We start from the raw sequence: 57,671 nt of genomic DNA, 5'->3' as shown, positions 1-57,671 counted from the left end.
GACGGACTTGCCTGAATTTGGTCAGCCGGAAATTTCATTTGCGGGGCGCTCCAATGTTGGGAAATCCAGCCTCATTAATGCTCTGACCGGTCGGACAACCCTTGCGCGCGTTTCCCACACGCCGGGGCGCACCCAACAGCTTAACTTCTTTTCGCTGGCCAATCGCTTGGTCTTGGTGGACATGCCGGGGTATGGCTATGCCAAAGCCTCAAAAACCTCGATTGCCCAATGGAACGAGCTGATCCAGCTTTACCTGAAAGGTCGCCCAACCTTGTCACGGGTCTATGTGTTGGTGGATAGCCGTCATGGGTTGAAAGAAAATGATCTTGAAATGATGCGCATGCTTGATGTTGCAGCCGTGTCCTATCGCATCGTCCTTACCAAAGTTGACAAGGTTTCCCCGACGCCTCTACGCGACCTTCAAAATTCAATTGAAGAAACCTTGAAAAAACATCCCGCAGCCTACCCTAAAATCAGTTTGACGAGTACGGTCAAAAAATTAGGGATTTCTGAATTGCGCGCAGAGGTTGCTCAATTTGCGATTGGAAGTCCCCAACAAATATAAGGAATGATCACCATGACAGCTGAACAATCCATCATCGAAACTGCGTGGGAGAATCGGGAAAATTTATCTCCCCAAACGAGCGGAGAGATCCTGGCTGCAGTAGATCATGTGCTCAACTTATTGGATCAAGGCCATCTCCGTGTGGTAACAAAAAGGGCCCATGGCTGGGAAACGCACCAGTGGATTAAGAAAGCGATTCTGTTGTCGTTTCGACTGAAGGGGTCGCAAGTCATAGAAGGGGGGCCATCTGGTGCCCCTTGGTTCGACAAAGTTCCTTTGAAATGTGGCGGCTGGTCTGAAAATGACTTTGTAAGTGCTGGCTTTCGCGCTGTTCCCGGCAGCATCATCCGTCATTCCGCTTTTATCGCCCCTAACGTTGTTCTTATGCCCAGTTTCATAAATGTTGGAGCTTATGTTGGTGCTGGGACCATGGTTGATACGTGGGTGACGATCGGGTCGTGCGCTCAGATTGGCGAGAACTGCCATATTTCTGGGGGTGTGGGGATCGGAGGTGTTCTTGAACCTTTACAAGCAAATCCTGTCATCATTGAAGACAATTGCTTCATTGGCGCGCGTAGCGAAGTCGCCGAGGGTGTCATTGTTGAAGAAGGTTCTGTAATCTCTATGGGTGTCTTTATCGGCGCTTCGACCAAAATTATTAACCGTGAAACTGGCGAGGTGACTTACGGTCGCGTGCCACCCTATTCCGTTGTTGTTCCAGGAACAGTGCCGGCTTTAGATGCCTCGCGACCGTCTTTAGCATGTGCGGTAATCGTCAAACAAGTTGATGCGAAAACGCGTTCGAAAACTGCGATTAATGAGTTGCTGCGGTTTTAAGAAACTTATTCTTTTAAGAGTTTAGGTTGTTTTAAACTCGTGAGATTGGTTTCCGTCGCAACTTTCTTCAAATTGCTTTCTGCGACAAAGAACTCAAGGCGTTTAATCCACCACTCTTTGGCAGCATTAATTCTTTGAACTAACACTTCTTTTCTTTTAAAGGGGTCTACAGGTAGATTTGATAGTAAACCATCTTCCTCAGTCCCTTTATTTCCCCATAAAGTCATGCTTAAATCTTCAGCTCGTTGCTCAAGACTCCTCTTTTCATTGTACAATTTTATATTGGAAAGATAGCCTTGGAGAGGACTGTTTGGTGATTGATCTGCGAGAGCTTGCAAACTTGTTAGATCAACCGCAGTTTCTTGTAGAGCTTTTAATTCATCTGAGGCTTTTATGTCAAAGGTAAGAACTGTAGAGAAAATAAGTAAAGAAGTCAGAAGTTTTTTCATGGGCCCCTCAATGTTAAATAAAATTTTTATAAAATCATCATGCAAGACTCATATTTAACTAGTTCATATTTTTTGTAAAGGGGAATTTACAGCCCTATGAAATAGCTTTCCAAGAAATTACTGCATCGAGGGGAAGGGAGCCATACAGGTGGGGATATTCCGTGCCACCTGGTTTGTTGGCTTCAATTTTCAAGGCGCCTTCGGGAAGCTTTTTTGGATCAATGCTCAGCAAAATTACAGGGCTTTGATTCTTCAAAAACTTCTCTCGAATTTTTGGATATTGGTCTTCTAGAGCGCAATGCATAAAGCCATCCTTGAGGTCGAGAGAGCTGCCATAAAACACCCCCTCCTTTTGAAACTTCTGCCACTCTTCGCGAGTCAAAATTTTATAAATTTGGTTCATAAGAGGCTCCCTCTCACTCGTTAAGGGATGTGTTTCGAAGGGCACATGCATTCTCATAAAGGCCCACAAAAACTTATTATACTCGGAAAAAATCAGAGAAAACGCCCCCTCATAACGCCACCAGCGCAATGGTGTAAACCCATTGGGGAAGACAGGATGGGGAATAATTGTGGTTTGGGGGAGCAAACGATGAAGCTCCAGCAAACTTCGTGGCATATGATAAGCAGCAGTGACCAGACGAAGTGACGTGACCTTATTTTTCTTGACCCATGCTGCCGTTTCTTCGGCATTTTCTTTCGTGTTCTCAGCGTCAAACCCAAGGTGAGTTACCGGAGTTAAGGGTTTACGCTCTTCGCGAGCAATCACGCCAGAGGTCTCGAGGAGTTTGAAAAGGGACTTTAAATTTTCCTCAGGATGAACACCAGAGATAAAAATCATGTGAGCGCGGTTGTCTTTGAGCAGTTGGTATCCCGTCTTTAAACGCTCACGTCCCCCCGTTAGAACCACGATAGCTTGGGTATTGGTATGGTTATCTTCGACATGTCTTGGAATGGCAAAGATAAAAACACCAAAACCTCCCATCCAGAAAAGGAGGAGGAGGAAGATGACTTGAAGAATTCGATGAATCAAACGCCCCAAATTCTTTACCCCAATCGTGCTAAAGTTCTAAGAACAGAGAAGCGTGCTGCCATAAAGCTGATCCCTCCAACAATAAAGGGCAGCACCAAAATCGCAATCAAGAGTGTAATACTTAAATTTGGTTTTAAGGCCTCTGAGACGCCCAAGCGCAAGCTTAACCCATTCAGAAAAAGAATCGTCGGGATGGCAATAGCAACCCCCCAGGCGCCGCCTTTTAAGGCGAGCCAAAAGGCACGCCGTTGGAATTTACGCGCAATATAACCATTGTTCGCACCGACCAATCTTAAGACGTCAATAATGCTGGAGTGGGTGGCAAGTGACGAGCGGGTAATGAGTGTAATGGTGACCATCACCGTTGCGCCAATCAAACTGATAAACAGATAGGCCATCGCTTCTAAAGAAAGGCGCAACTTCTCAAGGGTGTGTTGCCATTGGGTATGCTCTTCAATGCGAATGGCGGGAGAAATCTGATGGAGGGTTTCTGTTATTTCTCCCACATTTGCAACGACATTCGGTTTCATATCCACATCAATTAAAGCGGGGAGGGTCAAATCCTGAAGCAGATTGATTTGGCCAACCCAAGGTTGAAGCAATTTTAAGACTTCTTGATTGTTGACCAGTTTGACGCTTGCGATGCCAGGGGTTCTTTGCAACGTTGCCAAAACATTTTCAATCATGGTCTCCGGATCTTGAACGCCATGTAATGGAAGCTCGATGGTCAGCCGGCTGGTATTTCCTAAATTCCATTGATTCAAGGACGAGGAAATGGAGACAGCGCCGGCAAAAACAAGACTCAATAAAAACACCATGAGCCCCACAATCCAGCATACATAACGACTACCTACATCTTGCCCGACCGGGATATCATCAATGGTTTGGGGAGGGGGTTTACGCATAGATACTTCTGGCCTGTGGAGGGGGGGGTTGACGATTGGCGATCAGTTGGCCTTGATAGAGATGCAACTCTTCATAAGGAAATTCTGCAACAAGCGCACGGCTATGGGTTGCGAGTAGAATGGTTGTTCCAATTCGATTCAATTCTTGAAACAGATGTACAAGTCTCGTGGCGGCTTCGTGATCCAAATGGCCTGTTGGCTCGTCCGCGAGCAAAATGAGGGGGCGGGTGATCACAGCACGGGCGATGGCCACGCGTTGTTTTTGACCATCCGAAAGGGTTGTGGGGTTTTGTTTTAAATGATTTCCAAGGCCTGCCCACTGCAGCAACTCAACAGCTTGTCCACGCGCTTGGTTGAGTTTGACACCGGTGATCGTGAGCGCAAGGGCGACGTTATCGACAATGCTTAAATGGGGCAGAAGGCGACAATCTTGAAGGACAAGTCCGATGCGTTGGCGAAAGATGGGAAGAGCTGATGCGTTGATTCGGGTGATGTCTTTGCCAAATACGCGCACTGTGCCGTGAGTGGGTAAAATGCCCCGATAAATGAGCTTTAGGAGAGACGTTTTTCCGGCGCCACTGACCCCGGTCAAGAAATGGAAGGATCCAATCTTCAAGGAAAAGCTCAAATTTTGCAGCACTTGAGCGCCAGGATACCGAAGGCCAACCTGGTCAAAGCGAACAATTTCAATCATATCGGGGCGTGGCTGTGTCAAAGTAACCCTCATTCCTTATTTTCCTGACTTTGACATATTGTATTTCACACGTCCAGAAAAGAAATGCAAGGAGGGACGCATATTTATCTTGCAATAATCCCTAAATAAGCATAATAATCTAACTTTAAGATTTGAGGCATGCCCTCACGTTTTTACCTATCGCGGGGTAGAGCAGCCCGGTAGCTCGTCAGGCTCATAACCTGAAGGTCGTTGGTTCAAATCCAGCCCCCGCAACCAATCATATCAAGGCTTACAGAGGTTTCCAGAAAAGACGAAAAAAGCCCAGTGCCGCACTGGTGCCGCAAAAACAGGGTTGAAGTGCAAAATATTTTTCTCTTTTAATGCACCCCTCATCTACATCCTGTTCCTTTTTCAAGACTTGCAATTTTCCCTTAAAGAGTAAAATTACACCTCAAATTCAATGCGACAGCGCAACAAGGCGACATTTAGAAAATTATTGCCAATAAAGGGCAGGAATCCAAGTTCAGAAGCTCCAAAGACCTTGATCTGCTTCTGTGTGATTTGGTGCAGATGGGCTATGTCCAAGAGGGACCTCAAAATGTATTTTCTATCCTACATCAACCTTAACTAATTGGGTGTTCTTTAAGAAATTAATATGAATTCTAGCTTCTAGAAACTATACCAATCATTTTAATAACAACTGCAAATGCGCGGCTGACCCTGGGAAATAATCACTAGATCGGTACAGAATACTAAACCGGCTTTCACCAGGAACTTGCAGTTGTTTTTTTTCTGCTCTTTGTAAACTAGCAATAGGTGTATTTACAATTTTTATTTCGACAGGGGCAACTTTTTTACCATAAGACTCATCTAATTTCCAGGTATCCCTAATTAATGGTTCCCGTAAATTACTTTTAGTTCTCAACATTTCTAGTGTGGCTTTACTGATGTTACTACCACTTGCATCAATGGTTGTTAAACTCCGTAACGTATTATTTGCAAATAATTTTGCAAGGAAATCATTGGCATTATATAAAGATGCGTGTTCGGGCGGGCAAGACACATCAATTTCTCTTATATTACTTAAATCTGCTTGGCTGAGAAAATCAGTGAGACATGAAGCTGATAAGTTGAAATTTGACAAATCTAAGTAATTAAATTTAAAGAGATATTCAGGAAATTCAACCTGTAAGAGCTGCACTTGTAGATCTTTTGCCTTAATCTTAACTGTTTGAGAACTGTGGTGCCGAATGGCCGGATCACGCATCCTTGGTGAATCTGAACTTTCAAAAAGCACAGTTGCTCCTTGTAATCCAATATAGTTTGGGAAAAGTGCCTGAGATCCTTGAGGGATTTCCCGTACATCCATTCCTATTGCTCCCCTTGAATCCTCATATGGTATGATTAATTGATTTCCCTGTCGGTATACACCCAATGCCCCTGCCGGTAGTGGCAAATATAGATTTCCCATTTTCGGATAGGATTGTTCAGAAGCAGCTAGCTCTGCTGCATTTACATGGTTACTCATAGCTAGCAACGAAGATATAAAAAATAGGTGTGTTTTTTTAATTATTATCATGTGTTTGCTCCTTTATTACATTTAGCCAAACTTATGCAAAAGATATTAAAAAGTGCTTATTTACTTACTGCTGCCGAATCCTTCTGATACCCCTTTATAAAGTCTTGAAATGTGCAAACTTTGTTTGTTTCTATGTCGAGCATATTCGGAGCGCAGGCAATGTGGTACGTCTCGAATCCGCCTTCTAATGTTTGAAGAGGATAGGCATACTTTTCCCACTGGGAGCCTGCAGGAATGGTGATGGTATTTTTATCATGAAAACAAATCATCTTTTTATAGCTTTTTAAGTCATTTAAGAGGGTTTGAGGAGCCGCTTCACCCTCTGGTAAATCTTCATGCCACATGTTGAGTTGATCTTTGGTGTAGGTAAAAAGACCATGGGCGTTTGATTTGTCATCCAGAAGCAGAAAATTCCCTGTAGTTTCAAATAAATAGTACTCAGTGATGTTTTTCTCTTTAATGATTTTATCAAAGAAATCAATAAACACAGGATCATTTAGGCAGTTCTTCTTGGTGCTAAAAGTGGCAACGTCTAACATGAGTTGAGAAACTTTTGTAAAGTAAGCACGCTGAGTTTCAAAAAGGCTTTGATTTAAGATGTTAAGGATGTCAGGATCTTGCTTTCTGATATATCGATGTATAATCCCCTTATTAAATGCTTGAATCGCCAGTTGCTCATCTCCCTCTCCTGTCAGAAGAATTTTCTGAATTGAAGGGTCTGTAATTTTCTCGCAAAGTTCCAATCCATTTATACCAGGCATGGCATAATCTACGATAATCGTTGATATACTCTCGAATCGTCTCGGGTTATAAATTTCCTTCAATAGGTCATAAATGTTAACATCTAGCTTTGCGTGTTGCCATTTATCCTCATCTGGTTGGCATACGAGTCGTTTCTCGAATGAATCCGGATTATAACCTTCGTTTAAGTAAGTTAATGCTTGATGGGGGCTATTATAGAATTGATAAGTGAATCTGGAATCATCAAGATAAAGTTCAAGATCCTTTAATAATGCAATGTCATCATCGATCATTATTACTTTGGTTGGGAACATACAAACAGGGATAGTATTCATGAATTACTCCTTTAAATATTGCTTATCAATTGTATTGTGCAAACATAGACTCTTAATTAAAATTCATGTCATTAACTCACAAAAAAGTCAAAAAATGAAATTGCCCATATCGGTAAACTTTTATCTATTCTGCCTTCATGGAAATAGGAAACTTCAAGATGAAAGTCGTATATTCCCCTTCTTTTGATTCGCAAAGTATGGTTCCTCCAAAACTCTCCATGACAGACTTGCAGAATGCTAACCCAATTCCAGTTCCATGTTGGGTGTGGCTATAAAACCGATCAAATATATGCGTAACCATGGAAGAAGGCATCCCCTTCCCTGTATCCTTAAAATACAAATAGTTGCCACTCGAGGTTGTCTCAGTCCATAAAGAAACGTCCCCCTTATTTGCTGCTTTGACGTAATAAAGAGCATTTTTTAAGAGATTAAACAAAACATGTTTCATGAGGAGCTTGTTGCCATAAAAAGAGAAGTCCGGAGTGTCTTTCCAAGATATCAAGGCTTTCTGTTCGCTTGTTAACGGATAATCATGAAACATGTCTGTAACGCATTTTCCGATGAAACAGGTCTCAAAATTTTTGTCAGTAAAGGAATCATCCTTCAACGTCATCAGAAGCATATCAATAACCATAGAAGCACTTTGGGTTATTTTAGTCAAATTTTCAGGCGTTTCTGTTAACTGGTGTAGATTTTTTTCGGAGATGGGGTTGATGTCTAATTGTGCATCCTTTGCTTTATGATATCCCTCAATGAGAGGAGGTAGAAACTTTTGAATACCTCCAACACTAGCCCGAATTCCCAAAAATGGTGTTCGCATTTCATGAGCAATCGTTCCCGCAAGGGATTTCATCGCTATTAGTCTTTCTTGGTTAATATGATCTTTCTTGTTAGAGAAGAGGGCAATATATATTACCGGATTCATATAAGTTATAACTAAAGGGATAATATCTGGTGGCAATTGTCCATCCGTTGATGTCAGATAAAAGACAAACCAAGCTAGAAAAAATCCTACGACAGAAAATGCGAGGTATTCTTTCCAACTTAGAAAGAATGACAAGAAAAATAACCCGCTTAGAACATTAACTTTCCACATAGTGGAATCAGGATTGTTAAAAAGCATAAAGAAAAAGAAAAAAGGAAATGCATAAAGCAGAGTGCTGTATAAAACGATGGGCATTAATTTTTTAAAGGAGTTAGGAAAGTACTTTATTGTTACAAGGGCCAAACCTAGAAACCCTATACTTAGTCTTAGAAATAAGCTTTCATAGCCATGTATCCCGATAATATATTTGTTCATAAGATAAAACATAGGGAAGGTGACAATAATAAAATAACCCAGATTGGTTAAATATGTTTCAGAATTTGTGGCTTTTTGGTTGATCCGAGCCCATAGATTTAAGCAGTAATTCCTCAACATAAAAGCTCCTTTTATTCTATGAACAGTTCAACAAACTAAGCTTTTCCAATTTGTTTTGTAAGAGTTGGCCTTGACTTAATTGATAGAGAACAGATCTTTGAGGATAATCAAGATCCAGGAGGCCTTTGGAGTTTGTTTCAACAACCCCTTTAAATATTGAACAAAACATGAGGGCTATTGTCAACTGGATCTTTTCTAAAGGAATACTATCTTCATCAGCTCCTTGAAAGTTTACAGGGAAGCCACAGTTTAATAAATGTATGCCATCAACAAATATATCTTCATGGCAATTATCATTCTTTTCAATCTTTTTCCTAAAATAGGAAGCATCAAACTCACGATCAGAGGAAGATGCACTTACCAGGACAACACCTTCTTTTAAATTTGAAATGTGCTCAGAGGTCATAATTCTGTTTCCCGTAGCGCCAATGATCATATCAAAAGAAGAAACATCGAGGTCTTCCTTATGAATTTCGCTCAAATGAGGTATCTTATCATAACAAACGACATCATAACGAAGCCGAAGTGCCTGCGTTAGGTATTTACCGAGAGCTCCATTGCCAGCTATGAGAATTCTTTTTGGGACAATCCCCAGATTATTAATAGCTCGTGTGATATGTTGAATTTGAGCTTCACTAACTGCAGGGGATTCACCTATTAATTTTAGGGAACACCGCGCAACATTAATAATGGGAATATTCAACTTAAGCTTAGCTAGTTTATGATACCCAGCAGATGTTTGTTCAACGCCTATAACCTGTCTAAACATTGTAGCGCAACTATTAACAATAGAAATAAGTTCACCGCCGTCATCCAAAACAATTAGTTTTGCATGTTGGGGGATCTTTAATCTGGTAACAACGTTTTGAAAAAACTCTGACATGTTTTTTCGAAATTGATTATCGTAGGATTGATGGCTGTCAAATTGAGAACTTGAGGGACAAATATATATTCCTTCCTCTTCCATTAGAGCTAGTGCAGTTGGACTGTTAGAATAGCATTTCCCAATTAAAGCCGTTCTTTCAGGTAGAAGGCCATTATCAAAACATGATCGTAACATGAGTAGGGTCGATGGAAGCAAGTGCTGGCAGCCAATAAGATAGAAATCCTTGAGTGAATCCAAAGGATATGATGACGAGAGAAATTCAAGTATCGATAAACGTGATATCGGGGATTTGTAATTGTTTATCATAATGCTTCCTTCATTTTTTATATAAAATCAAAATTATTGATGCTTTTTATTTTATCACGTTTGAACTTTTTCTTCCCTGCGACAAAACGCCGTCAATGCCTTAAATTGTAGAGCCTCGTCGTCGCCAGACGACTTCACTCAAACTTGCAATCTCCTCTAGGCGAATCAAGGGATAATCCTTATTTGTTGCCAAGAGAATATAGGCCTCTCCTTCTTTCAACAAACGGCGGACCAAAAAATGATTGGGGGATGCTTCAACCAAACAAATAACTTGGTGAAAAAGATGAATCTGGTCCAAAGGGATGTTTAGGGCGCCAATAAATTCTCCAACTTCATAATCTGGAGCCATAGCCTCGTCGGTTATTTGAATGGCCACGCCCTTTCTTCCAATTTGCTGACTATGGTCGCAAAACAAAGCGATCTCTTCCTGGATGAGAGTTTTCAAAAGATCGGGGGATTGTTTTTTGAGTTGTCGAGATGTTATTGGCGGCACATATGTTGCGGCTTCTCTAGAAGACTCTAGGTAGGGTGTGGGGCCAATTCCCTCAATGAGCCAATCTTCTGTGCAAACGATGCCTTCTTCGGCTAAAGCCTGACAAAACTTGGTTAAATTAACGCCTCGAGAAAAGTTCCGGCGGAGCTCCCAAGACTGAACCGTATACCAATTTAGTCCATATTTCGTGCAAAATGCTTTGCGAGATAGGGGGGAAAGCTCTCGTGCAAGTCGAAACCTCTCACCAACGGTTAGCGGTTTGTTCGGATCTTTCTCTTCTGTTGTAGGAGTGTCGGACATCTTCATCATAAACTCTTTTATTAAATTTATAGAGGCCGCACCTAAAAATCATATCGGCTATGCAAATTGCGTCAATAGAGAACATTTATATATAATTATCCTTAAATCTTCTTTTACAATACACACTTTTTCTGCTTATCACAATGTATTTGTGTATCCTTTTAAAATTATTTTTAAGCAGTGCGGCTTTTTGTGAAAACTCATGAAATTAGCTATCCCTGAGGTGAGATAGTATCTATAAATGATAATCGAGAAGTAGTCTTAAGACAAAATTAATGGGCAAGTGTGTAGAATACAATCAAAATACTTGATTAACATACACATGGCAGCTATAATGAACTCGTTTAGCTCATTTTGTGGGAGAAAGTTTTATGCTTAAATTAATAGTCAACAACACCCATCCTATTTATGGAAGCGTTTTGTCCAAAGATCTTGAGGCAAAACAAACCCCTACATTATCCCCGCCCTTAAATACCTTTCTTGTAGATATTCGAGAGTTTTCTCAAAATCTTTATATTTTTAGAGCACAAGACTTTACCCAAGATTTAACTTGTGAAATGACTCTAGAGCTGTCAGAAGGCTTTGCAGTTTCACCTAAAGATGGAGAGGAAGAAGAGTATCTTGTGCCGATTATGACATGTAACTTTCCCAGTATCAACGAATCGCAGTTTAATGAAAAGGTTTACTGGGACGAATACCTTCAAGGAATTTTGATGGTTCAGTTTCAACTAAAGATATTGGAGCAACTTTTCTTGTTTTGTGAAGAGAAGGAGGCAGTCACCCTTACCCTGACCTTCGATGAGACCAAAATTGATTATCTAGAAATATATCGAGGTTTTTTCACCTCTGAAGAAGAAATCATAACCACAAGAGGCGTCCAAACACAGATTGTCATTCCGACCGATGTAGAGACCTATGATGAGGTGATTGATTTTATGGATGACGTTGATAGAGATCTTCGCCAAACTTTATGGCGCGGTCAAAAGAGTAATCCTGCTTTTCGGAAATACCTCCTGGATCACTCATTATCTGCGCATTGATAGAAAGTTCTGACCATGTTGCCTTTAAATACCTCACCTTACTTTCGGGACCTAGATTGGGAAAAACTCAAAGCCTTTTATTATGTGGCTAAGATGGGGAATATTTCTTATGCCGCACCTTTAATGAACCTAACCCAATCTGCTTTCAGTCGCCACATTACAGGGCTTGAGAAACACTTGGGATACCCTTTGTTTGCGCGCAAAAAAGATGGAGTTAACCTTACACGAAAAGGTGAAGAACTTTTTGGGATTGCTGAGAGCGTTTTTTTAGATATGAAGGGATTCACCAGCCAAACATTTGCACCCTTGAAGCCTGGGAAGAAGAGAAAGATTAGGATTGCAACCAGTCATGATCTCGCGGCATATCTCATCAATGATCTTATTCTGGAGTATAATGTGGATCATCCAGACCTTGTTTTCGAGGTAATCGGCGCAGATCAAACCATTGACGTTATTTTGTACGATGTAGATATGGCCATTCAACCTCATGATCCAAAGACAGATGATGTGAAATGGCAGGTCATCCAAGAACCGTTTTTCACATCAGTGAAGAAACCTTATGCGAGCACTCGATACCTGGAAAAATACGGTGAACCCCAGACCATCGAGGACCTGAAACACCATCGCTTTGTTTCCTCTATCTCCGAAGTTGATTCCTTCGAGGATGCGAAAGGGGTTTTAGAACTCAGCATTGACAGTGGAGATAGACACAACCACGCATTCCTTTCCAACTCGCTTGAGTGCCTGATTGAGGCAGCGCAAAAAGGAAAAGGCATCATCAGTGCCTATGAGAAAACGAGGATCGTTCAAAACTCAAACCTCAAAAACATCCTCCCGGATTTGATAACCAAGAAGCGTCAGGAATATTTTGTTTATCCTGAGTATCTTAAGGCAGACAAGAACATTTATGAATATAAAAGGTTATTTAAGGGGTAGAATTATAGGAAGGGAGCAGTAATTTTATATATTCCACTTGTCGCAACGTGTCGCAAATGAGAATGCGACAAATCGAGTTTTTAGAAGTGAGGATTACAGAGGATGACAGACCATGCTTTTAAGTTTGTCTCATTGTCGCGTCTGTCGCATTGCTTTTGAAGAGGGATTGTTAATTTCTTCGGCGTTTAACAGGTGGTTTTTTGGACGACGACGTATTTCCAGCATAAGCAACATCGAAAAAGGCTTCATTGGCTAAGGTTATAAACTCTCTCACAGGATCGATATCAAGGCGTTCATAAACTCTAGTGGCCTCAACACTTTTGTGAGCTAGGGTTTTGCCAATAATGGCAGTTGTTGCGCCGAGGGCTCCCATCCAGCTTCCCAGCGTTCTGCGAAGATCGTGAATCCGCAGATCAGCAATATCAGCTCGTTTTAACACACGCTTCCAAGCTTTCTTTGGGTCGGTCAAGTATCCTTTCTCACCCTTTCCAGGAAAAACGTATGGACTTTGAGAGGTTTGTTGCCGTTCCTTTAATATTTCAATAGCCGGATCCGTCAGTGGAATCACATGAGACTCACCATTTTTCCTTTGAGGGGAGGGGTGCAGTTCTTCAAAAATGGTTTGGTAAAATTAACTTTCATTTTCTCTCCGGTGCCTCACTGGTGCCGCATTATAGGTAAATTTTTGGCTAACTCTATAAAATTTTATATAATAAATATACCCAGAACTCCTTGATTTGTAGAACTTTATAAGAGATGAGGTAAGTTAGGAAAACGCCAGATTCTAAGGCTCATAACCTGAAGGTCGTTGGTTCAAATCCAGCCCCCGCAACCAATTAAAGTAACCATTTCCCTGAAAAAAGTAACTCCCCTCAAATTCTTGGTACGCAGAAATTGGGCATGATCATTAATCAATCCTTAGGAAAGAAATGTATATAATTCATATGCATGCAAGAAAAGGAGAGAAAATTATGACAGTACAAATGCTTATTCGTTACCCTGTATCTGATTATCAACAGTGGAGAAATGTGTATGAAAGCACGGTTCAACATCACCAAAAATTAGGTGTGAAGCCTTTACATCTTTTCACAGACATTGAAAATCCAAACACTGTCACGTTGATTTTTGAAGCAAAAGACTTAGAATGCGCGAAGAATTATAACGCATCTCCTGAGTTGAGGGAAGCAAGAGAAAAGGCTGGCCTTCTCAGCAAGCCTGAAATTCATTTCTTATCAAGCATATAGTATCTTATATAAAACCCTGGTTTCATTGTTTAGAAACCAGGGTAATTTTATAGGCCCGGCAGGGCTGTAAAGATATAGTAGACTTTCTCATGCTATCTGATCTCCTTAACCTCAAGTTAATAGATTAATTGTACAATTGATAAAATAAATATCGTTAGGGGAGTCGCACAAATGAGAAAATTCGGAATCGTTACACTGGGACTAATGGTGAGTCTCTCAGGATGGGCTTCCGATGGTAAATCCGTGAAGACACGGATTGAGGAAAAAGAGACAGAAATTCGTGAAAAAAATGAGGCGGCGAAAAAGTCACAAGAAAAGATTGCACCGAATCCAGAAAAGGTCAGGGCCGTATCAGCGAAACTTTCTGAACTCAAACAAAAAGCCCTAAAAGCGATCGAAGCGGAAGCCAAGTTGGCAAGAGCCCACAAGAAGGATCCAAGCACAGCTGTAATTGCTGTAGATAATGGCAAGGAAGTGGCAGAAGAAATTGGCCCTTTTAATGATGCGAATGTTCCGTATCCCCCCGATAAATACTTGACTTTTACCTTGACCAAACAGGAAGCAGACGATTATTTGCATGATTTGGCTTTGTTCAAGCAAGGGTTCATTGATAATCAGGGTCGACTTTTGCCGGCTGGAAAAGAAAAAAGAGTTCAACCAAAGATCGTTCGAGATCCAGCAATTTTGCATATCGCTACTCCCTTATTTGGCCGCTCCAGTCCCAACTTTATTTATGGAAAAATGGTTGAATGGGAAGGCATCTCTGATGCGGAGTTTGCGAAGAGAAAAGAAGCCTACTTCAGAAAATTTAGGACCCATGGGCCGAGAGAGAGAGCGCTTACAACCTTTAAAGGATATCCCGCAGATAAATACTTGACCATTACGCTCAATGAACAGGATGCAAAAGACTACTTACACGATACGGCGTTATTTGAACAAGGTTTCATTGATAATCAGGGTCGACTTTTGCCGGCTGGAAAAGAAAAAGGTATTCAGCCCAAGATCGTAAGAGACGCACAACTCCTTCATGGAGCAACCGCCCTTCTTGGGCCCACAAGTCCAAAGTATATTCTTGGAATCATTGAAGAGCAACAAGACTATACGGATGAGGAGTTTGAGAAGGCAAAGAAAGGGTACCTGGGGTGGTATTATTTGGGGAATACACTGTCGCAATATGTTAAGTCATTCGAACACAAACCAGAGCCTACTCAGGATGCCAGCAAAAGCGCTAACTAAGGGGCGAGCGTGCATTACAACTAAATAATGATCCCCGAAAGGCACTATCCGGCAGCATATTGATGAGTCTTATTTAAAAAATAGCATTTCATCGTAAAAGGATCTAAGGAGAAGGGACCTGAAGCTAACCTATGACTCAATTATGCGCCCTCAAGAATTGTTGAGATCAAGTTTTTGATTCAGGTGTGTGTGATGCAAATGTCGCTTCTTCGTGAAATGGGCATTACGATGGCAGAGATTTCAGAAGCTGTCGAGACAATGTAAATGAAACCTCCCTTCTTGATTTTGCGAGGAGGGGTGGTTAAAGGTCGACGTTAAAGAGGTCTTTGTAGGCCTTCTTTGTTAATTTTTCCATTATCTTTAAGGATAGAAGTTTATTAAGAATGGGCAGAATTCTTAGGAGAAGATCGCTTGGCACTGATATAGCTATCTTGTTTCCGAGCGCTTTCAAAGACTTCTTTGCAACGACACTTGGAGGTAAGAGATTTGTTTTGGGTTTTGGAATGTTCTCGGTTCTATAAAAGTTGGTATCAATGGGCCCAGGGCATACGGTTAAAACATCGATTCCTTTGCTCCCATACTCGATATGAAGACTGATTCCAAGTTTTAAAACATAAGCTTTTGAAGCGGCGTAAACAGCAAGGAGTGGACCTGGAACAAGAGCAAGTATGCTAGAAATAAATATAATGCCACCTGACGATCTTTCAAGCATGGCAGGAATTAACCTGTAGGTTAAATCTGTATAACCCAAACACATGGTGTTAATCATATGGAGTGTTTTCATGCGATCTTGCTGATGAAAATAGCCAAAAGATCCAAATCCAGCATTATTCACCAAGAGGCCAATGTGGATTTTCTTTGCGTGAAGAAACTTATAAATTTTGTCAGCAGAATCTCCTTTCGTTAGATCTTGACTCAAGGTTATGACCTTAACGGAATGCATGGTTTGAATGCTCTTTTTTGCAGCAGTTAATTTTGCTTTGTCCCTTGCAACAAGAACAAGATCATACCCTCTTGCCGCCAATTCATGGGCAAAGGCAAGTCCAATACCGCTTGATCCCCCTGTAATGAGAGCGTATCCGTCGTATTTTTTCAACGTCTCCTCGTCTCGTGGTGGATAATGATGCCTACACCTATTAAATTAGGGCGAAAGGTCAAGAAATCAAGATGGCTTAACGGAAAATTAATATTTTCAGTTGTTTTCATTCCCTTTTTAATCTCAAAATTAGGGCATACGCCCTTCCTTGAAACGAGCCTATAGACCATCAGGTCAGTCCTTGATCTACGGCTGCTTGGGCCTTATGATTGGCAAACTTGGTTGATAACGAGGCTCTCCCAATAAGAGAAGAGAGGAAAAATAAGAATGTTGGTAATGTATCCCCCCTTTTAAAGTGCAGTTAAGTATTTATTAAATTTACTTGCAAAACCATAATATTAAGTATAAATTGCGAACAATATTACTGTGAATAATTTGGAATAAATTGAGGAAATAGTTAAGTCATGAATAAAGCGATAATATTGATAATTTTGGGATTTGGGCTCATATTTTCTGAAGCCAATGCTGCCGGTCGAGAGGATACTTTAGGGGATAGAAATCCTAAAGTATGCTATGCTCACCTTGATGAGACACAAGACCAATCTCGGTTTTTTAGAATCCTCGAGGACCCAGACGTAAACCGTAAACATCAATCAACCTGTCTCATTCAAAGTGGTATAGTTGAAATGCCTGGTGGCGGCCATTCTAAAATGATTGGATCGGGTGTTTTAGTTTCTTTTCTTTCTCCTTCAGGCGAAACATTAAAGTATGTTTTAACAGCGCTTCATGTTGTTGAAATCCCAGCGAAGTATACGGTTAAGTTTGAAACTTCAGACCGCTATTACAATGTCGTTCAAATTATTGCTCTACCTGAATATACCAATGCTAAGGGTGTGCTTACGAAACATGATATCGCATGTCTTATTCTAGGAACATACCCCGAAGAAGTAGTTCCTTCAAAAATTGCATCTTCCAAATTTGGCTTCTTTGAAGGCCTTGGACGTCATTTTACGAGCTCTAAAACGAATCTTAGCCTTTCTGGTTATGGCATGTTGGTAAAAGTTCATGAGGATGGTCATATCACCTTTGAGATGGATCGCATTCGAAGACATTATAGAGAAGTCAGAATAAGGGAAGGCGGGGTTTCGTCCTCTAAAGATGGAGATGGTAAGATAACGGAAAGCATAGCTGTGGTGTCATTTAATGACATTAAGGAACCCTCCTATGTTTCATTTATCACGCCTGGGTTTAGCGGATCTGGGTTGAGGAATAACGATGGTGACATCATTGGGATTTTTAATCTTGGTCATAGACCTATCGGGACCACACAAATAAATCAGGCAATCAATAAATTATTGAGAGAACCAAATGATGCGGAGAGTCATGAGAGCCCTAGTGGTTGGGGTGAAGTTGTCGCTGGCATAAATGAACGCGTTAAGCTTTGGGATGAAAAATCACAAACTGAGAAGAGGGATATGTGGTTCAGCAGATACCAGAACCTTTCTAAAGTAGCCTTAAGCTCTTTAGCTCTTTATTCCTGCTGGGATGTCCTTTTCCGGCTCGACTCGGCATTGGTAATGGCAGTTGGTTGCTATTTTAAAATTCATGAAATTCCGTTAGGGGTAACAAGAAAATTATTTAATTGGTATTACCCAGTGCCCCAATCTGCTTCATCATTAGGTTCAATTTTAGGGAGCACAGCCGAGAGGTTACTAAACGGTCATGATGATATCGAGTCTACATTTCAAGATATTACTGGAATTAAAGAGATCCTAGAGGGGGAGATAGTAAAGAATTTAATCAAATAACTGGAGTAAGGTGAGTTATAGAATTCATGAAACTAATCGGTTCTTGTCATTGTCAATCTGTCCGCTTTGAGGTGGAATCCTTCACGCCTTATCCCTTTATGTATTGCTATTGTTCCATATGTCGCAAAACTGCAGGCGGTGGCGGGTATGCTATCAACATTATGGGCCAAGCAAATACCTTCAAAGTTGAGGGAAGGGAGCATGTCAGCATTTACCGAGCCCGCATGCCAGGGAAAATGACCGGCACCTTTGAGGAAAGTTCTGGACAACGTCATTTTTGCAAAATCTGCGCCAGCTGTTTGTGGATATCGGATCCGCAATGGCCGGATTGGGTTTATCCCTTTGCATCTGCCATTGACACCCCCTTACCAAAGCCCCTTGAGCGCATCCATATGATGCTCGACTTTGCCGCCAAGTGGTGCGAAATACCTAAAGGCAAAAAGGAGCGATATATTGCCCAATATCCTGAGGATTCCATTGAAGGATGGCATAAAGACCACGGGGTGTATGGGGTTGAGGGGAAGGAAGAGTAAGACTTTTATCCTTTAAAATTAATAAGTTAATCGTCATTGCGAGCGAAGCGAAGCAATCCAGGGGCAACATTAAGAGATCTGGAAGCATTATCCCCTAGAAATTTTGCTTTTAATAGCTTGTCCTTGGCTCCTGGATTGCTTCGCTTCGCTCGCAATGACGGCAAGATGGGAGATAAATCCTGGAGAATATTTACGTTTTCAACAGTCTTGAGTTCTCCCCTATTGACAGTTCCCCATGCTCTGAATATCTTTTAAGAATAACTTTCTTAAAATTTAAAACAATAAGAAGGCATTCTCATGAAAAAGTTCATCTTCAAATTATGTGCATTGAGTTTATTTGTGTCGATCTTCAGTGACGTAAAAGCTGCTGAAAAGATTGACGATAAGATTGACGATAATGTCTTTAGAATGAGCGATACAGAGTCAGCAACGCCCTTAACGGAAGCTGATATGCAAAGTATGCTTGATGATGAGAAAGATTCAGGTCCAGGAGTTGTTTCTCAAGATTCGGCCATGGTCCCGGCTCCGGCAATGGCCTCGGAGGGTCCATTGCCTGCTAGAGGCGGTTGGGTGAAGGCACAACGCCCCCCTATTAAATTAGCATCAAGGCGGAAATCTCAAAATCCTTTGAAAAGGGAAGGAAGAGATGATGCGAAAGGCGAAATGGCTATAGCGGAGGCGAGTCCACAACCAAGTGAGGTGAGATCATCCCCGATGAGCGACAATACGGATGAAGAGGGGGAAGTATTTCCCTTTGATTTTCGCCTAATCAGTTGCTTAAAGGATTGGGGAGATGGGACCTCTTGCCCCTTACCACACAAGTTTCTCTTCAATGAAGAAACCTTTAAAGGCATCACCCCACAACCCTCGATGAGTGAGCTTCAGAACAAAGTTGGAAAAGAGCTTGTAAAGTGGCATGAGAAGCGCGGGGAACACTGGGAGCCTTTGCGAGATGCAATCTTATTGAAAGGGAAAACGCAAGAAAGGTTGTCTAGAAAACAGAAGAAGCCGGTCGCTGTAGAAATTTTAGCAAAAGCCCAAGAAAATGATACCGTTGCCGAACGAGCACTGGAGGCTATCAAGAAGAAATACATGCAGTTGCATCCGAAGCTTTCCTGGGATGATATGCAAAGAGACTTTGCTGTTCCAAAACCCATTAAGTTGGATCTGGCATATTACAGTTCAAAACCAAAGGTAAGAGTAGAGCCTCGCCGGCAAGAAAAAAATGAAAAAGGCGTTGTGATTTCTAGTCCTGTAGACCTAGATATCGCGATCTCTATGCTCGTGAGGCTTGTCCAAGATATACATGTTGAGCAAGAGTTCTTTAAAGAAATTTGTTCGACGCATCGTTTTTATTTTCACCCTCAAGTGAGTGGGTGGACAGGAACCTTGCCTTTCAAAAAATGGTGGTGCATGGGAAATACCATTTGGGAGTGTATAGATGGCATTTATGCGAGATACCCGATTCGTTCCTGCCGCGAGAGAGAAAGAGACGAAACAACAGATCAAGGGTACGCTCTTGCTAAGTTCAATAAAGATCAATTGGGTAAATTTAGGCGCAAAATATGGAGCAAAATCACTCGTTTTGATAAACTGATTGCTCAACAGGAAAGAAAGGGAATCGTTCCTGTTGAGGTGGTGAATCATCGTGTATTTATTATGGATGAGTTGCACGATGACGATGCTCCCAGAGATAATTCCCAACTTCTGATTGATCTAAGATTTAAAACGTTGCCTGATTTTATAGATAAAGAAGAAGCTCCTATTGTGAAACGTCCAATTCATTTTTTAAATGTTTTTAAAGGGAGTAATGTTGATGAGGTGCGGCTAGTGTCTGATCCTGTTACCCTTCATCGGGCACATTTTATTCTTATCCTCGAGGAATTACATCAGGGTCAAAGTAAGCTTCTTTTGAGAAGAGGCCACAATCCCCGGCATTGCCCATTACACCTAATGATGCACCGCATTTGTCTTATCAGAACAAGCCTGAATTGGATCCCCTCAATGTTGCTAAATATTGCAAACTCCTTAATAAGTATGAGGAATTGCTCACAGAGCAACGAAGGATTTGTACAGACCTTATGAAAGGTCAATTTGATTGGTCGACAATTCCGAGTCCTTTAGGAATGCTGGATAAAAGGTTCCAGCCCGAATCGAGCAGACTTCCTCGAAAAAAGTCTGAAGTGGTTAATTTAAGTGCCCGAGAGTTTACAGATAAAGATCTGATTGTCCAAGAATGGATGGGGAATGGTCCGGGTCGCTCTTACACTTTTTACTACTTAGACACGGTCAATCTGAGTCATAATCTTCTCCTTAACCCAGACCCACTTGTATTTTCAACACATATATTCCATCTTGATTTAAGCAACAATCAGTTGACCAGTCTTGACTGTCTTAGAAATATATTACCTTATCTTCACACTCTTAATGTGGCGGGAAATCGCTTGCAAAAATTGTCTCCTTTAGGGGAAATACCGTGTAACTTAGATAAGTTAAATGTCTCTGGGAATCAGCTTCAAGGAAATAAATATGAAACGACAAGTATTCTTGGACAATTGACCGGTCTTCTCGAACTCGATATTTCTGACAACACGTTTGATAACCTTGGGGGTCTTTCTTCTTTAGGAAATTTGACGTTTCTTAACGTTGCGAATGTGGGACTTCAGGGCGCGCTGGGTTATGTGCTTCCAAGCTTGCCTCGCCTCGTTACTTTTAATGGAAGAGGCAACCCTAACCTCCAGATGGAACCGCTTCAGGTGAACACCGAACTCTTTAAGGAGACATTTCCCACAGTTCGAGAAATGTATCCCCTGATTAAAACTTTCAAGGTTGACAATTTTGTCCTTGAAGAAGCCCCGTTAGGTCACGCTGTGGGTTCTATTAATGATGATGAAAATTAAAGTGTAAGGATGAAAGACATGAAAATTATCCCTCAAGTTTTGGCAGTCACTTTAAGTTTCTTAGTAGTCGAGCATGGCAACGCTATGGATGATACAAGCTCAAGAGACTATGCAGGAGAGGACAAACGTCCTGGCAGTCTTTTGCGTGTCGAAAGTCGTGAAGTTTTAGAACTCATGAATGAGCCGGTCATTGACTTTCGCTACTGGTGCCTTGAGTTGGGCTTAAAAGATCAAACCGGTGAAAATGCCGTAGTTGTCTCGTCGATTTATGGGAAGGCTGATACAGAGTTTTATGACGATTATTACGGTGTTTCCTTTTCTCAAAAACAACCCTCTTCCTTCAATAAAATCACAGGGAAAAAGCACCTCCCTTTTTCGGGAGAAAAAGTTAAGAAGCGGCTGAGAAAGAAAGTTGAGGAGTTTAAAGCCTACGATGTTGCTTTGAAACGGTTGCAGGAGGCCGAAATAAAGTATACGGCTGAAACAAAAGCTTGGAATGAGAAACATACTCAGACAACTGCTCTTGTAGAGGATGCTTCCAGAGATCTTCTCGCCTCAATTAATTCCTTATCCAACCTATCTGGTTTTGAGGACCAGGAGAAAGACCAAAAAGCAGAATTAAAGGAATCACTTGTCGTTCAAGAGAGGACAGAAGTACCGGATACGACTCATTTTTCGGCCGCATTAAAAGAATGTAAGAAAGCAAAAGATGCTTTTGATCGAATATTGAAAAAGTTGTTGGCTGATCATCCTTTACGTGTTGATGTTGATGATAGGGGGGACCGTGTTATTATTTTCCGCACCCAGGCAGAACTCGAAGAGTTGATCTATGATTCAGACCTCAGAGACTTGGCCGATGATCCGAGAAAGATTACCATCCTGCACTCAACTTCAGCAGATCTTGAAAATAAGAAGAACAGGGTTAAAGGATTTACAATTGGGGATGATCCCCTCGAGCTCATAATACGGACGCATATGCTGAAATCAAAGAAGAGTAAAGACAAAGTACTTCAGGGAAGAAATGGTCGTGCACATGACTTTAATAGAAAGTTGAAAGATGCTCTCACAAGATATAAACGGGATTATCGAGAAAAGGTTAAGCATGTCGTAAGCTTGACAGATTGGTCAGATTATTGCTATGGGACCACTTTTCAAACCGTACAAGATGATATTCAGAAGAGTTGGACAACGCCACCCTCCCTGGCTCGACATCCTTTGATGGATTCCGCAACGGATAAAGAGAAAACTCATCGCCTGTTGGGGAGTGATGATTTTGGAAAATTTTTAGCAGAGACGTGGTGGGACACTATTATCAAATTCCAAGAATCTTTGGGTGATTTGGCTAACATAGATAGTGAAAATGATGCCAATTTTTGTGATGTGTCCGGCAATTTATCCTGTGCTAAAACCTTTTTCGAGATCTTTCGTACATCCGAGGAGGGCGTGGTCACGACTCTTGGAGCCGATGAGCCTCTTGAGCTTGGCAATAGGCCGAGAAGAGATTTTCAGCGTCCCTTTCAAACAACATTTTACAATGGGAATATAAGAGCGCCTGAGCACATGAGATTTCATCGAAGTCATTGGCATAAGGTTATGGCCCAATTGCATAATCCAGCGGTCAAAAAGAAGTGGGAAGAGCGCCTGAGAAAGTTGAGACTAGATGAGATGAGTCCTGTGGAATTATTGTCGCTTCGTGAGGAATATAAAAAGGAAGCGGAAAAAAATGAGAAATTGCACAAAGATATTGGAATTAACTTCCAAAAACTTCAAACAAAGCCAAAAGCCTCCCTGTTGCCCTCAGTACTGCCAAGTCTTCTGCCTGCCCCCATTGAGCTTCTAAGGTTCAAAACGCTTCCCCCCGAGCCGGAGCTGGGTGTATCAACCTCAAGGGAAGAGGAGATTGAATTGAGAAGTCTTGAATTGAAAGACAGACATGTGCACACCATGTGCCTTGTGAGGGTTGAGGATCATCTTCAATACGTCCCCCTCTTAAGTCGTTATAGTTGCCTAGACCTGGGAAATAATTGGATTGAAGAACCTTTTAAGTTTCCATTTGGGTTCGCTTTTCAAACCACTCTCGTTTCCTTAGATCTCTCATTCAATCGTCTTAAGAGCTTTGATTTTCTTCCAACCTTGAAAGCCCTTAGAAAATTTAATGGATCCGGGAACACAAGGATACTCTCACTCCCTGTTTGGGGAGAGGATGAGGAGAGTATTTTGGAAGATCTTAATCTTTCCCACATCAATCTCAAAGAAGTCGAGTCTCTTTGTTTCTTAAGTAATTTGACGGCTCTTGATCTTTCCCACACGAAAATCCAAGAATTAAGACCTCTTGCCTCTCTTGTAAAACTCGTGAAATTGGATGTGTCGAATACGCGGGCGCAGAACCTCATGAAACTTGATACGCTTGTCGTCTTGGAAGAATTGCTTGCTAGTGAATGTCTGCTGATGGAAGGGACTTGGAAGGAAGTTGTGCCACCTTTGCCACTTCTGAAAAGACTTGAGTTGAGGAAAAATCCCATAAAGTGGTTCCCGTATAATACTTTAGAAAAAGCCAGAAAGGTACTTTCGTCATCAGATAATGTGAACAATGATCGTGAATTTAATGAAACATTCCCGAATCTCGTCTCTCTTGGCGCGGAAGATGAATTTTTAGAAGAAAAGATTAAATTAAGTGATTTAAAGTCAAACCCGATGTTTTTTGGGAAATAAGTAATTCGCCATAAAAAGGGCCCTTTTGGGCCCTTTTTTATAAATATTGAAAGGAAAAATAACCGAAGAAGTGATAAATCCCCGCTTTGGTGAGGGTTTCAAGAAAATATCTTACCTAACGGGTAAAACACTTATTTTTATCTGGACCCGCCTTCTTACCTTTTAGGATTTTGTTAATTTCAACGCTGATTAAATCATAAGGCTGAGTACAGAAGGAACTCATAGCTCTGAGTTCCATGCTGAATTTGACACTTAAGTCTCTAATATCTTGTATGGATTCCTTCTTTGCAGGCCATTCATCGAGAACTTTCTTAGCTTTTTCCAACTCCGTGTTTGCGTTTCGTTGCAAATCACTTATATAACCCGAAACATCTGCTTGAGTTAACGAAGATTCAGATGATTTTGCTACGGGAAAAATGCTCAAAAATTCTGAGAGTTGAGAAGCAAGACACTTACATTGGTTGATTGCTTCAACGCCTCTCCTATTCATTTCGGCTTTAGCCTTTTCAAGCAATTTTTTAGTAGTATATGAACATTTTTCGGGACTAAGAACTTCTTTGCCTTCAGAAAAATCTGAAATTTCTTTATTCAATTCTCTAAAATCTTTAAGGGCGGCAGAAGTAGTTTCAATAACGACTTCCGTAACACTTTGCTCTAATTCTCCTACCTTTTTAAAAGTGTTGTCATTGGCAGGCCATTGATTCAAAATCTTGTTAATTTTTGTCACACCGCCATTAGCATTTATTTTTATATTATTAATTTTATCCAAAACCTCAGATTGACTAAACGGGGCTATTGTCTTTTTCTTAGAAAAAGGCAACAAACCCTTCTTGTATTTATTGACTGGAAATAATTTTACTTGAGTCTCGAGTAAACTCGATAAGCAACGAGCGTACTTAGCAACTTCCATTCCATCATTCTTTAAATCGGTTTTTGCAGCAGCTAAATGTGCTGCATTCGTTGCTTCAATTGCTTTTGACTGTGTTACGTTTAGAGGCTTTGGTACGGGAAGGGATGGCAATGCTCGAACCTGTGGAGCAATTATAAGAGTCATACTCGGTGGCAAGACACTTAAAGCTTTTCCTTTAATCGATTTTCCTTGGACTAGGATTTCTATAGGTAATTTTTTATGCCGCCCCTCAAGTTTTGGTCGAATGTATGTATCAATGAAAGCTTCATCTAAAACAGTGTTTGAAGGAAGGTCCAACCTTACCAAGCCCGTTGGTAGTTGAACACCCACTTGCTGCACCATTTCCCCTATCTCTTGGGATGGCGCTCTTGGCAACTCAACACTTTTGGACTCCGAAGAAGCAGGAGGAGCAGGCTGCGGTTGAACGGTAACTTGAGAAACTGGCTTCTCACTAACACTAGTTCTAGTCGGTGGAGCAGCTCTTTGAGGTGTTTTTACTTTAGCTGTTCTGCAAGCTTCTAAGTTCTCGACCGCACAATTTTTTTCACAAGTCTCTTTTTTTATTGTGTCAGCACAGGATATATCTGTACATTCCTTTAAGCATCGAATTTTGCCCCACTGTTCTCCTTGAGCCGCTGTACTGATGCTCACAACACTAAGAAAGGCGATCAGTGTATTTTTTGATTGCATTTGATTTGCCCTAAATACTGATTACTCTATATAGACACATATTATCAAATATCTATTAAAACTTTATTAAAAGGCACGTCTGCGAAAAGAGTAGTTTCGCAGTCTAGCTAATAACTACTGCTTAGAAATGGTTAAGGCACATTCAGGCAGGCTCTACCGGAACGGAGGCTCGTCAAAGCCGCGGAGTTTGCGGGAGTGGAGTTGGTCAACGCCTTGGGAGCGCAAGAGGCGGATGGCTTCAAGACCGATACGTAAATGTTGGTTGACTCGTTGATTATAGAATTTATTGGCCATGCCCCGCAGTTTAATTTCCCCATGAATGGGTTTGTCAGAGACGCATAAGAGTGTCCCGTAGGGGACCCGGAATCGAAAGCCGTTCGCAGCCACCGTGGCGGATTCCATATCAAGCGCAACGGCGCGGCTTTGACGGAATCTCTCGTAAAGCTCGTCGGATCGCAATTCCCAATTTCGGTTGTCGGTTGTAACCACCGTGCCTGTGCGCATGCCTGTCTTCAAGGTTTCTTTATCTAGGGCGATATTTTCAACCGCTTGTTGAAGGGCGACTTGAACTTCGGCAATGGGAGGCACGGGAATCCAGGTGGGCAGGTCTTGGTTTAAGACATTGTCTTCACGCACATAACCGTGGGCCAGGACATAGTCGCCTAAGGCTTGGGTTGAGCGTAAGCCCGCACAATGTCCCAACATCAACCAACAATGGGGGCGCAAGACGGCGAGGTGATCCGTAATGGTCTTCGCATTGGTGGGGCCGACGCCAATATTTATGAACGTAATCCCCATGCCATCCTTTCGTTTCAGATGGTATCCAGGCATTTGAGGGAGGTTCTTTGGAGAGGTAACCTCATCGTCACCTCGGCGATAGATGGAATCGCCTGTAATGACTAATTCTTCATAATCGGAGTCATTTTTGATCTGTTCGAGACCAAAAGCAATGAACTCATCCACATATCTCTGATAGTTGGTGAGGAGGACGAATTCTTGAAAATGCTCAGGAGAAGTCCCGGTATAATGATGAAGGCGGTGAAGGGAATAATCGACACGCTCGCCGCTAAACATTGAAATAGGCTTGATACCAGTAGCACCAGGACGGTAGGTGCAATTGGCAATATCATCATTCACACGCGTTAAGTTAGGGAGAGCAAAGCCTGTTTGCATCTGCCAGAGCTGTCCCATATCAAGGGTGCGCGGATCAAGCTGAGCGGGTGTATGATCCATGGCAAAGGGCAGGGGAATCGACCAGTTGCTGGCGCCCACATAGACGGGTACTTTGTGGCGATCCATCAGCAATTCGATTTGATGCTGGTAGTACCGCTTAAAGATGTCGGGGCGCGTAACTGTGCCCCCATAAAGGCCAGCTTCAACGACGACGCCATAAGATAGGCGGGCATCCAGATTTAAATCCTTTTGCGTAACTTGAATGCCAACGTAGGGATAGGTGGCTTCTGCCAGCAAGGACTCAGGCACTTCTTCTCCATCCAGAAGGCGCTTGAAGGCATCATGAATCAAGATGCTGTTCTTGTTGTAGATATCCTCAATAGCTTGAACAGCTTCTGCCGCATCTGTGTAAGCCACAACATCCTTAACCCCTGGAAAAAGGGGTTTGGTGGTGTCGTTGTTGATGTCAGTTGCCATGGTCACCTATTCTATTGGTTTTGATAAGATTCAGCCTTATCAATATATTAAAAATGATACTCTTAAATTTTCTTTAATTTCTTCTACTCTGCTCGTATAAAATTAACCTTCTAACCCCACCAGGTTACGGGCAAAATCGCGACTCGTAAAGGGGCGAAGGTCATCGGCTGTCTCACCAACCCCGACCGCATGAATGGGTAGGCCAAATTTTTGGGCAAGGGACACGACGACACCGCCACGGGCTGTGCCATCCAGCTTGGTGATGACAAGGCCGGTGAGGCCAATAATCTCTTGAAAATTGTGAACCTGACTATGGGCATTTTGCCCCGTTGTTCCATCTAATATCAACAACGTACTATGGGGGGCAGAGGGGTCCACCTTACTTAAGACGCGCTGAATTTTCTTTAGCTCTTCCATAAGATGCGCTTTGTTTTGAAGACGCCCTGCGGTGTCAATCAAGAGAACATCGGCTTCTACCTCTTTGGCTTTCGTAAGGGCATCAAAAGCAAGGCCAGCGGCGTCAGCACCGGGTGCACCGGATATCACGGGGACGTTCAAACGCTGTCCCCAAATCTGGAGTTGCTCGACGGCGGCCGCGCGAAACGTATCGCCGGCTGCCATCATGACGGAGAGACCTTGATCCTTCCATTGCTTAGCAAACTTTCCCATGGTTGTTGTTTTCCCGCTGCCATTGACACCGACCACCAAAACGACGTGGGGTTTGTGGGCAGCATCAAGGGTGAGAGGTTTGGCGATAGGGTCTAAGATCCCTTCGATGGCGGTTGCAAGGTAGGCTTTGACTTCTTCGATCGTAATTTCTTGATCAAGACGTTGTTTACCAAGGTCGGTTGTCAGCCGAGAGGCTGTTTCGGGCCCGAGATCACTGGTGATCAACAGCTCTTCCAACTCATCTAAAGTGGCCTGGTCGAGCTTTTTGGAGACGAAAATGGTCTTTAAGCCATCTCCCAAGCGGTCTGAGGAGCGCTTTAAGCCTTGTTTCAGGCGAGACCACCATCCCCCTTTTTCTGACTCAACGGGAGCTTCTTTTTCTGTCATTCCCTTAATTTTCCTATCAATCCGTCCGATGAAGCATCAATGATGCGCACCCTAATGACTGATCCTAGGGCATATTCGACGTCCGTTTCAAGGTGAATTGGGGCAAAGTGATCCGTTTTACCGCGAATCATAATTCCATGCGGGGTATTTTCCAGGGACTCAACCAAAAAGTTGGTGTCTTTGCCAACCCAGGATTGGTAAAAGCGCGTTAAAGCTTCTTGACCTTTTTGGCGTAAAATGGCGGCCCTCTTTTTGATGATGGGCCCAGGAACAGCTGGCATACGACTGGCAGGCGTACCGGGGCGAGATGAATAGGGGAAAACATGCAAATAGGTTAATCCACACTCATCAATACTTCGCAAGGTATTGTCAAACATGTCGTCCGTTTCAGTTGGAAATCCGGCGATCAGATCGGCGCCAAACACGACATCAGGGCGTAATTTCCGTGCCTTTTCGCAAAATGCGATGGCATCCTTCCGCAAATGTCGACGTTTCATGCGCTTTAAGATCATGTCATCCCCAGCCTGTAGGCTCATGTGGAGATGGGGCAACAAGCGGGGCTCCTCGCCAATCAACTTCCAGAGATCTTCATCCATTTCAACCGGGTCCAAAGAGGACAGGCGCAAGCGCTTCAGCTCTGGCACCAGGCTGAGCAGGCGTCGCATCATCTGCCCCAAGGTAGGTGCACCGGGCAGGTCTGCTCCATAGGCAGTGATATCCACACCCGTCATTACAATTTCAGGGTATCCGGCGTCCACAAGGGATCGCACCTGCGCCACAATCTCGCCAATCGCCACACTGCGGGAGTTGCCGCGACCAAAGGGGATTGTGCAAAACGTACAACGATGATCGCACCCATTCTGGATCTGAACAAAAGCCCGGGCTTTACCTTCAAAACCGGATACCAAGTGTCCCGCGGTTTCCCGCACCTCCATGATGTCATTGACCAGAATTCGGTCGTGGGGAGTGTCTTGAAGATAGCTGGACAATTTCATTTTTTCGTCGTTCCCAATGACGCGACTCACTTCTTTCATATCCGCATATTTCGAGGGATTAATTTGGGAAGCGCAGCCGGTGACGATGATTTCAGCATCGGGGTGATCCCGACGGAGGCGGCGAATGGTTTGCCTGGCTTGACGTTCTGCTTCAGACGTCACGGCGCACGTATTGATGATAATCGACTTCGTCAGGCCTGCTTCTCGGCCAAGGTCTTTCATCACTTGAGACTCATAAGAATTCAAGCGACACCCGAAAGTAATGACTGTAGGGCCATCCTCTTTGGGGGCAGATTCTTTTGAATGCGTATGACAGGTTGTTGACATAATATCTATAATTTCTTCATTAAAACAATTGGATGAAGGTTCAGACAGTGTCTGCCTTGTAATGAATACTTAGATCATATTTTATGTGAAAAGGCAATGAAATCAGGAAATGGTGTGAATATATCTTTTTGTTTCCTAATCGTCATCTTCCATTTCTTGCTCGATGGCGGCAAGTTGGTCTCTCAAATCCTCATTTTGCTTCATGAGGGATTTTAGGATCATGGTTATTTGTTTGGTGTCCCGGTTTTGGGAGAACTGAATGCTGAAGGCCATCAAAAACGTGATGATGGTTGTTCCTGTATTAATCACCAACTGCCAGGTGTCTGAGTAATTAAAAAGAGGACCACATAATGCCCACACAAGGACAACCCCAAGAGAAACCGTAAACGCCCCAAGTGACCCTCCTACCTTTGAGAGTTTGACAATTCTTGAACGTATATGTCGTCTCGATGTTTTTAGAAATGCGTGAATGGTCTCCGAAGAGGATTGAAAAAGATCTTTAATATGAATCATGATCATTCCCCAGATTATTGATTTTGACAGAATACCTATACTTGAAGGGTAATCGATAGGGGTTAAGGAGTTCTTAACGATCGATATTCTTTCAAGTTTGCCCTAAAACAGCCCCTTAAAAACATCCTTGATGATTTTTTCAGGTTTATTATCGGGTGCACTTTGGGGCTGTTGAGGGGCAGCTGGCTCGGCTTTATTGTTCCCGCCCAAGATGGACCCTAACATATCAGCCGGCTTAAACTTGCCCTTGCCGAGACTCTCAATGACGCCTTTAAAGACATTTTCCATCATATAGGTTTTCAAGGCTGACGTGTCTAACTTACGTGAGGGATTATCGATAGGTCCTGTCAGGTGCATGTGAAAGGGGGGAAGTTTTGGTATTTTGGTGAGGCGAAAATCGGAATGTACATCTAGTGTATACGCAGGCAGATTAATCGTGCCTGTTGCTTGGCCTTGACCGTCTTCCGCCATGAAGGTCATGGATTGGATGGTACCAATTCCCTCATTAAGGAGGATGTCTCCCTTGAAGGTAGAAAAGGGAGTTTGGCCCTTACCCATGTGGGTGTCTAAGAGCCCGAGAACCGACTGTATGTTTTGGAGACTGGCCAATCGCTCACTAATCGCATGGAGATCAAACCCACTAATCACACCATCTTTGGCTGTAATATTCACAGGGCCGCTCAGATGTTGAATCATGTCTGTGCTGCTCTTCCCGTGTGTGGAGAGATCGGCGGAAAGAGTCAATTTACCTGCAATAATCTTTATGGTTGTGCCTTGGCTTATCACCTGCTTCAGATTCGCATCCTGCAGGAGTATGTGGCCTTTAATCCGATTGTTGGCTGTAATATGCCCGCTACCTCTAAACGTTCCCCCATAAAGGGACCCCGTCAGCGAGTTAATATCCATGTGGCCATTTTGAACCTTGGCGCTGAGTTTGGGCTGGTTGATGACAATGTCCTTTTTGATCAATTGAGGAGCACTGATTTCAAATTGCCCGTCAAACTTGTCTAAGAAACCAAAGTCGATGGGGGCGTTTGTGTCCCTCGGGGTAGAAGACTCCTTTGGAGGCGTCTGTCTCTTCTTTGTTGCAATAAGGTACACCTGGCCTTCCTGAAGGGGTAATGCCTGGAGGTCTCGAGATGCTAAGAGCTTATCCACGTTGATCGAATTCAAAGAAAGTCGCGCATTAATATGGGGCTTGACGTTTGAGTGATCAATCACCACGTCTCCTGCGAAAGTGAAGGTTGGTCCAAATTGTCCTTGGATGTTGGTCAAATTCACGGAGGTTGGATTGAGTTGTATGGAGCCCTTTAATTTCCCAGCGCCTAAGGGCTTGGGATTAGTAGTACCTAACACTTTCAAGATATTTTCGATCTTCGGCGTATCTAAATCGACGTGAAATATTTGTCCATTTTTTCGTTCTTCGAAGGAAACATCCCCGTGGAGTTTGGCATTTTCAATGGTAAGAGACAAGTTCCTTAGTTCTTTAGATTCCCCAAAGGTATAGTCTGTGGAAAAGCCAAAAGTCCCTAAGAGAGCTGGAGGTAAAGATTTAGAATCGATCTTTAACCAATTTAAGAGCTCGTTCCCCTGTTCGACAGTAGCCTTGATAGAGCCCTTGAGACCTTTAGAGGAAGGAATCAGGGTGAAATCACATCCACTTTTCCCGGGGAGGTCTTTAAGGTATCCCTCAATTTGTATCCCTTCCTTAAAGGATACCTTGAGATCGCCTCCTGGATTGGCGGAGCCTATATCAAATTTTGCTTTCGTAAGAGTGATGCTTTGAGCATTTAATTCAACATCTGAATCTACTCCCAACATTCCGGTCAAAAGGGGTGCGTCGTTTCCGATAGCTTCTTTAAGGGTTTTTGCATCAGCTTTAGCTTTCATATGTCCTTTAAAGGTAAATGAGGAAAGATTTAATTTACCGTCAATGCTCGAAGTTGCTTCACCGACTTGGATATTCATGGACACATCTTGCGCCTCTCCAAGAGTGCCCAATGACCCTTTTAATTTAATTTCTCTATCTAGAGCTTTCAAGCTTCCTTCAATAGCATAAGGGCCTTGTAGGCTGTCCATCTTGGCAGAAGTATTAATGTCTTGGAGTTGCGTTTCTTGTCCATTGGCTTGGTAACTCACGCGACCATCGTTGATTTGGATTTTCTCAAAGTCGACTTCAAACTTTGACGAAGGGGAGGGAGTTGTGGACCTTGGCGTGAGAGGCGCAAGGGTTGAAGGACTCGAAAATGTCCAATTCGTACGGCCATCTGCCATCTTTTCTAAGAATACCTCGGGTTGATCCAGATCCAGTTTTGTGATTTTCACGTGTTTCTTCAAAAGAGGCCACAGGCTTAAGGATACGCGTATTGTTTTGATATTGATAAAATCCTTGGACTTTGCCCCCTCAATATTGGCGACGCGTACTCTATTCAGGGTAAGTTTTGGACTTGGAAAGAAGGAAAGTGAAAGAGCGTCGTCGATCGCAACATCACGACCGATCGCTTCTTTTGTTTTGGCAATAATTTCGGGCTTATAATCATTAATGCTAATGAATAAGGGAAGGACAAGCGCCGCGGCAATAAGAACTCCAAAGCCCCCTAACAGTCCATAAATAATGCGCTTCATGATTATATCCTTTTTTTTTATTTTTCAGTTTTCGATAGTCAACAGGGGCATCATAGTGAAGAACAGACGATAACTACCCGGAAACCCATATTTTAATTGCACTCTACTCCAATTAACAACACAGATGCAACGTAAACAAGGCTGGCATTAAATGCCAGCCTCATGAAGGTGTCTTCCTAGTCAAGGTCTCTTGGCGGCAGAGGGAGCGGCCTCGATGAGAGAGGACTTGGAGAAGGGTTGCCTCGTAAATGCGGGGGCAACGGATTCTTACGTGGTTGAGGAGACCCCTCTTGTTGAGGGACAGGGGGCTCGTTTGAAGGGACGGGTTTAAGTCCTAATCTTCCTTCCCCTTCTTGGACGGCGGGTAGCTCTACTGGAGGGGTTTCAGTTTTCGCTTTCTTTTTAAAAGGGCGCCAGGGGTCTTGGTGAGGTTTTGCAGGTTGCTCACCTTTCATGACGCCAACGGTGCCATGTCCACCTCCTAAGATATTAACACCTTCAATCGTTTTAGCGTTTATGCTGAAGTCATAAACTGTTTTCTCATTAATTTGGTATGAACATTTTCCACCTTCTGGCTTTATGGTAATTGGCTGATAAACTTTTTTATTTTTAGTCAACTTATCCTTGATTTGGCCTAGAGCTTGTTGTATTGCTTTCCACTCATTACAAAAATCTCTATTCATTAAGTTATTCGTGAGAATGACACCTTCTTCACCATGAACTTGACCGGCTTCACCAAAAAGAGGAACGGCGGCGTTTGAGCGACAAAGGTCCCTCAGATTCTGTCGATCTATCGTTGGACAATCAACCTTTGCATAAGCTTGATTGATTGATGCAATGAGCAGAGTGCTCAATATCGCTACTTTTATTTTAGAATTTGATGTGTATTTCATTTTGCTTCCCTTCTTAAATGAATTCTCTAATTTTATTTTAGAGAGAGTGTGTAAAATATTCGTTAACGAAAGATTTAGAAAAAATGAATACTTAGGTGTCAGGGGAGCAATATTATTCTTGGAAAATCATCTTTAACACAAAGGGTGACTCTGATATGGTGATCTAAAATTAAACAAGAGAAAGTTACTTCCCATGCGCCTCTCCCTTATCTTTGTTTTCGTCTTCAATATTCTATTCTCTTTGCCGGGAGAAGCCGCTCCTTATACGGAATGGGAGCATCAAAATGCTAAAGAGTATGTGAAGATTTTGACCGAAGCGGCAGCAAAAGCTAATAAGGGGCAGAATCAAGGAAAAGGGAAAGAAGATGCCCTTAAACGTATTAACGAAGCCAAATCTCAAGAGAAGTGGGGCATTGCCATTGCGGAATTAGAAGCGCTTGTGGGGCAAAATCCAGAAGATTTGAACTTGTGGTTAGATCTTGCCTTCACGGGGTATCGGGGGGCTCAAGAAGGGAAACCTGGGTATTATGAGATCGTCAATAAAGCCGAAAGAGCAGCAGCCTATGTTTATTTCACGTCAAAGGATACGAATCAACGCGCCCTTGCGTTGTTGATTTCGGCTGCCGTTTCGGGCTATGGAGAAACACGAGAAAAGTGTCTTGCGGAATTGGCTACCCTTGTAGATATCAAGAAGCTCCGCGAAGCAAATCTTGCGTATAAGGATCTTGCGCCTTTTGTGTTTAAAGAGCATTTGGTTGATCGGGATAGTAATACACCGCAAGTATGCTTCACCTTTTCACATCCTCTTCCAGAAAGCTTTAAACCTGCAGATTATTTTGAGGTTACGCCCAAGATTGACGGGGCCTTTCACGTTCGCAATACAAAAATTTGTTTGACGGGGATACGTTTTGGAGAAAACTACAATGTTACTGTTCGGGAGGGAATCCCAAGCCTATTCGGAGAAAAGACGACGCAAACTTCAAAGATCAGTTTCTTGGTGGATGATAAATCGCCTCGTCTCAGTTTCCCAAAACAAACTTATATTTTGCAAAAAAATGATCAGCAAATGATTCCTCTAACAGCGGTCAATGTAAAACGTGTCGAGGTGAAGGTTGTTCGGGTTAACGATCGATCTTTTGTGGAAGGATTCGGGCGTCCACATCATTCTTTGGAAGACGAGATTTCGGCTTATACTTGGAATGATATTGCGAATCGCTATGGAGAGCCGCTGTATTCAGGTGCTATGGATATTGGGGGGGAACCGAATAAGAATATTACCAAACAAATTCCTCTAAACGCGATTGTGAAGGATTTAAAACCCGGCGCTTATGGCATTTTCGTAAAAGATGCAGCAAGTAAAGACAATTACAGCTCACCAAGTGCAAGCCAATGGGTTCTGGTAACTGACATTGGGATGACTGTCTTTAAGGGAACGACGGGTTTGGATATTAACACGCGGTCCTTATCAACAGCACAAGGGATGAGCAAGATTGATGTTCACCTGTTGTCCTACAACAATCAAATATTAGCCACGCAAAAGTCCAATCCCAGTGGGTTTGTGCATTTTGATGCAGCCCTTTTGCGAGGTAAAGGGGGAAACCGCCCAGCGTTTGTTTTTGCTTATGGGGTTGATGGGAACTTCGCGGCCTTAAAACTCTCTGACCCAGCATTCGATTTGAGTGATCGGGGTGTGGAGGGGAGAAAAGTCCCAGGAACTCTTGATGCATTTTTGTACACAGAAAGGGGTGTGTATCGACCAGGAGAGACCGTTCGGGTGAATGGGCTCCTTCGAAATTTTAATGCCCAAGAAGTTGGGGCAACCCCTTTGACTTTCCGGTTAATGCGCCCCGATGAAGTTGTCGCACAATCTGATACGGTGGTGGGCAATGCCCATGGATATTATGATTTGAATTTGCCCCTATCACCCTCTGCTCGAACAGGTCAATGGACTGTGCAAGTTTTTGTAGATCCGAAAGGAGAGCCGATTGGAGAAACAAAGTTTTCTGTTGAAGATTTTGTACCAACACGTCTTCTTGTAACGTTGAAATCACCTGAAGCTCTTTTTGTTTTCGGAAAATCCCTGCCCGTTGATGTTGTTGGTCGCTATCTCTTTGGGGCGGCGGCCAGTGGCTTGGGAGGAGATGCTTCTCTTGTGATCCGTCGCCATCCAAACCCCTTTCCAATGTTTTCCGGGTATCAGTTTGGGTTGTTGGATGACAAGTTCACAACGACGCGAACCGATTTTGAGCTCGCTCCCTTGAACGAGGAAGGCAAAGGGACTTTGACGGTTACCACGGACGCCAAGCCAGAAGCAACCGTGCCCCTACAGGCTGTCATTCAAGCTGCGGTCCGGGATGCTGGCGGACGTCCACAGCTGGGAACGTTGCGTCTTGATGTCCAGAGTTTTCCTTACATGATTGGGATCAAAGGTAATTTCAAGAACGGGGCCATCGACTTTCAAGATAAAGTAGCCGAGATTGAGATCATAACGTTAAGTCCAAAAGGAGAACAAGTCGCTGAACAAAACCTACACTATACCCTTTATGCGGAAGAAACCTTTTACAATTGGGCGATGAGTGACCGCGGTGGGGCTTGGGAATACAAGCCCGTACGGGAAGATAAGCTGATTCTTGAAAATGACTTTGCAACAGCAAAAGAAGGGATCACAAAACTTTCCCTGCCGATTGAAGGCTGGGGGTATTACCGACTAGAGGTCAAAGATCCAAAGGGCGGCGCAATATCCAGTTTCCGCTTCACGAAGGGCCATTTGTCTTCAGATGCTAAAAAGGACATACCTGATAAATTGACTGTGAAACAAGATAAGTCTTCCTATGCAATTGGAGAGACGGTTCGCCTTCGGATTGAGTCGCCTTTCGATGGGGAAGGATTGTTGGTTGTGGCCAATCAGGATGTTATTGAGACACGGAATATTAAGGTGTCAAAAGCGGGAACGGAAGTTACCTTGAAGGCTGCGGAAACTTGGGGCACCGGGGCTTATGTCTTGGTATCTGGTTTCAGGCCTTTGGGGAAGTTAGAAAAAGATCCCCTTCAAAATGCTATGACGCCAAAGAGAGCAGTGGGGCTGAGTTGGGTTGCCTTGTCTCCTGAACCTCGTACCTTAAAAGTGACCTTGTCAGTACCTAAAGAAATCAAGCCTCGACAAAAGGTGGATTTGCCCCTACATGTGGACGGAACCATAAAATCTGATACCTTTGTCACTGTTGCTGCTGTTGATGAAGGTATCTTGATGTTGACGGATTTCAAAACGCCTAAACCTCAAGATTACTTCCTTGGCAAAAGAACACTTGGGGTTGAAATGCGGGATCTTTATGGAAAAATTCTGGATGCAATGCCTGGCGAAATGGGGGAACTGCGTTCTGGGGGTGATGAAGGAATTTTGGCGCGTAATTTAGCCGCTCTTTCCAAAAGATCTTTTCGAATTGTTTCGTTGTTTCAAGGACCTATTTCCCTTGACGCGAAAGGAAATGCCACAGTACCGATTGAGATTCCTGATTTTAATGGTACCCTTCGCTTGATGGTCGTTGCCTTCAATCAAAGTAGTATTGGCAGCGGGGATGCGCAACTTTTGGTTCGTGATCCCATCGTGAGCGAGCCTGTATTCCCTCGATTCTTAGGCGTCGGAGATACGTCTCAAATGAGCTTGTCCTTGTTTAATCCATCTGAAACTAAGAAGACGGTGAAGTTATCTGTAAAAGCCGAAGGTTCGATTGGGCTAGAGGATCAGGCCGAAACGGTGACTTTGGAAAAAGATGGCGCTTGGCATACCCAAATTCCTCTAAAAGGAAAATCCATAGGGGATGGGGTTGTGACGCTCTTTATTTCAGGGGATGGTTTTGAGCCAATATTACGAAGCTTTGAGATGACCGTGCGTCCTTCAACACCCCCAACTTCAATAAAAGCGACGTTATTGCTTCAACCTGGTGATACGAAGTCCCTTGATTTAAAGGACCAACAGGCTGTTCTTCCCGCCACGGCTAAGGTAATTATTTCAGCTTCAGATCAGATTCCTTGGGATTTGACAACCATCCTTTCGAATTTGATGACCTACCCTTACGGTTGTGTTGAACAAACCGTGAGTCGGGGATTTGCTGTTCTTTATAAAAAGCAAATGGGAATCCTGAAAGATTCAGAAACGCTGCAAGATTTGGATAAAGCACTGTTTAAGGTTTTTTCCATTCTGGCTGAAAAGCAGGATCGTGAGGGCGGGTTTCCCCTTTGGAGCATTTTTGAATCTGCATCAGATCCTTGGATAACAGCTTACGCTTTCGACTTTATGCAACAATCAAAAGCACTTGGTTTCAAAGTCCCAGAAAATACATTTGAGAATACCGCTCAATTTTTACGAAACTTTGTGAAATCGCAAAGCTCTAATTCTTCTGCTCAAAAATTGGCGGAAGCTTCTTATGCTGCCTCTCTTTTGGCGGGCCAAGATATCCTTGAAGATGGGGCCATTCGATATTTCTTTGACACCTATTTTGAGAAACTATCTCATCCCTTAAGCCGGGCTCAGGTCGGTCAGGCGCTTTCTAAAATTGGGGATGTTGCCCGGGCAAAAAGAGCTTTTGAAGGGATTTCGATTCAAGAGGACAAGGATCCAAAGCTTCTTCCCTATGGAACAGCGATTCGCAATAAGGCAGCTCTGATTAAGGTTTTGATTGGTACGATGAAAATTGCGCCAACTCTAACGGATTTGGGAGATATAGCTCAATCACAAATCAAGATTTTAGGACAAAGCATGACTCCATCAAATCCCTTGAGCACGCAAGAGCAAGCTTGGTTACTGCGCGCTGGGCAAGCGTTGACAACTTCACTTAAGGGGGCGGTTGAGAAGATCCAACTGGCCGTTAATGATAAGATTCTGGAAAAAGAGCGCGTGGTATCTGAAACTCTTGATGAGGTCACCCTTGCAAAGGGGGTTGTTCTGTCCAATAAGGGTAAAAGCCCTTTGTGGGTGAATACAGTCTTATATGGGTTTCCAAAAGAAGCACCCGCAGCCAGTGAGAAGGGACTTAAAGTCAAGAGAACTTATTATACTCTTGGAGGTCAAGAGGTAACCATCAATCCAAAAACAGTCCTCGCTCAAGGGGATCAATTGATCGTTGTGCTTCAAGGTGAGCTGTTGCAAGAAGCGGCTCCTGAACAAGTCAACTACATGCTTGTTGTTGATTGGCTCCCTGCAGGTTTTGAGATAGAATCTGGGCGATTTGGGACACCACCCCCAACACCTGAGGAGCAGGAGAAAAAGAGTGCGCCTAAATACCCCTGGGACGAATTAACGAGAACATTAACATCCGAAGCAAGGGATGACCGTTATGTGGCGGCGTTAAAATTATCTGAATCAGCAAAATCATTTACGTTGGCATATCGAGTTCGTGCCGTAACGCCAGGGACGTATCAGTATTCTGGTCTTCATGTTGAGGATATGTTTGTCCCGACAATTTACGCCAATACGCCGGCTGGAAAAATTGAGATCCAGGCAAAAGAGATAAAGGCAAAGGGGAAGTGAGTGGGTTGAGGTGGGTATAGATTCAACTCCATAGGTGTATAAGTTTTTTAACCCCTTACTCGCCTCTTCACTTTGTTCAGAGTCGACCTCCCTCCTTGTGGGAGAGGTCGACGCCGAGCTTAAGCGAGGTAGCGGGTGAGGGGTATTTAACTACACGCATAATATCTAGCTTGGTATAAATTCTTTTTATGAAACGATTCTTTGCAATCCTTACTGTACCTGCAGTGTTCCTCTTTGGGGTGTTCCTGTTTCTTCCAAAACTTGAAGTGCCCCCTTTTTCTCCGATTCTTCTCGATCAAGGAGGAGAGGTTCTTTGTACTCAGTTGACCAAGGATGAGAAATGGCGATTGCCGATCCAGCTTGAAGAAGTCCCCAAACTCTATTTAAAAATGTTGGTGAATTATGAGGATAAGCGATTCTATAGTCACCCTGGTGTTGACCTATTGTCGCTGGCTCGGGCTGTTTGGCAGTGTTTGAAAAATGGGCGTGTCATTTCTGGTGGATCAACCTTGACCATGCAAACGGTGCGGCTCATGAAGCCACGCCCCAGAACCATCCTCTATAAAATGGAAGAAATCCTTCAAGCTCTTCGTTTGGAATGGTCGTATTCTAAGGCAGATATCTTGAAAATTTACCTATTCTTGGCCCCTTATGGTGGCAATGTGGAGGGCATTCGGGCGGCAAGCCTTACCTACTTTGCACAAAATCCGATGCAATTAACGCCCGCCAAGATGGCTTTATTGGTTATTATTCCACAGTTGCCGACCTTATTACGGCCCCATATATATCCCCAGCGCGCGAAAGTTTTTAGGGACAAGGTTTTAACCCGCCTTGGAGAGAAAGGAATCCTAACGCCAGAGCAAGTTAGAGAAGCAATTATTGATCCCGTTCCTGCACAGCGGCATGGTTTTCCCATGCATGCGACCCATGTTATGGGGAGATTGCGCCAGCAATATCCAGCTCAATCAGTTTATAAAACGACGTTGGAGAAAAAGAAACAGGTAGCGCTTGAAACGCTTCTTCAAACGGAGAGCATGGCTTTTGAGGCCCACCAAACCGCTGCGGCTCTCATTATTGAAAATGATACCCGCCATGTTGTGGCTTACGTTGGGTCAGCACATCCCTTTAGTGAGGCCAAAAATGGGTATGTTGATATGATTCAAGCGGTTCGGTCTCCTGGATCTACTCTCAAACCCCTCATTTATGCATTGGCGTTTGAGGAGAATCTCATTCATCCAGAAACATTAATTGATGATGTGTCGACTAATTTCAACGGCTATTCGCCGGCAAATTTTCGGGAGGTCTTTCATGGAGAAGTAACGATTCGAGAAGCTCTTCAGCAGTCCTTGAATATTCCCGTTGTTCATTTGCTGGATCGTATTGGGCCGGGCAGATTTGTTGACTGGTTACGCCAATATAACGTTTTCTTGCACTTACCGAGTAAAGAAGGAATTCCAAGTCTCCCCATCGCTCTCGGGGGTGTGGGGATACGTCTTTATGATTTGGCAGCACTTTATTGCTCATTGGCAAATGAGGGGAGGTTTGCTCCCCTCACTCTTGTGCCATCCAATAAGCCGCTCACAACAACGCCTCTTGTTCAGCCTGCTGCCAGTTGGTATGTAACTCATATATTGGAAGATGCTCCGGCGCCCAGTGGCATCGTGGATTGGTTCGTGGCTGATAAAGTACCTGTGGCCTTTAAGACAGGTACTTCCTATGGGGCAAGGGATGCTCTATGTATTGGCTACACAACGGGTGTGAAGAGTTATACGGCAGGTGTTTGGACGGGTAGAGCTGATGGTAGTCCCAGTCCCAATCAGTTGGGGCGTAAAACCGCGGCGCCAATCCTATTGAAGATTTTCAATACAATACTGCAGAGTCATTCCCCTCAAAGAGGATTTTCCGATCGAGGACCGCCCCCTGGCGTGTTAGCTATTTCAGGGACCCAACTTCCTGAAGTGTTGCGTCGATTTCGAATGACGAATCAGACACCTTCTTTAAAATCCATTGCAAGATCTCAGCAGGCATCAGGACTGTTCCGAATTGTTTCTCCTCAAACTGGCACAATCTATACTTTGCAGACAAAGGTCACTTCGCCCCAATCCTATGTACCCATTCCTTTGAAAATTCAAGCGGGATCTTCCCCTTTCTTTTTCCTTGTGAATGGCCAGCCTACAAAGATAAAGATTTTACAAGATGATTCAAGGACGAATCATCGTTTTGCCTTGTGGTATCCCACAAAAATTGGTTTTTTTGAGCTGACGTTGATTGATGGAGAGGGGCACAGTGACACCGTGACGATTCGGTTGAAGTGAGGGTTAAAGAGGTGTCAACTTACACGCCCCTCATGTTGCTCCCATAATCCGTCGAAACGACTCTGCTTTGAGGCTGGCACCGCCCACTAGAACGCCGTCTACATGGGGTAAGGAGAGTATCTCGTCCGAATTATTGTCCGTGACGGAGCCTCCATAAATCAAGGGAATGGGTGAGTCTGTAGCTGTATGGAGGGCAAGATGCATCTCAATAATTTCTTCAGATGTTGGTGTTTTGCCGGTACCGATGGCCCAAACGGGCTCATAAGCAATTCGGGTATTTTGTGGGGATACGGACGGTGGCAAACTGGCGTGAAGTTGCCGGACAACTGTGTCAACCGCTTGACCAGATTCCCGGATGGCCAGGCTTTCTCCCACGCACACAATGGCAGTCATGCCTGCTGCATGAGCGGCTGAAACCTTGGCATTTACAAGGTCATTGTCTTCTCCAAATTGTGTGCGTCTTTCAGAATGCCCAATAATTACAGCGGTACAACCGAGGTCTTTGAGCATGACAGCGCTGACTTCACCAGTAAAGGCACCCTCAGGAGCGGCATGGCAATTTTGTGCCCCTAAAAGAGCTGGCGTACCGCTTAACGCTGTTCGAATGGATTCTATATAAGGGAAAGGGGGGCAAATAATAATTTGGTTAGTGATAGAGGGCAGGGTTGCCTTTAAAATGGGCATGAACCCTTCAACAAATGCTAGGGATCCATTCATTTTCCAGTTTGCAACGATAATTTTTTTCATGGCGTTTCCCTCTTCCTATTCTCATTATGATGCCAAAAACCATTGCATTTGCGTAATTCATTTATTAGAGTATGGATAGATTTTTTATATCCGACCTCAGATTGTCTGGCAAGTCTAAGCGACTTTTGAGACGGGTGCCAATAAAAAACTGTTTGATAATGTTGCCAAATGAATGAGTGTTAAAAATCCATGCTTCAAAATTTACGTGATCAATCCAAACGTTGGTATGTTAAGGCCCTTTTTGTGCTTCTTGTCGTTAGCTTTAGCATGTGGGGGGTGGCTGACATTTTCATAAATTACGTTAGTATGCGCCCCGTTGCCACAGTTGATAGCCACAACATTACCCAGGAAGAATTTGGATCACGCTATCAAAGCATGGTTACGCGAGCTCAAGAGGCCTCAAAAGGCCAACTCAAGCCGGAACAAATCAAGGAACTCAATCTGGGTCAAAAAATACTGGATACCTTGATTGATCAATCTTTGGTTGGGGTTGAGTTAAAAAAGCGTCATTTGGTTGTCACAGATGACGTGGTGCGTCGTCGAATTCAAACCATTCCCGCCTTCTTGAATGAACAAGGTGCTTTTGATAAGCGTGCTTTCGATTACTTATTGCATAATAACCATATTACGGAATCCCAATTCATTGCAGATATGCGTGTTGATTTACAGCAACAGCAATTTTTCGGTGCTTTGTTCGCTGGGATGCAGCTTCCCAAGGCCTATGTTGATCTCTTGTTTCAAGGTTTCTTTGAGCAACGTGTGTTTGCTGTTGTTACGGTTCCCTTTAGCAAAATGGTTGTAAAAGAAACGCCGAAAGATGCAGATCTGGAAAAATTCTATAAAGAGAACCCAGAAGAATTTAAGCTACCGGAGACGCGGTCTATCACCTTATTGGAAATTGACCCCAAGCTTTTGAAAGACCGGGTCGTCGTAACGCAAGACAAGTTGAGTGAAGAATATGAACGGCGCAAAGCTGATTTTGAGATCGCTGAAAAAAGAGAAGTTAAGCAAGTTAATTTTAAGGATGAAGAAGTTGCAAAAAAAGCTGTAGAGTCCATGAAAAAAGGACGGCCAGTTCCTTCAGTTGCAAGGGATTTCTCTGCAGAGTTTAAAGACCTTGGTATGGTTACCAAACAACAGTTGCCAGATTTAGTGGCAGATCAGTTGTTTGCCTCAGAGCTTGGTCAGGTCGTTGGGCCTATTTCAACGCCATTAGGTGTGTGGCAAGTCTATCTTGTCTCTAAAATTGAGCCAAGCTTTACCAAGTCATTCGTGGAAATGAGGTCCTTATTGGAGTCTGAATTAAAGACGCAATTGGCAAATGACCAAATCTATGAGCTTCGGAATAAGGTTGAAGATGCTTTAGCGGGAGGGGCCACTTTGGCAGAAGTAGCCAAAGAGCATAATTTTAAGGTTCAAGTTATCGACGTCGTTTCAAAAATGGGCAAGGATCTAAATGATAAGAGTGTATTGCCAGAAGCTGGCAGAGAGGAATTATTAGAGCAAACTTTTTCCTTACCTGAAAATTCTGACAGTGCCGTTATCGACACGAAAGAAGGAACTTCTTATGTTGTGCACGTCAATGCCATCAAGGGGGCTCATGTCCCAGATTTTACAACGATTAAGGACAAAGTTTCAAAAGCTTGGTTGCAACAAAAGCGTCTAGAATTGAGCTCTATTGTTGCCCAACAACTCGCAAAAGATGCTCGATCTGTTTCTGATTTGTCTCGATTGGCATTAAGCCGAAAGTTGTCCATTAAGATGTTAGAGCCCTTGAGCAGAATAGATTCTGAAAAAGATGACAAAATGCACAAGCAATTTTCAGGACGATTGATTAACCAAATGTTTGAGTTAAAATTTGGTAAAGCGGCACTTGGGATAACACCAGACAATAAAAATGGTGGGATACAGGTTGTGATGTTGCAAAAAGTTCTTCCTTTTGACTCGAAGCCTCTTAAAGATAAGCGTGAACAAATGGAAAAGAAACTGATCGATTTGGCTTATCAGGATGCTTCAGCTCTTTACGTGAAAAGTTTGCGAGCGCAAGCGAAGGTTTCTGTCAATCAAGCGATCTATGATTCGATCATAAACCGAGGTACTTAAGCCCACTTTAAAAAGAATCAGGTAGAAACAGTAGATTATTAAGGGAGGGTGTAAGGATGACAACAACTTTTTCTAAGGGTGTTTCAGACAAGCCTCTACCAGATTATTGCACTGTTAATCTTGAAAGCGAGCAAAAACCTCCTGTTTTGATTAAGCCATCTCGGAAGTTAACTTTTCCTTTGACACTTGAAGACTTGGATGACATTCGTATCTTAGAAGCAAAGTATGATGCAGAAGAGAATTGTGCGGGGCTTGCAGCTCCTCAAATTGGCATTGACAAGCAAATCATTGTTTTTGCAGCGCCCGAAAATCCAGGCTTAAAGAAGTGGCGACCTGATTTTACACAAACCATGGACAAAACAATTTGGATTAATCCTTCTTACGAATCTGTCGGGGAGGATAAACAAGAAGATTATGAGGCTTGTTTTTCCGTACTTGAGGTGGCAGGGCCCGTAAAACGGTACAAAAAAATTCGCTACAAAGCATTTACAATGGATGGCGAGCCTGTTGAGGGTTTGGCAGAAGGATACCTCGCGAGGCTTATTCAACATGAGACTGACCATATCAATGGAACCCTCTATATCGATTATGTTCCCCGTGAAAAGCTCTTGAAAGTTGAAGAATATCGCCAGAAAAGACGGGATGCGATGGCTGCAGCTGAAAGAGAAATTGAAAAGTGAAAAGTGAAAAATATAAGGAAACTCCTGTGTTTTCCTTATTTTGTGCGAAGAGCCCCCGACATCTCAGGGGCTCTTCGTTATGTCTAAAAAACGCCTAAAAACAATAACCTATCTTCCATTTTTGGCCTATTTAAAGTCACTGTAAATAGCATTTTAGCCCATCTATCCCCCGCGCAAAGGATGGATAGCGAGGGGTTGAAGGGGCTGAATCGGCTGCATGACGAAGCTGCGGCTATGTTCAAAATCATTCAGTTCCTTTTTCAAAGCAGCGGCACATAAGTCATTGCCAGGGGATGTATTCAAGGCTGGCTTCAGTGCGCGGGTCTCGGCCGCTTTTTCGGGGAGGACGCAGCGTGCGATAGGAGAGTTGTTGAGAAGGTGTTGTTGCTCCTGTTCATTAGCATTTTTAAAGCCGATATTATCCTTCAATTGTATTTTGGCAATAGTCTTCCAGTCTGATAAACAGATTTTTTGACATTGTTCTTGAACGGCTTTAGTCTCACATGGACCAGAAACACGACAAGTCGTTGAACAGAAATCGTTTGAGCGCAAAGGATCGCTTGGATTATCGTTGACCGTGCCTAAGGCTGCACTCATACTTAATGCTGTTGCTGAGGTGAGGAAAGTAAATTTTCGTGTGAAGAGGGTAAACTTAGACTTATTCATTTTCATGCTCCTTGTTAATGTAAATACAGCAGCTTCCATAGTCTATTAAAGCATACATAGCTTAATAAATAGTTATTTGAAAATAAAAAACAAATAAAACATATGTAACAAATTGATGTATATTATCTTGTTGATTTTATTAAAAACAGAGTTCAATTAAGAGCCATGGCTAAGGAGGTGATGTTTGGAAGAACAAGGGATAGCTTTGAGGCTTAAAATGGGTATGTGACCGTTCATAACTATGACATTTTCTTAATTTGCGGCAGAAGTTCTTGACTCTTGTATGCACGTAGATTAAGTTTTGTTCATGAACAAACGTTAATCCGTTGTTAACTTAGAGGGGTAATTTAAGAGAGATGGCCGCTTTTCAAGACACACGCGAGCAAACCGAGCAAAAAGTGATGGTGCATCTTCTGAGTGAGATTGAGCGCAGTCCATCTTTTACGCAACGGGGGTTGGCTAGTGAGCTCGGAATTGCTTTGGGGCTTATGAACCAATACTTAAAGCATTGCGTAACGAAAGGTTGGATTCGGGCGTCTCAAGTATCTCCTCGTCGCATCAAATATTTTTTAACCCCTGAAGGATTTAAAGAAAAAAGCTACATGGTGAAGGATTATTTGGCGCGTTCTATGACATTTTTTAGGGATGCTAGATCCCAATGTGAGGAGCTCCTTGAAACAAGCAAAGACCTTGGTTGGACGAACATCGCTCTTGTCGGAGAAGGTGATTTGGCTGATATAACCAAGCTTGTGGCACAAGGTACTGGCATTCGTGTTGAAGTGGTATCCGTGAATGCGGATTTCCAATCTTATGATGCTGCTTTAATCACAGATTTAATGAATCCTCAAGGTACGTATGATGTATTGAAGAACAAGGTCGATTATCCTCGCTTACTCTGCTTAAAACTTCTCCATATTTCAAAGGTGACACCATGATTACCTGGTTTGTGGCTCATACGCATGCTTTGAAAGAGTGTGTTGCTAAGCAACATTTGCTTGATCAAGGCTACGAGGTGTATTTACCTCGTTTTAAAAAAATTCGCCGCCATGCCCGCAAAGTTGAGGAAGTATTGTCTCCATTATTTCCACGTTATATCTTTTTGGGCATTGATTTGGAAAATGCATCTTGGCGGAGTGTTAATGGAACTCGTGGGGTTTCCTATTTGTTGATGACCCAAGACTCGGTTCCGGCGCGTATTCCCAGTCGTATTATAGAGGAATTGCGTTCACAAGAGATTGATGATGGCATTCTGCCTGTTGCAAGTCTCAGTACTTTTGTAAGGGGTGAGAGAGTGCGTATTATGGAAGGTGCTTTTAAAGATCATGTGGCAACATATGAGGTTTTAGATGATAAAAGTCGGGTTCATCTCTTGCTGACTTTTATGGGAAGAGAAATGCAAATGACTCTTCCAACTTATGCTGTGGAAGCAGCGTAATTATCGTTTGCATTAAGCGCTTTTGCGTTTTATGTGTATGAATATTAATCCTTCGCAGTCTCGGTGATTTCACCCGGACTGCGGCAGCTATGGTAAGTTAAAAATATAGTGTCAACACCTTCAATTTATTCAGCAATTCAAAAACTCAGATCCCTTCTCACGAGAGAAGAAAAAATTAAATGGTTGGGGATAATGGGATTTGCGCTCGTGACTTCATTGCTCGAAGTGCTGACAGCAACAGTGATCGTTGTATTTGCTCAAGTTTTGAACCAGCCAGAGTCGGGGCAAAAATACTTAAAAAGATTAGGGATTCTTCAGGAAATATCACCAGGCCGGGTAGTTTTGTATATCGCTATGATTGTGGGTGCCGTGTATCTCATCAAAAATTTAGTTGCAGCTGCAGAAGTATTTTACCAAAATTTTTCAATTCAGAAAATGAATTATCACTTTAAAAACAAGCTTCTTCATCGGTATGCTGAGGCCGATTATGGATTTTACCTTACCCGCAATTCGTCCCTTGGTATGCAAGTGGTGGGTGGTGATGCGGAACAGATGTTTTCTGCAGGTATGGTTTCAATTGCAAGTATTATATCAGAAAGCATTGTTTTCTTGTGCCTGATTTCAATGGTTATCTACATGAACCCATCTTTAGCCCTCACAATATTTGGAATTGGGGCAATTTTTTCAGTGGGAGTTGCAAAAGGTGTTCTGCCCCGTTTTTATAGGTTTGGCCTAAAACTACAAGAGGCAACGGGTGGTGCTCATCATAATTTGCTTCAATTTCTTCATGCTTTTAAAGAAATTATCTTGTTGGGGAAGCGAGAAGCATTCATCAATGCTTTTGAGTACTATTCTTGCAAAAAATCAAAAATATTAGCTATTCAAACTGCCGTTAATGCCTTGCCACGGATGGTCATTGAGATCTTATTTGTAGGTATTTTTGTAACAACAATAGCATTCTTGTGCCTGGAACAAGACAGTCCCGTTGAAATGATGGGTATTTTGGGTGGCTATCTTTACGCAGGCTTTCGCCTTATGCCGGGGCTTAATCGCATGATTAATCAGCTTAATATTTTTAAGTCTGTTATTCCTTGTATTGAGCGTGTTCATCATGAATATATGACCGCGGCTGCAAAAGAAAACTACATCGACGTTCCTAACTTTCAGTTTAAGGAAGGAATTCGGTTTAACAATATGAGTTTTAGATATTTAAACACTAAAAAATATGCCCTTTCTGATATCAATCTCGAAATTAAAAAGGGTGAATGTGTTGGTATTGTAGGTGAAACAGGTTCTGGAAAATCTACGCTAGTGGATCTTATTTTAGGCCTCTTAAAGCCCTCTGAAGGGTCTATTCTGGTCGATGGAAAATTTCCTGTTCATTCCTACCAATGGCATCAGAAGATTGGGTACGTCCCGCAAAGCGTCTATCTTACGGATGATACCATTGAGGCTAACATTGCCTTTGGTGAAAAAGAAGTGGATGACTCCCGTCTTGATCGGGCTATTGATGCAGCGCAGCTTCGTAAATTTATGAATGCTCTTCCGGAGGGAGCTAAAACGATTGTGGGGGAGCGAGGTGTTCGATTATCCGGTGGTGAGCGTCAGCGTATTGCTATTGCAAGGGCATTGTATCGCAATCCAGAAGTATTGATATTTGATGAAGCTACCTCAGCGTTAGATAATGATACGGAGGCCCGTTTGATGGATACGATCCATGCTGTTAGCCAAGATCGAACTGTCATTATGATTGCCCACCGGTTATCAACATTAAAGGACTGTGACAGAATATTGGAATTCAGCGGGGGTAAGTGTATGACAAATAATAGCGAACTTAAGCATTCAAAGACGGAGAATGCACGATGAGTAAGAAAATTTTGGTTACCGGCGCGGATGGGTTCATTGGATCACATCTTGTTGATTTATTAGTGAAAAAGGGGAGCAAGGTCAAAGCATTTTGCTTGTATAACTCGTTTAACGATATTGGTTGGTTGAAAGATCTCGATCGTTCTGTTTTAAAAAATATTGAAATATGTTTAGGCGATATAAGAGATTTAGACTCAATCAAGAAAGCAAGCAATGGGGTCGAGTGCATATTTCATCTAGCATCTCTTGTAGCTATCCCCTATTCATATAACGCTCCTGAATCTTACATTGATACAAATATCAAAGGGACCTTCAACGTTTTGAGAGCCGCCTTGGATGCTAACGTTTCTCAAGTTATTCATACTTCTACGAGTGAAGTCTATGGAACTGCTCAATTTGTGCCAATTCCGGAGACTCACCCTTTGGTGGGCCAATCCCCCTACTCAGCTTCTAAAATTGGCGCGGACCAAATGGCGCATTCATTTTATTGCTCATATGGATTGCCAGTATCGACTGTGAGACCTTTTAATACCTATGGTGCAAGACAATCGGGCAGAGCGATAATCCCAACAATTATTGGACAAGCATTGTTAAATAATAAGACATTGAAGCTTGGCAACACAAAGGCGACACGTGACTTTAGTTATGTGACAGACACTGTTGAGGGGATGGCATCCTTCTTGGGTAATGAAAAAACCTTTGGCCAAACCATTAACCTTGGCACAGGCGTTGAGGTTTCCATTGATGATCTTGTAAGTCTTATTTCAGAGCTTTCAGGAGTTAACCTCTCCATTGAGTTAGATGAGCAAAGATTGAGGCCGGAAAAAAGTGAAGTTGAACGGCTTTGTTCAGACATTTCAAAGGCAAAGGACATTTTAAATTGGCACCCAAAAGTTGATTTAAGATCTGGCTTAGCATTAACGCTTGACTGGTTTAAAAATCGCCCCGCCCAAGAAAGAGCAAGTGATATAGGATATGTAATTTAATGACACACTCTTTCAACTTTTTGAGCTGTCTTAAAAGAGCACTCCCTGAAAAACATGATTCCTTAGGCCTACATGAACCCTTCTTTGATGGGATGGATGCTGATTACGTTGCCCAATCTGTCCGTTCAGGATGGGTATCCTATCAAGGGCCGATGGTCAAGGAATTTGAAGAAAATTTATCGACCTATTTAGGAGGTTCTTACGTAATAAGTGTCGTCAATGGAACTGCGGCCCTCTTTATTGCTCTCAAGGCTCTTGAAATTGGACAAGGGGACGAGGTCATTATTCCCTCCATTACCTTTGCAGCTACTGCGAATGCAGTTCACCATGTAGGTGCCGTCCCCCACTTTGTTGATGTTAGTACGCAAACCTTAGGGATCGATTCTGTTAAATTAGATAAATATCTTGAAGAGATTGGCCAATTAAACTTTGAGGGTGTCTTCATTAATAAGAAGACACAGCGACCCATCAAAGCAATAATACCGGTGCATGTTTTAGGGGCTTCCCTCAATTTTGAGGAACTCAGCGAAGTTGCCCAAAAGTATAACTTGCAAGTTGTTGAAGATGCAGCGGAGGCCCTTGGGTCAAATTTCGGGCAACAAAAACTTGGAACCATTGGCCGCTTGGGGATATTAAGTTTTAATGGTAATAAAATTATTACGACTGGTGGCGGGGGAGCCATTGTTACCAAGGATTTAGAAATGGCTAATAAAATACGCCACATCGTAACAACCGCGAAGATACCCCATGCTTACGAGTTCGAGCACGATATAATCGGTTACAATTTCCGTTTACCAAGCTTGAATGCTGCCTTGGGTGTTTCTCAACTGAAAAAAATTGACGCCCTATTGCACAAGAAGCGTACGCTATTCGAAACCTATCAAAGGACATTTAAAGAATTTGAGATGGGGGAGATGTTCGATCCAGATGTTTATGGAAAGGCAAATTGTTGGCTAAATGCTATTGTTCTCAAACCAGAATGTGCCCCTTTCAAAAACGAGATTATTGAGTCCGCCCTCAAAGAAGGCATTGCTCTGAGGCCGCTTTGGAAGCCTCTCCACATGCTCGCAATGAATACTTCATGCCCCCGGTCAGATTGTTCAAATGCCGAGAATCTCTATGGCAGAGTCGTTTGTCTTCCCAGCAGTGCGTTTTTGAGTGATGTCTAAAATAGCTGTCATTACAGGGAATCGCGCAGACTATTGGCTTCTAAGGCCTCTCATGAGTTTACTACAAGCTTCTCAACGTACAGAATTATCTATCATTGCAACCGGTGCCCACTTGAAAGACAATGGTTTGCAGGTTATTGAAAAAGATGGTTTTAAGGTTGCAGCTGTCGTCGAGTGTTCTCCTCAAGAGGATACCCATTTTTCGATGACTCAAGCCATTGCAACGGGCATTCATGGTTTCGCAAGCACATTTCAAGACCTCTCTCCAGACCTTGTTGTCTTGCTGGGCGATCGATTTGAAACATTAACAGCTGCCATTTCTGCTTATGGGCAAAAAATTCCAATTGCTCACATTCATGGAGGAGAAGTAACCTTTGGGTCTCTTGATGAAGGTTTTCGACATGCGATCTCCAAATTCTCCCATATTCATTTTGTAAGTCATCAAAGTTACGCAGATCGGCTGATACGTATGGGTGAGGCACCAGAGACCGTGCATGTTGTCGGGGCTATTGGACTCGATAATTTGGCAAATTTAGAGGTTAAACAAAAAGATCACCTTTTAGAGGAGTTATCCCTTCCTAGTGGGGACTACATCTTAGTGACGTTACATTCTTCTACCCTAGATGATAAGCCGTCAAATGAACGGGCAACGGCGCTCATTGAAGCCTTAGATTCATTCAAAGAGAATGCCATTCTCATTACAATGTCAAATCCAGACCCAGGTGGTCAAATCCTCAACACGATGTGGCAGGAGTGGTCCAATCAGCAGCCTGAAAGAGTTTTTCTTATTCCGACATTGGGTGATAACTACCTTCAAATGGTAGCGCACGCACAGATTGTCATTGGAAATTCTTCCAGTGGTATTTTGGAAGTCCCCTATCTGGATACGCCAGTGATCAACATTGGAAAGCGCCAGGAAGGACGTGTCATGCCTGATGGTATCATTCAATCAGACTATAATGCGACAAGCATCAGAAATGCGATTCAATCTTGCAAGCTAGGCTTGAAATCAAAAAGTTCTCGGATTTATGGTACTCCAGGTGATGTGGCTCCTAAGATCTGTCGCGTACTGGAAGCGACGTCGTTTAACAATATTATCTATAAGAAGTTTTATGATGCAGAATAATCGAACATATATCATTGCTGAAGCTGGTGTTAATCACAATGGTCAAATGGATCTGGCAAGAGAGCTGGTAGATCAAGCCGCAGAAGTCGGTGCGGATGCCGTCAAGTTTCAGATTTTTCAAACCGCCAAAATTGTTCACCCGATGACGCCCAAAGCAAATTACCAGTTGCAGGAGAATGACAAGGAAACTCAGCATGACCTTCTCCAAAAACTTGAGCTCAGACCCGAAGATTATCAGGAGCTTTGCGAAAGAGCGAAAGAAAAGGGGATTGATTTTTTGTCCACGCCATTCGACCTAGAAAGCCTTGATTTCTTGGTGTCTCTTGGCGCCAATATCATAAAGTTTTCATCTGGTGATTTGACTTATGGCCCCCTATTGTTGAGAGCAGCCCAGTTGAACAAAAGCGTTCTTATCTCTACGGGCATGGCCACCCTGGAAGAAATAGAAAGTGCGCTTGCTGTTTTGTATTATGGCTACACATACCCAGGTGAAACGCCAAAAAGCTTTGCCCATATTCTTGAGTGTTACAACAATTCTCAAACAAAGACGATTTTAGAAGACAAAGTCGTGTTGTTTCATTGCACTTCCGAGTATCCTGCACCCTTTGATGAAATAAACCTAAATGCTTTGGAAACTATGAAGCAGAAGTTTGGTTTAAAAGTCGGGTATTCCGATCATTCGGTGGGAATTTTGGTTCCGATCTTGGCTGTTGCTAAAGGCGCCACGATGATTGAAAAACACTTTACGCTCGATAAATCTCTTGAAGGTCCTGATCATAGCGCATCTATCGATCCACGTGAATTTGGGGAAATGGTGGAAAACATACGTTTGACAGAGAAAATATTGGGAAGCCACGATAAAAAGCCGTCACCCTCAGAGCTCAAGAACAAACCCCTTGTTCGCCGGGGATTATATGCCGCCCAAGATTTGAAAGAAGGTCAAATATTGGGGAAGAATGATATCTTAAGTGTTCGCCCTGAATCTCGCCTATCACCGTTGAGTTTTTGGGAGTTGACTGGCAAACCATGTTTAAAAAATGTTGGAAGTCTGGAGTCCCTATGAGCTATGTTATGATTGGTGCCGGTGGGCATGCGGGGGTTGTTTTAGAGATTGCAAAGCTCAATGGACTAGAGTTTGTAGGGTTTGTTGATCCAAAAGTCGAAAACTTTGGGCTTTTGGCAAAGCTTACAGATGGGTCTTTTACACAATGCATTATGGGAATTGGTGGAGTGAAGCCAGACCAGCTCAAGCAAAGGTATAATTTGTATTTGCGGTACAAGAATGAGGGGGCCTCTTTTCGAAATATCGTATCTCCTTTGGCGATTGTTTCTGAAAATGCTGACCTTGAGGGCGGAATATTTATCAACCATGGGGCCATCGTGCAAACGAAGGCAAAGCTTGGGGATGGCGTCATTATTAATTCAGGAGCCATCATAGAGCATGACGTTGTCATCGGTGAGGGGAGTCACATAGCCCCAGGTGCTATTGTTTTGGGTGGCGCTCAAATCGGACGGTTTTGTATGGTTGGCGCCGGAGCCGTCATACTCCCCGGAACCGTAATCGAGAATGAACAATTGGTTCCAGCAATAACGAGATACAAAAATGCAGAATAATTGGAGTCGTATCGCCTTAAAATCCGATGTCAGTATCAAAAGTGCTATGGAAGTTTTGGATGCTACGGGTTTACGTATTGTTTTAATAATTGATGAAAATGGGCATCTTTTGGCAACTGTTACCGATGGTGACATTAGAAGAGGTTTGCTTAAAGGGATAGGTCTCTCCTCTCCTGTTTCTGAAATAATGAATAATAACCCAATTTCTTTGTCCTCTGATCTTACAAAGGGTGAAATACTTGATATTTTGAAACATACCGGTGTTTTAGCTGTTCCCTTAGTTGGTGAAGATAAAAAAGTAATAGGACTGGAGACAATTGATAGTATAGATGAGAATCTGGATACAGATGCTTGTGTTGTTTTAATGGCTGGGGGATTTGGCAAAAGGTTAATGCCACTTACAAACGCTCTACCCAAGCCAATGCTTCCGATAGATGGTAGGCCAATTATTGAACATATTGTGGAAAATTTAAGGTTGCAAGGCTTTAAGAAATTTATTATTGCCATGCATTACAAATCCGAAATGATTCAAAATCACTTCCAAAAAAAGCAATTTTCAGATATCACTCTTGATTGCATTCATGAAACTGAACCCCTAGGAACTGCTGGTGCTCTATACCTATTAAAAGAAAAAATAAACACCGATTTTATTGTTATGAACAGTGATCTGGTAACTAAAATAAATTTTAGGAATTTATTACTGTTCCATCAACAACATAAGGGAATTGGGACCATCTGTACAAAGGACTATCAGTTCCAGGTCCCCTTTGGGGTTGTATGCAGTGATAAAATGAAACTCTCCAGAATAATTGAAAAGCCAACCTATTCCTATTTAGTAAGTGCAGGAGTATATTGTTTTAGTAGTGAAGCACTTAAATATATCAAAACTAACGAATATTTAGATATGCCTACATTTTTGCAAAATCTCGTTGACAAAAAACAAAATATTAACATATTTCCCATACATGAGCATTGGATGGATATAGGTAATATGAGTGATTACCAAAAAGCACAAATGGTAAACTCATGACAACGATTGCTACTATATGCGCAAGGGGAGGCTCAAAAGGGCTTCCCAATAAAAACATCTTAGATTTTTGTGGGAAGCCATTAATAGCACACACAATTATCCAAGCTTTAGGGTGTGAATTCATAAATGAAGTTATTGTTTCAACGGATAGTCAAGAAATTGCTGAAATAGCCCTTAAATACGGTGCAAATGTACCTTTTCTAAGGCCACCGCATCTTGCAGAAGATGATACAGGAAAATTACCCGTTATACAGCATTGTTTAGACTTTCTAATATCCCAAGGCAAGACTGTGGCAAAAGTCATTGATTTGCAACCAACAACTCCTCTTAGAAACACTTCTGACATCAAAGCATGTTATGATTTATTAACAGATGAAGTTGATGTAGTGTTTTCTGTTTATGAAACCGACAAAAATCCTTATTTTTCTTTGGTTGAAATCAATGATGAAGGGCAGGCTAAACGCTCTAAAACCCTGGATGTGGAGTTTCAAAGACGGCAAGATGCTCCAAAAGCTTATGCTCTTAATGGTGCCGTATATGTATGGCATTGCCATACTCTTCCTTTAGGTCTTTGGTCAGGCCGCTCTCAGTGCTACGTCATGCCAAAAATAAGATCCGTTGATATTGATGATGCATTAGATTTTGAAATAGCAAGGTTTTTAGCCACACAATGAAAAGCATTGCTCCCTCTGTCATGTTTCATCATTTTCATGGGATGCATCATTATTGTTCTCAAGGATCAATTTCTGCAGAAGATTTACATCTTCTCATAAAAAAAATAAAAAAAGCCTTTAACATTATAAGTGCGGAACAGTACATGGAGAAGCATTTTTCTGGCACTCTTAACCCAACAGATATATGCTTTACTTTTGATGACGGACTTTTGTGTCAATATGACATTGCGCTTGACGTTTTGGATTATTGGAGGATTAAGGCTTTTTGGTTTATTCCTTCAGAAGCCATAGAGAAACAACAGGGCAATTTAGAAGTTTATCGATATTTTAAGTCGGTTTATTTCAAGAATGAAGAAGAGTTTTATCAAATCTTTTTTTCAAGGCTTGATAGACATGGTATGGATTTGCAAAAAGTGAGAGAATTATTTTCTGAAAAAAATCATCTAGGAGAATTTAGTTTCTACTCTCAAAATGATCGGTTTTTTAGGTATTTGCGTGATGTAACGCTTGGTCCACAAAAATATTTTGAAATGATGGACTCACTTCTCCGGGAATACAACGTAGACAAAAAGCAAATTTCTTGTAAATTGTGGCTTACAGAAAAGCATTTATTGGACCTTTCTTCACATGGTCATATTTTGGGGGCTCATTCTTATACGCATCCAACAAATTTATCCTGTTTATCGCGAACACAACAGGAGGACGAATATGCAAGCAATATCAAGCACTTAAAGGAATTTTCAACGCAGAATATTTATGCAATGGCCCATCCATGCAATTCTTATAATCAGAAAACACTAGACGTATTAAAAAAACTTGGTATCCAAATTGGATTTCGTTCAAACAATAAATTGTGTGATTTTACAAGCCTTGAACTACCACGCATAGACCATACTGAAATTTTATCAATATAGGAGAATATAAATGGATAATTTATCGAACAAAAGACTAGATAATTTTTATGTTGAGGAAGATCATGTTTTAAATCCTAAAGAATATTTTAAAAGTGCTCTTGCGATGATTCAATCTCATTTAGAAACTTCTAAAAAACATTCTCTACTAGATATTGGTTGCGCAGCAGGAGATTTTATTAGATTTGTTGCACAACACTATCCAGATTGGGAATATACAGGAATAGATTTGTTTGATAGAAATCTAAACGAGGCAAAAAAAAGATATCCTAACGGAGATTTTTTAAAGTTTGATATGTGTGACACTAATGTATTAAATATAAAAAGCTTTGATGTTGTCACTATGTTGGGAACATTAAGTATTTTTAATACGACACAATGGATAAAGAATTTTGCACACTTTTTGGGAGCAGGATCTAAAGGAATTATTTTTGGCATAGTGAATCCATATCCCTACGATGTTTTTATGTCTCTTAAAAAATTTGGGAATTCTGAGTTTGAATGCGGATGGAACTCCTGGTGTTTTGAGACTATACAACATGAATTTGAAAAGTTAAACTGTATTACAAAGATATCTAGATGGCAAATCCCTGTCTTAGTTCCCGAGAAAACCGATGATCCACTTCGTTCCTGGACGATTCCTCTTGCTGATGGATCAAATCTTATCACTAATGGATCTAGGGTAATACATGATTTTGCATTTCTAACAGTCGTTAGAAGTTGATAGAATTGAAGGTATGCAGAGTGTCTATTAGATGTTTCTATTCATATGATTTGTTATATGCATCAGAATTTATCAACTCACAAAAAGAGCTATTTAATGGATAAAAGATACTCAAATAAACATGTCATGGAATTGTTAAATGAAATTGAAACAAAATTTCCTGTGGAAAAATGGACCATCTTAAATATTCACATATGGCCAACTATAAGGAATTCTTTTTGTTGGCTGATTCTTAAGTCTCATGAAACACCTTCTTTAGAGATAAAAAGGAAAGATAAAATTAAGTTTTCTCAAAAAATTAAATTATTAATTTGTACATTTGGAAGTTTAGTGGAATTGATGATACACTTTTTCACAACACAGAAGGCTCAAACACTTTTTTTAAGTGATGGTATTTCAAAATTTAAAATAAATAATACATACTATGATAAATTTTGTGACCCAATTTGTGACTTGAAAAAAATATCGC

At 42.4% G+C, this 57,671-nt stretch carries 48 protein-coding genes and 1 tRNA gene (1 of these 49 running past the window's edge); 29 read left to right on the top strand and 20 right to left on the bottom strand.

Going from position 1 to position 57,671, the window contains the following annotated elements:
* Together yihA and dapD are read left to right on the top strand one after the other, a co-directional pair.
* Positions 1-565, top strand: partial view of a ribosome biogenesis GTP-binding protein YihA/YsxC gene (gene yihA / locus K2Y18_00245; protein MBX9804167.1) — the 3' portion only. 89 nt of this gene lie to the left of the window's left edge; the window shows 565 of its 654 coding nt (coding positions 90-654); its start codon lies beyond the left edge, outside the window; its stop codon occupies positions 563-565.
* Positions 566-568: 3 nt separating this feature from the next.
* Positions 569-1,402 carry a 2,3,4,5-tetrahydropyridine-2,6-dicarboxylate N-succinyltransferase gene (gene dapD, locus K2Y18_00240; GenBank protein MBX9804166.1) on the top strand — a complete coding sequence of 278 codons (834 nt, stop codon included), beginning with the start codon at positions 569-571 and terminating at the stop codon, positions 1,400-1,402.
* A gap of 5 nt (positions 1,403-1,407) precedes the next feature.
* On the opposite strand, the gene K2Y18_00235 is transcribed toward dapD, so the two are convergent.
* The 4 genes from K2Y18_00235 to K2Y18_00220 form a co-directional block, all read right to left on the bottom strand.
* Positions 1,408-1,851 (bottom strand): hypothetical protein, encoded by a 444-nt coding sequence (locus tag K2Y18_00235; protein MBX9804165.1) that lies wholly within the window; start codon positions 1,849-1,851, stop codon positions 1,408-1,410.
* A gap of 94 nt (positions 1,852-1,945) precedes the next feature.
* Positions 1,946-2,893, bottom strand: a complete 948-nt coding sequence (locus tag K2Y18_00230) for a DUF952 domain-containing protein (protein MBX9804164.1) — start codon at positions 2,891-2,893, stop codon at positions 1,946-1,948.
* A gap of 5 nt (positions 2,894-2,898) precedes the next feature.
* Positions 2,899-3,789 (bottom strand): hypothetical protein, encoded by an 891-nt coding sequence (locus K2Y18_00225; GenBank protein MBX9804163.1) that lies wholly within the window; start codon positions 3,787-3,789, stop codon positions 2,899-2,901.
* Positions 3,782-4,483, bottom strand: coding sequence for an ATP-binding cassette domain-containing protein (locus tag K2Y18_00220; protein ID MBX9804162.1), 702 nt, complete (start codon positions 4,481-4,483; stop codon positions 3,782-3,784). Before K2Y18_00220 ends, K2Y18_00225 begins: the two co-directional genes overlap by 8 nt.
* A gap of 181 nt (positions 4,484-4,664) precedes the next feature.
* On the opposite strand from K2Y18_00220, the gene K2Y18_00215 reads away from it, so the two are divergent.
* Positions 4,665-4,741, top strand: a tRNA-Met gene (locus K2Y18_00215).
* Positions 4,742-5,150: 409 nt separating this feature from the next.
* Here the strand turns inward: K2Y18_00215 and K2Y18_00210 are convergent.
* The 5 genes from K2Y18_00210 to K2Y18_00190 all read right to left on the bottom strand — a co-directional run bounded on the left by K2Y18_00210 (position 5,151) and on the right by K2Y18_00190 (position 10,534).
* Entirely contained in the window at positions 5,151-6,044 is an 894-nt protein-coding gene (locus K2Y18_00210) for a hypothetical protein (protein ID MBX9804161.1), read from the bottom strand.
* A gap of 56 nt (positions 6,045-6,100) precedes the next feature.
* The gene (locus K2Y18_00205) at positions 6,101-7,120 is read right to left on the bottom strand and encodes a response regulator (GenBank protein MBX9804160.1); all 1,020 of its coding nucleotides are present in this window, start codon (positions 7,118-7,120) and stop codon (positions 6,101-6,103) included.
* 124 nt (positions 7,121-7,244) lie between these two features.
* A complete protein-coding gene (locus tag K2Y18_00200; GenBank protein ID MBX9804159.1) occupies positions 7,245-7,973 on the bottom strand; it encodes a HAMP domain-containing histidine kinase in 729 nt (242 codons plus the stop codon).
* 583 nt (positions 7,974-8,556) lie between these two features.
* Complete coding sequence (locus K2Y18_00195; GenBank protein ID MBX9804158.1) at positions 8,557-9,600, bottom strand: hypothetical protein; 1,044 nt, start codon at positions 9,598-9,600, stop codon at positions 8,557-8,559.
* Between the two features lie 232 nt (positions 9,601-9,832).
* Entirely contained in the window at positions 9,833-10,534 is a 702-nt protein-coding gene (locus K2Y18_00190) for a S24 family peptidase (protein ID MBX9804157.1), read from the bottom strand.
* A gap of 362 nt (positions 10,535-10,896) precedes the next feature.
* Between K2Y18_00190 and K2Y18_00185 the strand changes: the two genes are divergently transcribed.
* Entirely contained in the window at positions 10,897-11,565 is a 669-nt protein-coding gene (locus K2Y18_00185) for a hypothetical protein (protein MBX9804156.1), read from the top strand.
* Between the two features lie 15 nt (positions 11,566-11,580).
* Positions 11,581-12,501 (top strand): LysR family transcriptional regulator, encoded by a 921-nt coding sequence (locus K2Y18_00180; protein ID MBX9804155.1) that lies wholly within the window; start codon positions 11,581-11,583, stop codon positions 12,499-12,501.
* Positions 12,502-12,670: 169 nt separating this feature from the next.
* Here the strand turns inward: K2Y18_00180 and K2Y18_00175 are convergent, their stop codons facing one another.
* On the bottom strand, positions 12,671-13,069 hold the full coding sequence (locus K2Y18_00175) for a tyrosine-type recombinase/integrase (GenBank protein MBX9804154.1): 399 nt from the start codon (positions 13,067-13,069) through the stop codon (positions 12,671-12,673).
* Between the two features lie 403 nt (positions 13,070-13,472).
* On the opposite strand from K2Y18_00175, the gene K2Y18_00170 reads away from it, so the two are divergent.
* A complete protein-coding gene (locus K2Y18_00170; protein ID MBX9804153.1) occupies positions 13,473-13,745 on the top strand; it encodes a hypothetical protein in 273 nt (90 codons plus the stop codon).
* 171 nt (positions 13,746-13,916) lie between these two features.
* Positions 13,917-14,981 (top strand): hypothetical protein, encoded by a 1,065-nt coding sequence (locus K2Y18_00165; protein MBX9804152.1) that lies wholly within the window; start codon positions 13,917-13,919, stop codon positions 14,979-14,981.
* 301 nt (positions 14,982-15,282) lie between these two features.
* On the opposite strand, the gene K2Y18_00160 is transcribed toward K2Y18_00165, so the two are convergent.
* A complete protein-coding gene (locus K2Y18_00160; GenBank protein ID MBX9804151.1) occupies positions 15,283-16,077 on the bottom strand; it encodes an SDR family oxidoreductase in 795 nt (264 codons plus the stop codon).
* Between the two features lie 404 nt (positions 16,078-16,481).
* Here K2Y18_00160 and K2Y18_00155 point away from each other — a divergent pair, with 404 nt between their 5' ends.
* The 5 genes from K2Y18_00155 (at position 16,482) to K2Y18_00135 (ending at position 23,970) form a co-directional block, all read left to right on the top strand.
* Positions 16,482-17,825 carry a hypothetical protein gene (locus K2Y18_00155; protein ID MBX9804150.1) on the top strand — a complete coding sequence of 448 codons (1,344 nt, stop codon included), beginning with the start codon at positions 16,482-16,484 and terminating at the stop codon, positions 17,823-17,825.
* Positions 17,826-17,851: 26 nt separating this feature from the next.
* A complete protein-coding gene (locus K2Y18_00150) occupies positions 17,852-18,358 on the top strand; it encodes a GFA family protein (protein ID MBX9804149.1) in 507 nt (168 codons plus the stop codon).
* Between the two features lie 297 nt (positions 18,359-18,655).
* On the top strand, positions 18,656-20,443 hold the full coding sequence (locus tag K2Y18_00145) for a hypothetical protein (GenBank protein ID MBX9804148.1): 1,788 nt from the start codon (positions 18,656-18,658) through the stop codon (positions 20,441-20,443).
* Entirely contained in the window at positions 20,440-21,258 is an 819-nt protein-coding gene (locus K2Y18_00140; GenBank protein MBX9804147.1) for a leucine-rich repeat domain-containing protein, read from the top strand. Before K2Y18_00145 ends, K2Y18_00140 begins: the two co-directional genes overlap by 4 nt.
* Before the next feature lie 18 nt (positions 21,259-21,276).
* Entirely contained in the window at positions 21,277-23,970 is a 2,694-nt protein-coding gene (locus K2Y18_00135) for a hypothetical protein (GenBank protein MBX9804146.1), read from the top strand.
* Between the two features lie 115 nt (positions 23,971-24,085).
* On the opposite strand, the gene K2Y18_00130 is transcribed toward K2Y18_00135, so the two are convergent.
* The 7 genes from K2Y18_00130 to K2Y18_00100 all read right to left on the bottom strand — a co-directional run bounded on the left by K2Y18_00130 (position 24,086) and on the right by K2Y18_00100 (position 33,629).
* A complete protein-coding gene (locus K2Y18_00130; protein MBX9804145.1) occupies positions 24,086-25,570 on the bottom strand; it encodes a hypothetical protein in 1,485 nt (494 codons plus the stop codon).
* A gap of 153 nt (positions 25,571-25,723) precedes the next feature.
* Positions 25,724-27,220, bottom strand: coding sequence for an AMP nucleosidase (locus K2Y18_00125; GenBank protein ID MBX9804144.1), 1,497 nt, complete (start codon positions 27,218-27,220; stop codon positions 25,724-25,726).
* A 102-nt stretch (positions 27,221-27,322) separates the two neighbouring features.
* On the bottom strand, positions 27,323-28,276 hold the full coding sequence (gene ftsY / locus K2Y18_00120) for a signal recognition particle-docking protein FtsY (protein ID MBX9804143.1): 954 nt from the start codon (positions 28,274-28,276) through the stop codon (positions 27,323-27,325).
* Positions 28,273-29,598 (bottom strand): tRNA (N(6)-L-threonylcarbamoyladenosine(37)-C(2))-methylthiotransferase MtaB, encoded by a 1,326-nt coding sequence (mtaB, locus tag K2Y18_00115; protein ID MBX9804142.1) that lies wholly within the window; start codon positions 29,596-29,598, stop codon positions 28,273-28,275. Before mtaB ends, ftsY begins: the two co-directional genes overlap by 4 nt.
* 135 nt (positions 29,599-29,733) lie before the next feature.
* Positions 29,734-30,111 carry a low affinity iron permease family protein gene (locus K2Y18_00110; protein MBX9804141.1) on the bottom strand — a complete coding sequence of 126 codons (378 nt, stop codon included), beginning with the start codon at positions 30,109-30,111 and terminating at the stop codon, positions 29,734-29,736.
* Between the two features lie 102 nt (positions 30,112-30,213).
* On the bottom strand, positions 30,214-32,736 hold the full coding sequence (locus K2Y18_00105; protein ID MBX9804140.1) for an AsmA family protein: 2,523 nt from the start codon (positions 32,734-32,736) through the stop codon (positions 30,214-30,216).
* 176 nt (positions 32,737-32,912) lie between these two features.
* On the bottom strand, positions 32,913-33,629 hold the full coding sequence (locus K2Y18_00100) for a hypothetical protein (GenBank protein MBX9804139.1): 717 nt from the start codon (positions 33,627-33,629) through the stop codon (positions 32,913-32,915).
* Between the two features lie 193 nt (positions 33,630-33,822).
* Here K2Y18_00100 and K2Y18_00095 point away from each other — a divergent pair, with 193 nt between their 5' ends.
* Positions 33,823-39,156, top strand: coding sequence for an alpha-2-macroglobulin family protein (locus K2Y18_00095; GenBank protein MBX9804138.1), 5,334 nt, complete (start codon positions 33,823-33,825; stop codon positions 39,154-39,156).
* Between the two features lie 188 nt (positions 39,157-39,344).
* A complete protein-coding gene (gene pbpC, locus K2Y18_00090; GenBank protein ID MBX9804137.1) occupies positions 39,345-41,471 on the top strand; it encodes a penicillin-binding protein 1C in 2,127 nt (708 codons plus the stop codon).
* A 30-nt stretch (positions 41,472-41,501) separates the two neighbouring features.
* Here pbpC and tpiA read toward each other — a convergent pair whose 3' ends face one another.
* A complete protein-coding gene (tpiA, locus tag K2Y18_00085) occupies positions 41,502-42,218 on the bottom strand; it encodes a triose-phosphate isomerase (GenBank protein ID MBX9804136.1) in 717 nt (238 codons plus the stop codon).
* Between the two features lie 189 nt (positions 42,219-42,407).
* On the opposite strand from tpiA, the gene K2Y18_00080 reads away from it, so the two are divergent.
* Entirely contained in the window at positions 42,408-44,321 is a 1,914-nt protein-coding gene (locus K2Y18_00080; GenBank protein MBX9804135.1) for a SurA N-terminal domain-containing protein, read from the top strand.
* 56 nt (positions 44,322-44,377) lie between these two features.
* Positions 44,378-45,001, top strand: coding sequence for a peptide deformylase (locus K2Y18_00075; GenBank protein ID MBX9804134.1), 624 nt, complete (start codon positions 44,378-44,380; stop codon positions 44,999-45,001).
* 162 nt (positions 45,002-45,163) lie between these two features.
* Here the strand turns inward: K2Y18_00075 and K2Y18_00070 are convergent, their stop codons facing one another.
* The gene (locus K2Y18_00070) at positions 45,164-45,667 is read right to left on the bottom strand and encodes a hypothetical protein (protein ID MBX9804133.1); all 504 of its coding nucleotides are present in this window, start codon (positions 45,665-45,667) and stop codon (positions 45,164-45,166) included.
* A gap of 356 nt (positions 45,668-46,023) precedes the next feature.
* Here K2Y18_00070 and K2Y18_00065 point away from each other — a divergent pair, with 356 nt between their 5' ends.
* The 13 genes from K2Y18_00065 to K2Y18_00005 form a co-directional block, all read left to right on the top strand.
* Positions 46,024-46,602 (top strand): winged helix-turn-helix transcriptional regulator, encoded by a 579-nt coding sequence (locus K2Y18_00065; GenBank protein MBX9804132.1) that lies wholly within the window; start codon positions 46,024-46,026, stop codon positions 46,600-46,602.
* Positions 46,599-47,102 (top strand): transcriptional activator RfaH, encoded by a 504-nt coding sequence (locus K2Y18_00060; protein MBX9804131.1) that lies wholly within the window; start codon positions 46,599-46,601, stop codon positions 47,100-47,102. Before K2Y18_00065 ends, K2Y18_00060 begins: the two co-directional genes overlap by 4 nt.
* Positions 47,103-47,210: 108 nt before the next feature.
* Positions 47,211-48,968, top strand: coding sequence for an ABC transporter ATP-binding protein/permease (locus tag K2Y18_00055; protein ID MBX9804130.1), 1,758 nt, complete (start codon positions 47,211-47,213; stop codon positions 48,966-48,968).
* Positions 48,965-49,954: an SDR family NAD(P)-dependent oxidoreductase gene (locus K2Y18_00050; protein ID MBX9804129.1), complete on the top strand. Its 990-nt coding sequence runs from the start codon at positions 48,965-48,967 to the stop codon at positions 49,952-49,954. The genes K2Y18_00055 and K2Y18_00050 overlap by 4 nt, the downstream gene beginning before the upstream one ends.
* Complete coding sequence (locus K2Y18_00045) at positions 49,954-51,123, top strand: LegC family aminotransferase (protein ID MBX9804128.1); 1,170 nt, start codon at positions 49,954-49,956, stop codon at positions 51,121-51,123. The genes K2Y18_00050 and K2Y18_00045 overlap by 1 nt, the downstream gene beginning before the upstream one ends.
* Complete coding sequence (gene neuC / locus K2Y18_00040) at positions 51,113-52,249, top strand: UDP-N-acetylglucosamine 2-epimerase (hydrolyzing) (GenBank protein MBX9804127.1); 1,137 nt, start codon at positions 51,113-51,115, stop codon at positions 52,247-52,249. Before K2Y18_00045 ends, neuC begins: the two co-directional genes overlap by 11 nt.
* Positions 52,239-53,312, top strand: coding sequence for an N-acetylneuraminate synthase (neuB, locus tag K2Y18_00035; protein MBX9804126.1), 1,074 nt, complete (start codon positions 52,239-52,241; stop codon positions 53,310-53,312). The genes neuC and neuB overlap by 11 nt, the downstream gene beginning before the upstream one ends.
* Positions 53,309-53,863: an acetyltransferase gene (locus K2Y18_00030; protein ID MBX9804125.1), complete on the top strand. Its 555-nt coding sequence runs from the start codon at positions 53,309-53,311 to the stop codon at positions 53,861-53,863. The genes neuB and K2Y18_00030 overlap by 4 nt, the downstream gene beginning before the upstream one ends.
* Positions 53,853-54,893, top strand: a complete 1,041-nt coding sequence (locus K2Y18_00025; GenBank protein MBX9804124.1) for a nucleotidyltransferase family protein — start codon at positions 53,853-53,855, stop codon at positions 54,891-54,893. Before K2Y18_00030 ends, K2Y18_00025 begins: the two co-directional genes overlap by 11 nt.
* Positions 54,890-55,567 carry an acylneuraminate cytidylyltransferase family protein gene (locus K2Y18_00020; protein MBX9804123.1) on the top strand — a complete coding sequence of 226 codons (678 nt, stop codon included), beginning with the start codon at positions 54,890-54,892 and terminating at the stop codon, positions 55,565-55,567. Before K2Y18_00025 ends, K2Y18_00020 begins: the two co-directional genes overlap by 4 nt.
* The gene (locus K2Y18_00015; protein ID MBX9804122.1) at positions 55,564-56,481 is read left to right on the top strand and encodes a polysaccharide deacetylase family protein; all 918 of its coding nucleotides are present in this window, start codon (positions 55,564-55,566) and stop codon (positions 56,479-56,481) included. The genes K2Y18_00020 and K2Y18_00015 overlap by 4 nt, the downstream gene beginning before the upstream one ends.
* A gap of 10 nt (positions 56,482-56,491) precedes the next feature.
* Positions 56,492-57,202, top strand: a complete 711-nt coding sequence (locus K2Y18_00010) for a class I SAM-dependent methyltransferase (GenBank protein ID MBX9804121.1) — start codon at positions 56,492-56,494, stop codon at positions 57,200-57,202.
* 96 nt (positions 57,203-57,298) lie between these two features.
* Positions 57,299-57,671 (top strand): hypothetical protein (locus K2Y18_00005; GenBank protein ID MBX9804120.1); only part of this gene is annotated, 373 nt, incomplete at its 3' end.

Source organism: Alphaproteobacteria bacterium (assembly GCA_019746225.1).
Lineage (GTDB): Bacteria > Pseudomonadota > Alphaproteobacteria > Paracaedibacterales > VGCI01 > VGCI01.
Note: the sequence above shows the minus strand (reverse complement) of the source record. Positions and strands in the feature narration are given on the sequence as shown.

What these genes read in the sequence shown, in the direction of transcription:
- K2Y18_00150 (MBX9804149.1), top strand. Translation starts at nt 17,852, where the DNA reads ATGAAACTAATCGGTTCTTGTCATTGTCAATCTGTCCGCTTTGAGGTG.
- K2Y18_00020 (MBX9804123.1), top strand. Translation starts at nt 54,890, where the DNA reads ATGACAACGATTGCTACTATATGCGCAAGGGGAGGCTCAAAAGGGCTT.
- dapD (MBX9804166.1), top strand. Translation starts at nt 569, where the DNA reads ATGATCACCATGACAGCTGAACAATCCATCATCGAAACTGCGTGGGAG.
- K2Y18_00170 (MBX9804153.1), top strand. Translation starts at nt 13,473, where the DNA reads ATGACAGTACAAATGCTTATTCGTTACCCTGTATCTGATTATCAACAG.
- K2Y18_00155 (MBX9804150.1), top strand. Translation starts at nt 16,482, where the DNA reads ATGAATAAAGCGATAATATTGATAATTTTGGGATTTGGGCTCATATTT.
- neuB (MBX9804126.1), top strand. Translation starts at nt 52,239, where the DNA reads ATGCAGAATAATCGAACATATATCATTGCTGAAGCTGGTGTTAATCAC.
- K2Y18_00065 (MBX9804132.1), top strand. Translation starts at nt 46,024, where the DNA reads ATGGCCGCTTTTCAAGACACACGCGAGCAAACCGAGCAAAAAGTGATG.
- K2Y18_00075 (MBX9804134.1), top strand. Translation starts at nt 44,378, where the DNA reads ATGACAACAACTTTTTCTAAGGGTGTTTCAGACAAGCCTCTACCAGAT.
- pbpC (MBX9804137.1), top strand. Translation starts at nt 39,345, where the DNA reads ATGAAACGATTCTTTGCAATCCTTACTGTACCTGCAGTGTTCCTCTTT.
- K2Y18_00200 (MBX9804159.1), bottom strand. Translation starts at nt 7,973, where the DNA reads ATGAAATCCCTTGCGGGAACGATTGCTCATGAAATGCGAACACCATTT.
- K2Y18_00025 (MBX9804124.1), top strand. Translation starts at nt 53,853, where the DNA reads ATGCAGAATAATTGGAGTCGTATCGCCTTAAAATCCGATGTCAGTATC.
- K2Y18_00110 (MBX9804141.1), bottom strand. Translation starts at nt 30,111, where the DNA reads ATGATTCATATTAAAGATCTTTTTCAATCCTCTTCGGAGACCATTCAC.
- K2Y18_00185 (MBX9804156.1), top strand. Translation starts at nt 10,897, where the DNA reads ATGCTTAAATTAATAGTCAACAACACCCATCCTATTTATGGAAGCGTT.
- K2Y18_00205 (MBX9804160.1), bottom strand. Translation starts at nt 7,120, where the DNA reads ATGAATACTATCCCTGTTTGTATGTTCCCAACCAAAGTAATAATGATC.
- K2Y18_00225 (MBX9804163.1), bottom strand. Translation starts at nt 3,789, where the DNA reads ATGCGTAAACCCCCTCCCCAAACCATTGATGATATCCCGGTCGGGCAA.
- K2Y18_00060 (MBX9804131.1), top strand. Translation starts at nt 46,599, where the DNA reads ATGATTACCTGGTTTGTGGCTCATACGCATGCTTTGAAAGAGTGTGTT.
- K2Y18_00105 (MBX9804140.1), bottom strand. Translation starts at nt 32,736, where the DNA reads ATGAAGCGCATTATTTATGGACTGTTAGGGGGCTTTGGAGTTCTTATT.
- K2Y18_00100 (MBX9804139.1), bottom strand. Translation starts at nt 33,629, where the DNA reads ATGAAATACACATCAAATTCTAAAATAAAAGTAGCGATATTGAGCACT.
- K2Y18_00195 (MBX9804158.1), bottom strand. Translation starts at nt 9,600, where the DNA reads ATGTTACGATCATGTTTTGATAATGGCCTTCTACCTGAAAGAACGGCT.
- K2Y18_00210 (MBX9804161.1), bottom strand. Translation starts at nt 6,044, where the DNA reads ATGATAATAATTAAAAAAACACACCTATTTTTTATATCTTCGTTGCTA.
- K2Y18_00235 (MBX9804165.1), bottom strand. Translation starts at nt 1,851, where the DNA reads ATGAAAAAACTTCTGACTTCTTTACTTATTTTCTCTACAGTTCTTACC.
- K2Y18_00165 (MBX9804152.1), top strand. Translation starts at nt 13,917, where the DNA reads ATGAGAAAATTCGGAATCGTTACACTGGGACTAATGGTGAGTCTCTCA.
- K2Y18_00015 (MBX9804122.1), top strand. Translation starts at nt 55,564, where the DNA reads ATGAAAAGCATTGCTCCCTCTGTCATGTTTCATCATTTTCATGGGATG.
- K2Y18_00010 (MBX9804121.1), top strand. Translation starts at nt 56,492, where the DNA reads ATGGATAATTTATCGAACAAAAGACTAGATAATTTTTATGTTGAGGAA.
- K2Y18_00125 (MBX9804144.1), bottom strand. Translation starts at nt 27,220, where the DNA reads ATGGCAACTGACATCAACAACGACACCACCAAACCCCTTTTTCCAGGG.
- K2Y18_00080 (MBX9804135.1), top strand. Translation starts at nt 42,408, where the DNA reads ATGCTTCAAAATTTACGTGATCAATCCAAACGTTGGTATGTTAAGGCC.
- K2Y18_00190 (MBX9804157.1), bottom strand. Translation starts at nt 10,534, where the DNA reads ATGATGAAGATGTCCGACACTCCTACAACAGAAGAGAAAGATCCGAAC.
- ftsY (MBX9804143.1), bottom strand. Translation starts at nt 28,276, where the DNA reads ATGACAGAAAAAGAAGCTCCCGTTGAGTCAGAAAAAGGGGGATGGTGG.
- K2Y18_00130 (MBX9804145.1), bottom strand. Translation starts at nt 25,570, where the DNA reads ATGCAATCAAAAAATACACTGATCGCCTTTCTTAGTGTTGTGAGCATC.
- K2Y18_00070 (MBX9804133.1), bottom strand. Translation starts at nt 45,667, where the DNA reads ATGAATAAGTCTAAGTTTACCCTCTTCACACGAAAATTTACTTTCCTC.
- K2Y18_00045 (MBX9804128.1), top strand. Translation starts at nt 49,954, where the DNA reads ATGACACACTCTTTCAACTTTTTGAGCTGTCTTAAAAGAGCACTCCCT.
- K2Y18_00140 (MBX9804147.1), top strand. Translation starts at nt 20,440, where the DNA reads ATGAAAGGTCAATTTGATTGGTCGACAATTCCGAGTCCTTTAGGAATG.
- K2Y18_00180 (MBX9804155.1), top strand. Translation starts at nt 11,581, where the DNA reads ATGTTGCCTTTAAATACCTCACCTTACTTTCGGGACCTAGATTGGGAA.
- K2Y18_00220 (MBX9804162.1), bottom strand. Translation starts at nt 4,483, where the DNA reads ATGATTGAAATTGTTCGCTTTGACCAGGTTGGCCTTCGGTATCCTGGC.
- K2Y18_00095 (MBX9804138.1), top strand. Translation starts at nt 33,823, where the DNA reads ATGCGCCTCTCCCTTATCTTTGTTTTCGTCTTCAATATTCTATTCTCT.
- K2Y18_00050 (MBX9804129.1), top strand. Translation starts at nt 48,965, where the DNA reads ATGAGTAAGAAAATTTTGGTTACCGGCGCGGATGGGTTCATTGGATCA.
- tpiA (MBX9804136.1), bottom strand. Translation starts at nt 42,218, where the DNA reads ATGAAAAAAATTATCGTTGCAAACTGGAAAATGAATGGATCCCTAGCA.
- K2Y18_00135 (MBX9804146.1), top strand. Translation starts at nt 21,277, where the DNA reads ATGAAAATTATCCCTCAAGTTTTGGCAGTCACTTTAAGTTTCTTAGTA.
- K2Y18_00145 (MBX9804148.1), top strand. Translation starts at nt 18,656, where the DNA reads ATGAAAAAGTTCATCTTCAAATTATGTGCATTGAGTTTATTTGTGTCG.
- K2Y18_00030 (MBX9804125.1), top strand. Translation starts at nt 53,309, where the DNA reads ATGAGCTATGTTATGATTGGTGCCGGTGGGCATGCGGGGGTTGTTTTA.
- mtaB (MBX9804142.1), bottom strand. Translation starts at nt 29,598, where the DNA reads ATGTCAACAACCTGTCATACGCATTCAAAAGAATCTGCCCCCAAAGAG.